The sequence below is a fragment of the Haematospirillum sp. H4485 genome (genome assembly GCF_012102745.1).
Lineage (GTDB): Bacteria > Pseudomonadota > Alphaproteobacteria > Rhodospirillales > Rhodospirillaceae > Haematospirillum.
Window position 1 is genome coordinate 1 of the sequence record NZ_JAAVSY010000007.1, and the last position, 57671, is coordinate 57671.

The 57671-nt window shown below is 56.7% G+C and carries 48 protein-coding genes and 2 pseudogenes (1 of these 50 running past the window's edge); 21 read left to right on the forward strand and 29 right to left on the reverse strand.

What is annotated here, in order from left to right; translation table 11 throughout:
* The 4 genes and pseudogenes from HEQ61_RS06560 to rfbB form a co-directional block, all read left to right on the forward strand.
* Positions 1–133: pseudogene (locus HEQ61_RS06560) on the forward strand (IS5/IS1182 family transposase); the annotation flags it as partial.
* A 231-nt stretch (positions 134–364) separates the two neighbouring features.
* Positions 365–862, forward strand: a complete 498-nt coding sequence (gene rfaH, locus HEQ61_RS06565) for a transcription/translation regulatory transformer protein RfaH (protein ID WP_168020093.1) — start codon at positions 365–367, stop codon at positions 860–862.
* 96 nt (positions 863–958) lie between these two features.
* Positions 959–2893, forward strand: a complete 1935-nt coding sequence (locus HEQ61_RS06570) for a polysaccharide biosynthesis protein (RefSeq protein ID WP_168020094.1) — start codon at positions 959–961, stop codon at positions 2891–2893.
* A gap of 28 nt (positions 2894–2921) precedes the next feature.
* On the forward strand, positions 2922–3986 hold the full coding sequence (gene rfbB / locus HEQ61_RS06575; RefSeq protein WP_168020095.1) for a dTDP-glucose 4,6-dehydratase: 1065 nt from the start codon (positions 2922–2924) through the stop codon (positions 3984–3986).
* A gap of 53 nt (positions 3987–4039) precedes the next feature.
* Here rfbB and tsaD read toward each other — a convergent pair whose 3' ends face one another.
* Complete coding sequence (gene tsaD / locus HEQ61_RS06580) at positions 4040–5113, reverse strand: tRNA (adenosine(37)-N6)-threonylcarbamoyltransferase complex transferase subunit TsaD (RefSeq protein ID WP_168020096.1); 1074 nt, start codon at positions 5111–5113, stop codon at positions 4040–4042.
* A gap of 54 nt (positions 5114–5167) precedes the next feature.
* Here tsaD and hemC point away from each other — a divergent pair, with 54 nt between their 5' ends.
* From hemC to HEQ61_RS06595, 3 genes are read left to right on the forward strand one after another with little or no spacing between them, the layout of a single operon-like run.
* Positions 5168–6112, forward strand: coding sequence for a hydroxymethylbilane synthase (gene hemC, locus HEQ61_RS06585; protein WP_168020098.1), 945 nt, complete (start codon positions 5168–5170; stop codon positions 6110–6112).
* Between the two features lie 32 nt (positions 6113–6144).
* Positions 6145–8052 carry a uroporphyrinogen-III synthase gene (locus tag HEQ61_RS06590; RefSeq protein WP_168020099.1) on the forward strand — a complete coding sequence of 636 codons (1908 nt, stop codon included), beginning with the start codon at positions 6145–6147 and terminating at the stop codon, positions 8050–8052.
* Between the two features lie 4 nt (positions 8053–8056).
* The gene (locus HEQ61_RS06595; protein ID WP_168020100.1) at positions 8057–9406 is read left to right on the forward strand and encodes a heme biosynthesis HemY N-terminal domain-containing protein; all 1350 of its coding nucleotides are present in this window, start codon (positions 8057–8059) and stop codon (positions 9404–9406) included.
* 208 nt (positions 9407–9614) lie between these two features.
* Here HEQ61_RS06595 and gcvPB read toward each other — a convergent pair whose 3' ends face one another.
* The 6 genes from gcvPB to HEQ61_RS06625 all read right to left on the reverse strand — a co-directional run bounded on the left by gcvPB (position 9615) and on the right by HEQ61_RS06625 (position 16132).
* A complete protein-coding gene (gene gcvPB, locus HEQ61_RS06600) occupies positions 9615–11120 on the reverse strand; it encodes an aminomethyl-transferring glycine dehydrogenase subunit GcvPB (RefSeq protein WP_168020101.1) in 1506 nt (501 codons plus the stop codon).
* Positions 11117–12463 (reverse strand): aminomethyl-transferring glycine dehydrogenase subunit GcvPA, encoded by a 1347-nt coding sequence (gcvPA, locus tag HEQ61_RS06605; protein ID WP_168020102.1) that lies wholly within the window; start codon positions 12461–12463, stop codon positions 11117–11119. Before gcvPA ends, gcvPB begins: the two co-directional genes overlap by 4 nt.
* A gap of 20 nt (positions 12464–12483) precedes the next feature.
* Entirely contained in the window at positions 12484–12864 is a 381-nt protein-coding gene (gene gcvH, locus HEQ61_RS06610) for a glycine cleavage system protein GcvH (RefSeq protein ID WP_168020103.1), read from the reverse strand.
* 6 nt (positions 12865–12870) lie between these two features.
* Complete coding sequence (gene gcvT / locus HEQ61_RS06615) at positions 12871–14007, reverse strand: glycine cleavage system aminomethyltransferase GcvT (RefSeq protein ID WP_322099213.1); 1137 nt, start codon at positions 14005–14007, stop codon at positions 12871–12873.
* Positions 14008–14123: 116 nt separating this feature from the next.
* The gene (locus tag HEQ61_RS06620) at positions 14124–14684 is read right to left on the reverse strand and encodes a hypothetical protein (protein WP_168020104.1); all 561 of its coding nucleotides are present in this window, start codon (positions 14682–14684) and stop codon (positions 14124–14126) included.
* An 80-nt stretch (positions 14685–14764) separates the two neighbouring features.
* A complete protein-coding gene (locus HEQ61_RS06625) occupies positions 14765–16132 on the reverse strand; it encodes a TldD/PmbA family protein (RefSeq protein WP_168020105.1) in 1368 nt (455 codons plus the stop codon).
* A gap of 459 nt (positions 16133–16591) precedes the next feature.
* Between HEQ61_RS06625 and HEQ61_RS11505 the strand changes: the two genes are divergently transcribed.
* Positions 16592–18082, forward strand: a complete 1491-nt coding sequence (locus HEQ61_RS11505; RefSeq protein ID WP_168020106.1) for a PAS domain-containing protein — start codon at positions 16592–16594, stop codon at positions 18080–18082.
* Here the strand turns inward: HEQ61_RS11505 and HEQ61_RS06635 are convergent.
* Positions 18079–18888: an alpha/beta hydrolase gene (locus HEQ61_RS06635; RefSeq protein WP_209315649.1), complete on the reverse strand. Its 810-nt coding sequence runs from the start codon at positions 18886–18888 to the stop codon at positions 18079–18081. The two genes, HEQ61_RS11505 and HEQ61_RS06635, sit on opposite strands and share 4 nt — an antisense overlap.
* 29 nt (positions 18889–18917) lie before the next feature.
* Positions 18918–19895, reverse strand: coding sequence for an ABC transporter ATP-binding protein (locus tag HEQ61_RS06640; protein ID WP_168020109.1), 978 nt, complete (start codon positions 19893–19895; stop codon positions 18918–18920).
* Positions 19896–20008: 113 nt separating this feature from the next.
* On the opposite strand from HEQ61_RS06640, the gene HEQ61_RS06645 reads away from it, so the two are divergent.
* Together HEQ61_RS06645 and polA are read left to right on the forward strand one after the other, a co-directional pair.
* The gene (locus HEQ61_RS06645) at positions 20009–20209 is read left to right on the forward strand and encodes a zinc-finger domain-containing protein (protein WP_168020110.1); all 201 of its coding nucleotides are present in this window, start codon (positions 20009–20011) and stop codon (positions 20207–20209) included.
* 133 nt (positions 20210–20342) lie between these two features.
* Positions 20343–23099: a DNA polymerase I gene (gene polA, locus HEQ61_RS06650; RefSeq protein ID WP_168020111.1), complete on the forward strand. Its 2757-nt coding sequence runs from the start codon at positions 20343–20345 to the stop codon at positions 23097–23099.
* 15 nt (positions 23100–23114) lie between these two features.
* Here the strand turns inward: polA and HEQ61_RS06655 are convergent, their stop codons facing one another.
* From HEQ61_RS06655 to HEQ61_RS06670, 4 genes are read right to left on the reverse strand one after another with little or no spacing between them, the layout of a single operon-like run.
* Positions 23115–23903, reverse strand: coding sequence for a lysophospholipid acyltransferase family protein (locus HEQ61_RS06655; protein WP_168020112.1), 789 nt, complete (start codon positions 23901–23903; stop codon positions 23115–23117).
* Positions 23900–24586 carry a YdcF family protein gene (locus tag HEQ61_RS06660; protein WP_168020113.1) on the reverse strand — a complete coding sequence of 229 codons (687 nt, stop codon included), beginning with the start codon at positions 24584–24586 and terminating at the stop codon, positions 23900–23902. The genes HEQ61_RS06655 and HEQ61_RS06660 overlap by 4 nt, the downstream gene beginning before the upstream one ends.
* Positions 24587–24629: 43 nt before the next feature.
* A complete protein-coding gene (locus HEQ61_RS06665) occupies positions 24630–25529 on the reverse strand; it encodes a cell division protein FtsX (protein ID WP_168020114.1) in 900 nt (299 codons plus the stop codon).
* Entirely contained in the window at positions 25526–26224 is a 699-nt protein-coding gene (locus HEQ61_RS06670; protein ID WP_322099216.1) for a cell division ATP-binding protein FtsE, read from the reverse strand. The genes HEQ61_RS06665 and HEQ61_RS06670 overlap by 4 nt, the downstream gene beginning before the upstream one ends.
* A gap of 252 nt (positions 26225–26476) precedes the next feature.
* On the opposite strand from HEQ61_RS06670, the pseudogene HEQ61_RS11595 reads away from it, so the two are divergent.
* Together HEQ61_RS11595 and HEQ61_RS11405 are read left to right on the forward strand one after the other, a co-directional pair.
* Positions 26477–26575, forward strand: a pseudogene (locus HEQ61_RS11595) (zinc-ribbon domain-containing protein); the annotation flags it as partial.
* 120 nt (positions 26576–26695) lie between these two features.
* Positions 26696–27550 carry a DUF3426 domain-containing protein gene (locus HEQ61_RS11405; protein WP_322099214.1) on the forward strand — a complete coding sequence of 285 codons (855 nt, stop codon included), beginning with the start codon at positions 26696–26698 and terminating at the stop codon, positions 27548–27550.
* A gap of 42 nt (positions 27551–27592) precedes the next feature.
* On the opposite strand, the gene mutY is transcribed toward HEQ61_RS11405, so the two are convergent.
* Positions 27593–28651 carry an A/G-specific adenine glycosylase gene (gene mutY / locus HEQ61_RS06680; protein WP_168020120.1) on the reverse strand — a complete coding sequence of 353 codons (1059 nt, stop codon included), beginning with the start codon at positions 28649–28651 and terminating at the stop codon, positions 27593–27595.
* Between the two features lie 72 nt (positions 28652–28723).
* On the opposite strand from mutY, the gene HEQ61_RS06685 reads away from it, so the two are divergent.
* The gene (locus HEQ61_RS06685) at positions 28724–29296 is read left to right on the forward strand and encodes a DUF721 domain-containing protein (protein ID WP_168020123.1); all 573 of its coding nucleotides are present in this window, start codon (positions 28724–28726) and stop codon (positions 29294–29296) included.
* A 178-nt stretch (positions 29297–29474) separates the two neighbouring features.
* On the opposite strand, the gene HEQ61_RS06690 is transcribed toward HEQ61_RS06685, so the two are convergent.
* The 5 genes from HEQ61_RS06690 to HEQ61_RS06710 form a co-directional block, all read right to left on the reverse strand.
* Complete coding sequence (locus HEQ61_RS06690) at positions 29475–31883, reverse strand: ATP-binding protein (RefSeq protein WP_168020126.1); 2409 nt, start codon at positions 31881–31883, stop codon at positions 29475–29477.
* 110 nt (positions 31884–31993) lie between these two features.
* Positions 31994–33811 carry a DNA helicase RecQ gene (gene recQ, locus HEQ61_RS06695; RefSeq protein WP_168020128.1) on the reverse strand — a complete coding sequence of 606 codons (1818 nt, stop codon included), beginning with the start codon at positions 33809–33811 and terminating at the stop codon, positions 31994–31996.
* On the reverse strand, positions 33801–35735 hold the full coding sequence (locus HEQ61_RS06700; protein WP_245183170.1) for a polysaccharide biosynthesis protein: 1935 nt from the start codon (positions 35733–35735) through the stop codon (positions 33801–33803). Before HEQ61_RS06700 ends, recQ begins: the two co-directional genes overlap by 11 nt.
* A gap of 25 nt (positions 35736–35760) precedes the next feature.
* On the reverse strand, positions 35761–36780 hold the full coding sequence (locus HEQ61_RS06705; RefSeq protein ID WP_322099215.1) for a glycosyltransferase family 4 protein: 1020 nt from the start codon (positions 36778–36780) through the stop codon (positions 35761–35763).
* 280 nt (positions 36781–37060) lie between these two features.
* Positions 37061–38569 carry a UbiD family decarboxylase gene (locus HEQ61_RS06710; protein ID WP_168020134.1) on the reverse strand — a complete coding sequence of 503 codons (1509 nt, stop codon included), beginning with the start codon at positions 38567–38569 and terminating at the stop codon, positions 37061–37063.
* Positions 38570–38760: 191 nt separating this feature from the next.
* On the opposite strand from HEQ61_RS06710, the gene HEQ61_RS06715 reads away from it, so the two are divergent.
* The 3 genes from HEQ61_RS06715 to fhuF are packed head-to-tail and all read left to right on the forward strand — an operon-like array spanning position 38761 to position 41845.
* A complete protein-coding gene (locus tag HEQ61_RS06715) occupies positions 38761–40500 on the forward strand; it encodes an HD family phosphohydrolase (RefSeq protein WP_245183171.1) in 1740 nt (579 codons plus the stop codon).
* A gap of 15 nt (positions 40501–40515) precedes the next feature.
* On the forward strand, positions 40516–40992 hold the full coding sequence (locus HEQ61_RS06720; protein ID WP_168020138.1) for an NUDIX hydrolase: 477 nt from the start codon (positions 40516–40518) through the stop codon (positions 40990–40992).
* A gap of 55 nt (positions 40993–41047) precedes the next feature.
* On the forward strand, positions 41048–41845 hold the full coding sequence (gene fhuF / locus HEQ61_RS06725) for a siderophore-iron reductase FhuF (RefSeq protein WP_168020139.1): 798 nt from the start codon (positions 41048–41050) through the stop codon (positions 41843–41845).
* Here the strand turns inward: fhuF and pheT are convergent, their stop codons facing one another.
* The 4 genes from pheT to rpmI all read right to left on the reverse strand — a co-directional run bounded on the left by pheT (position 41846) and on the right by rpmI (position 46120).
* Positions 41846–44248, reverse strand: coding sequence for a phenylalanine--tRNA ligase subunit beta (pheT, locus tag HEQ61_RS06730; protein WP_168020140.1), 2403 nt, complete (start codon positions 44246–44248; stop codon positions 41846–41848).
* Complete coding sequence (gene pheS, locus HEQ61_RS06735; protein WP_168020141.1) at positions 44245–45321, reverse strand: phenylalanine--tRNA ligase subunit alpha; 1077 nt, start codon at positions 45319–45321, stop codon at positions 44245–44247. The genes pheT and pheS overlap by 4 nt, the downstream gene beginning before the upstream one ends.
* Positions 45322–45531: 210 nt before the next feature.
* Entirely contained in the window at positions 45532–45888 is a 357-nt protein-coding gene (gene rplT / locus HEQ61_RS06740) for a 50S ribosomal protein L20 (RefSeq protein WP_167805394.1), read from the reverse strand.
* Positions 45889–45925: 37 nt separating this feature from the next.
* Complete coding sequence (gene rpmI, locus HEQ61_RS06745) at positions 45926–46120, reverse strand: 50S ribosomal protein L35 (RefSeq protein WP_082811810.1); 195 nt, start codon at positions 46118–46120, stop codon at positions 45926–45928.
* Positions 46121–46463: 343 nt separating this feature from the next.
* Here rpmI and HEQ61_RS06750 point away from each other — a divergent pair, with 343 nt between their 5' ends.
* The 3 genes from HEQ61_RS06750 (at position 46464) to HEQ61_RS06760 (ending at position 49481) form a co-directional block, all read left to right on the forward strand.
* A complete protein-coding gene (locus HEQ61_RS06750) occupies positions 46464–47528 on the forward strand; it encodes a TAXI family TRAP transporter solute-binding subunit (RefSeq protein ID WP_168020143.1) in 1065 nt (354 codons plus the stop codon).
* 47 nt (positions 47529–47575) lie between these two features.
* Entirely contained in the window at positions 47576–48949 is a 1374-nt protein-coding gene (locus HEQ61_RS06755; protein WP_168020145.1) for a leucyl aminopeptidase family protein, read from the forward strand.
* 172 nt (positions 48950–49121) lie between these two features.
* On the forward strand, positions 49122–49481 hold the full coding sequence (locus tag HEQ61_RS06760) for a MarR family winged helix-turn-helix transcriptional regulator (RefSeq protein WP_168020146.1): 360 nt from the start codon (positions 49122–49124) through the stop codon (positions 49479–49481).
* 41 nt (positions 49482–49522) lie between these two features.
* On the opposite strand, the gene HEQ61_RS06765 is transcribed toward HEQ61_RS06760, so the two are convergent.
* The 6 genes from HEQ61_RS06765 to HEQ61_RS06790 form a co-directional block, all read right to left on the reverse strand.
* A complete protein-coding gene (locus HEQ61_RS06765; protein ID WP_066132936.1) occupies positions 49523–49834 on the reverse strand; it encodes a FliM/FliN family flagellar motor switch protein in 312 nt (103 codons plus the stop codon).
* A 106-nt stretch (positions 49835–49940) separates the two neighbouring features.
* Positions 49941–51626, reverse strand: coding sequence for an ABC transporter ATP-binding protein (locus HEQ61_RS06770; RefSeq protein WP_168020147.1), 1686 nt, complete (start codon positions 51624–51626; stop codon positions 49941–49943).
* Entirely contained in the window at positions 51623–52666 is a 1044-nt protein-coding gene (locus HEQ61_RS06775) for an ABC transporter permease (protein ID WP_168020148.1), read from the reverse strand. Before HEQ61_RS06775 ends, HEQ61_RS06770 begins: the two co-directional genes overlap by 4 nt.
* Positions 52663–53718 (reverse strand): microcin C ABC transporter permease YejB, encoded by a 1056-nt coding sequence (yejB, locus tag HEQ61_RS06780; RefSeq protein WP_168020149.1) that lies wholly within the window; start codon positions 53716–53718, stop codon positions 52663–52665. Before yejB ends, HEQ61_RS06775 begins: the two co-directional genes overlap by 4 nt.
* A gap of 14 nt (positions 53719–53732) precedes the next feature.
* Positions 53733–55574 (reverse strand): extracellular solute-binding protein, encoded by a 1842-nt coding sequence (locus HEQ61_RS06785; protein ID WP_168020150.1) that lies wholly within the window; start codon positions 55572–55574, stop codon positions 53733–53735.
* A complete protein-coding gene (locus HEQ61_RS06790; protein WP_168020151.1) occupies positions 55574–56752 on the reverse strand; it encodes an ExeA family protein in 1179 nt (392 codons plus the stop codon). Before HEQ61_RS06790 ends, HEQ61_RS06785 begins: the two co-directional genes overlap by 1 nt.
* 203 nt (positions 56753–56955) lie before the next feature.
* Here HEQ61_RS06790 and HEQ61_RS06795 point away from each other — a divergent pair, with 203 nt between their 5' ends.
* Positions 56956–57444 carry a hypothetical protein gene (locus HEQ61_RS06795; RefSeq protein ID WP_168020152.1) on the forward strand — a complete coding sequence of 163 codons (489 nt, stop codon included), beginning with the start codon at positions 56956–56958 and terminating at the stop codon, positions 57442–57444.
* A 77-nt stretch (positions 57445–57521) separates the two neighbouring features.
* Positions 57522–57671, forward strand: the 5' end (the start) of a protein-coding gene (locus tag HEQ61_RS06800) for an SLC13 family permease (RefSeq protein ID WP_168020153.1). Its footprint extends 1638 nt past the window's final position; only the first 150 of its 1788 coding nucleotides appear in the window; the start codon lies at positions 57522–57524; the stop codon falls past the right edge of the window.

Consider the following 57671-nt stretch of genomic DNA (forward strand, 5'->3'; position numbering starts at 1 on the left):
AGACCGCCACCTGATCGAAAACGCCTTCTGTCGCATCAAGGACTTCCGCCGCGTCGCAACCCGCTATGACAAACTCGACAGAAACTTCCTCTCCGACGTCGCTCTCGCAACCCTCCTCGCATTCTGGATATGAGTAAGGCTGGAGCCTAGAGTGTTGGGGGTTCCTGGCATTATATAGCTTATAAGTCTCAGTGCGTTTGGGTTGATCATGTATAATCACGGTCTTTGCGCCATTACATCTATAGGCGGTGCGCCGTCGCAAGATCCCTCTTGATACCACTGCCTGCCAATGATAGCACGTGTGGCTGATCTTTATGCGTCAGCCGATATCCGGCCTAGTCTGCTCGGAACAGGGACAACGAGTATGCAGTGGTATTTGATTCACGCCAAGCCAAGGCAAGAACAGCGTGCCCTTCTTAATTTGGAACGTCAGGGGTATTCTTGCTACTTGCCGCTTCTCTCTCGTGAAAGAATCATCCAGAGAGAGAAAAAAGTTGTCCAGGAACCGCTCTTTCCCCGCTATTTGTTTGTCCGCTTGGATGGGGGAAGTCCGGCAAGGGGATTGGCCCCTGTGCGCTCTACTTTGGGTGTGAGTCGCTTGGTCAGTTTTGGGGCTGAGCCGGCGCGTATTGACGGGCAGTTAGTAGAGTTCTTGAAGCTCAGGGAATCTAGGTCGCTGGCGAGTCCTGAATCTGTTTTCCAGTCTGGCGAGCGCGTTCTTCTTTCGGATGGGCCTTTTGCTGGTATAGAGGCTGTGTATCAGATAGATGACGGTGAACAGAGGGCTATGGTGCTCATCGAGTTTCTGAGCAAGCCCGTTATGTTGCGCGTGTCCCAAGCCAGTCTGCGCAAGATTGTCTGATCTGGCTGGGGCCTGTTTTCCGTGAAGAGTCCAGATGTCGGTTTGTCTGTATCGTTCCTTGTGGTAGACTCTCCCACCAACAGGTGAGTTAGCTTCTTGATTCGATGCATCTTGACCAAGGCGGCCTTGCCCGTACTGTCTCTCTCCCGGACGGCCAAGAGGTTCGTTGTTCTGGCGGTTGATGTCGGCTTGTGTGTTCTTTGCGTGTGGTTGGCGCTGGGAATACGGCTGGGGTCTTTTGTCGAATTGTCCGGGCCTGCGCTGTGGGCCAGCCTTCTTGCTGCGGCGACAGCTCTCCCTGTTTTTGTTGTTTTTGGACTGTATCGGGCCGTCTTTCGGTATGCGGGGTGGCAAGCCCTGATAGCCATGACCTCGGCTACCGCTGTTTTTGGTCTTGTCTATGCGACGTGTGTCGCGGTGATTGGCATTCCGGGTATTCCGCGTACGGTCGGTATTCTTGTTCCTGTCCTTGTTTTGTTATGTGTCGGTGCGTCACGAGCCATGGCCCGTCTTTGGCTTGGTGGTTTGTATCAGGATCAGATGCGTCGTGCCGCCTTGCCCCGTTCGCTGATCTATGGTGCAGGATCGACCGGGCGCCGCCTTGCTGCCGCAATGGCCAACAGTCAGGATCGCTGCGTAATCGGTTTCTTGGATGATGATGACCGCCTGCACGGCCATAGGCTGGATGGACTCTCTCTGTACGGCCCTGATGATCTGTCCAGTCTGGTCGCGACCCTTGATATTCGTGAGGTTATCCTTGCCCTGCCATCCATACCGCGTGAACGTCGCAACCAGATACTCGCACACCTGCTGAAAGCCGGTGTCGCTGTCCGTACTGTTCCTGAGGACCCTTCTCATCCTGCTATAGTCGTGGATCTGGATGTTGATGATGTTCTGATGCGGGAGACGACAGCGCCAAACCATATTCTTCTGTCGCGCTATGTGTCAGGAAGAGTTGTTCTGGTAACAGGCGCGGGGGGAGTGATCGGCAGTGAGCTGTGCCGCCAGCTGATGCGTCTTGAACCGCAGACGATTCTTCTGGTTGATCACAGTGAGTATACACTTGCGCCTTTGTATCGGTCCTTGCTTCACGTTACAGATGAGACTTCCGTTCGTCTGATTCCACTTTTGGCATCGGTCTGTGATGAAGATCGCATGCATGAAATTATGGCAACCTGGAAGCCTGATATCATCTATCATGCTGCTGCTTACAAGAATGATGCCTTGGTTGAACATAACCCGGTCGAGGCGATCAAGATCAATACGCTGGGGGTATTGACCGTTGCCAAGGCCGCTCTGGAACGTGGTGTTCCAAATTGTGTGTTGGTCAGCACAGACCAAGCCATGTGCCCGACAAAAATTATGGGTGCCAGCAAAAGGTTGGCGGAAATGATTTTGCAGTCTTTGGCAATGGAAAAGGGTGCGACCTGTTTTTCATCTGTTCGGTTTGGTGTGGTCTTTGATCCCTCTGATGCCATTTTGCCTCGCATGTATCGCCAGATTCGTGAAGGTGGCCCGGTGCTGATTTCTCATCCGCAGGATGCCCGCTGTTTCATGAGAGTGGAGGAGGCCGCTTGTCTGATCATTCAGGCTGCTGCATTAAGCCGTGGGGGGGAGATTTTTCGTCTGGATATGGGGCAGCCAGTTCTTTTGAGTGACCTTGCCCGACGTATGATTGCCTTCGCTGGTCTAACTGTCCGGGAAGACGAGAACCCGGACGGGACTATAAGGATTGATGCAACTGCCCTTGGTCCCACGGTGAGGCCCTGCTCTGAATCTGACTCTGCTATCCGCACGTCTCATCCCCGTATCTTGATGGATTATGAACCGGATGTTCCAGTGTGGTCGTCTTTGCAGGACAAGCTGGATGCATTTTCCTTGGCGCTTGCCGTAAATGATGTAGGTGTGGGGCGCCGTATGCTTGAACAAATGGTTCCATCCTATCAGCCAAGTCAGGAGATTGTGGATTGGGTTCTCCTTGAACAGGAAGCGGAAGCCGACACCTTGGAGGGTAATGGTGACCGTGGGTGATTAAGATCGTTTGAAGGGGTAGGGGGGAATGCTTCTGGTCACTGGTGGTGCCGGGTTTATAGGTTCAAATTTCATTCTCGATTGGCTTGCCGTTTCTGATGAGCCAATCGTCAATCTCGATAAGCTGACCTATGCCGGGAATATCCAGAATCTGGATGCCTTGCGCCATGATACCCGCCATATCTTTACTCGGGGTGATATCGGTGATCATGATCTTGTATCGGATTTGTTGTCTCGCTACCAACCGCGCGCCGTGATCAACTTTGCCGCCGAGTCCCACGTTGATCGTTCGATTGATGAGCCAGATGCTTTTATCCAGACCAACATTGTGGGGACTTTCCGTCTTCTGGAGGCGGTTCGTGTTTTCTACGGGTGCATGACCGCCACAATGCAGGCGCGTTTTCGCTTTCTCCATGTATCGACAGATGAGGTTTACGGGTCTCTGGACGAAAAGGCGCCAGCGTTCACAGAGGACAACCGTTATATGCCCAACAGTCCGTATGCTGCCAGCAAGGCTGCTTCTGATTATCTTGTCAGGGCGTATCACCACACCTATGGTCTTCCGGTTTTGACAACCAACTGTTCCAACAATTATGGGCCATTCCAGTTTCCTGAGAAGCTGATTCCTCTTTGCATCCATAATGCACTGGCCGGCAAGCCGTTGCCGATTTACGGGGACGGGCGGAATATCCGTGACTGGCTGTATGTGAAGGATCACGGTGCAGCGATCCGCAGGGTTCTGGAGGTTGGTGTGCCGGGTGGGACCTATAATATTGGCGGATGCAGCGAGAGTACAAATCTGGATCTTGTCCGGATGTTGTGCGGGATCCTGGACGAGCAGAGTCCCCGTGCCGATGGTGCTTCATACCTTGAGCAGATCACATATGTTCGGGACCGTCCCGGGCATGATCACCGCTACGCCATCGATGCCACAAAGATTCGCAATGAGCTTGGATGGTATCCTGCCGAAAGTCTTGATACAGGCTTGCGCAAGACGGTGCGCTGGTACTTGGAGCATCAGGGCTGGTTGTTGCAGGTTACAAGTGGTGCCTATCGTGAATGGGTCCATCATCATTACGAGCCAAGCAGCTAGGGCTGGTTTGGACCTTGCCCCCAGGTATGGCGCAGTGCCTTTTGTTTCACCCTTCAGGCTTTGACGGCACCGGCCCCGGTTGATTGTGGGGCGTTCGGATCCAGTGGCCAGCGTGGTCTGGGCCGGAAATCCAGAGGGTCCGTGTGTCCCCGTTTCAGATGCTCTGCCCCTGCCCAGGCGATCATTGCGGCGTTGTCCGTACACCATCGCAGGGGAGGGGCGACAAATTCAAGGCCGTGCCGTGTTGCCGCATCCTGCAACATCTGGCGCAGTGCTATATTGGCGGCGACGCCACCGGCTGCAACCAAGGTTTGCCCTTCCGGCCATTGATCCCGGAACAGGCGGATGGCGCGGTGTATGCGGTCGGATACGGCATCAACCACCGCGGCCTGGAATTCGGCAGCCAGATCTTGGCGGTCTTCTTCGGACAGGGGGCCTGGTGGTCGTTTCTCCACGGTCTGTCGTACGCTGGTTTTCAGCCCCGAGAAACTGAAGTCACATCCCGGGCGCCCTTTCATGGGGCGAGGCAGCCGGAAGCGGCCAGCCTTGCCCAAGGCGGCAGCTTGCTCCAGGGCTGGCCCACCCGGGTAGCCCAGGCCAAGCATCTTGGCTACCTTGTCAAAGGCTTCCCCCGCGGCATCGTCAATTGTGGTGCCCAGCCGGTGGCAGTGACCAACATCTTCCACCACCAGAATTTGGCAATGTCCGCCTGAAACCAGCAGCAGCAGGTACGGGAATGCGACGTCATGACTCAGGCGTGGGGTCAGGGCGTGACCTTCAAGATGGTTGACCGCGATAAAGGGACGCTTATGGACCATGGCCAGGGTCTTGGCCGTCATGACCCCCACAATGACCCCCCCGATCAGACCCGGCCCGCCGGTGGCGGCAATACCGTCCAGATCCGCAAATGTGCATCCGGCCTGGGCCATGGCTTCGTGTACCATGCGATCAATGTGGTCGAGGTGGGACCGCGCGGCAATCTCGGGCACAACGCCGCCATATGCCCTGTGCTCATCCAGCTGGCTCAGGATGGATTCACCGCGTATGCGCTGGCCACAGGGTGCATGGCTGTCCACGATTGCGGCCGCTGTTTCATCGCAGCTGGTTTCAATGCCCAGAACACGCATGATGCTGATTTAGTCCTTCACTTGCCCGAAGCAAGCCCTTACAACACAGGAGCTATGAATGCCACAGAGAAAGTACGCATCGGTACCCGCGGAAGTCCCCTCGCGCTTGCACAGGCACACGAGGTACGCGCCCGTTTGGCAGCGTCCTGTCCGTCTCTGGCCGCGTCGGGGGCTGTTGATGTTGTTGTAATCCGGACGACAGGGGACGCCATTCAGGACCGACCACTTTCCGAAATCGGGGGCAAAGGCCTTTTCACACGTGAGCTGGATGAAGCCATGTTGCGTGGCGATATTGATCTGGCTGTCCATTCGATGAAAGATGTGCCGACGGTTCTGCCTGATGGTATTGACCTGCCCTGCATGTTGGAGCGTGAAGATCCGCGCGATGCGTTTTTGTCCCTGAGGGCGTCGTGTTTGGCAGACTTGCCGTCTGGCTCTGTGGTGGGGACGGCCTCCCTGCGGCGCCAGGCCCAGATTCTCGCGCGTTTTCCTCATCTCCGGGTTCAGATTCTGCGTGGTAATGTCCAGACCAGAATGCAGCGTCTGGAAGAAGGGGTTGTGGATGCAACCCTGCTGGCCTTGGCTGGCTTGCGTCGGCTGGGTCTGGATAACCGTGCAACGTCTGTTCTTGATGCGGATGAAATGCTGCCTGCTGTTGCGCAGGGGGCTATTGGTATAACATGCCGTGCCAGTCACCGGGCCATGTATGATATCCTCCAGCCCCTGAGCCATCTGCCGACCATGATTCGTGTTTCCTGCGAACGTTCTTTCCTGCAAATCCTGGATGGATCCTGCCGGACCCCGATTGCCGGATTGGCCGAGTTGATAGAGGATGGAACACGTCTCTTTCTGAGGGGATTTGTTGCCAATCCGGATGGATCGGGTGTTCGCGCCGGTGTCCGTACTGGTTTGGCGGAAGATGCGATCCGTCTGGGGCGTGAGCTGGCGATGGAGCTTGCGGCCAGTCCTCGTGGCACGACGTATGGTATGGGTGGATGATGATCTGTCCGGAAGGTCAAGGGGAGCAGACAATGCGGGTTCTGGTAACACGGCCAACAGAGGATGCGGAGCGCCTGGCAGTCCCGTTGCGTGCGCTGGGCATAGGCGTAATGACAGCACCGTTGTTGGCGGTTGTTGATCATACCCCTGATTCGTTGCCGGATCTTGGGGCTGCGGGTGGTCTTCTTCTGACCAGCGCCAATGGCGCCCGTGCCCTGAAGCGTCTTCTGCATCGCTCCCCGGCTGTTGGTGACGCTGTTTATGCTGTTCCGGTTCTCGCGGTTGGTGAGCATACGGCTTGCGTGCTGCAGGATGCAGGATTCAACAACGTGCAGTCTGCAGATGGCGATGGTGCGGCCCTGTTTGAGTTGGTCTGCCGGACTTTTGGTCCGGATGCCGGTCCTCTGTACCATCTGGCAGGAGCCGAGATTGCGGGTGATCTGGCCGGTGATCTGCGGAAGAAGGGCTACGACTGCACTCATATTCCGCTGTACGAAACACAGCCCATTCCCCTTTTGCCATCCGAGGTCGTTTCTGCGTTCCGCACCAAGGATCTGGATGGGGTTGTGCTGTGTTCGGCGCGGACCGCGAAGGTTTTTATCTCACTGGTGCGTCAGGCCGGTTTGGAAAGTCATATGGCATCGGTTACGGCTTGGTGCTTGTCCAGGGCTGTTGCCGATGCGGTATCAGATCTCAAATTTGACAAGGTGCATATCGCGGAAGCCCCGCAACAGGATTCCCTTCTGGATCTTTTCCGGAGCGTTGCCGGGGCAGGGCAGGAAGGAACGCCAACTGGGGCGACTGAGCCTGACGGAGGTGTCGGGCGTGCCAAACAGGGCGGGACGACGCGCTGGCGTATTCCTGTTCTTGCTCTTGGTGTGCTCGTTGCTTTGGTTTTGGTTGGTTCGGGATGGCTGTCGTCTGTGTTCCCGCGTTTGTCTGTTCCCCTTGATCTTCCGTTGATCTCACGGGATGCAACTGTGCCGGAAATGGCAGATGTCGCTGCCTTGCGCGGGGAGCTGGATGATGTGCGTGCGGCGCTGGGCAATATGCGCCAGACGCTTGACCAGACCCGGTACCGGTTGGCCTTGGCCGAGCAGCAGATACAGCAGGGTCTTTCCGATCTTGCCTTGGATCCAGAGGGTGAGTCTGAGCCGGGAGCCGATGACAATTCCCTGCAAGAGAGGATGAATGCCCTTCAGGCAGCCTTGCAGGGTATAGAGGCGCGCATGCTGCCCCCCCGCGATGATGCGATCAATGCCATGGGGCGCCGGATTGATGAATTGTCACGTGACCGAATTGGCGCAGGGACTGTTCTTGGTCTTGCCGATCGTGTTGCGGCAATGGAGGAACAGGTGCGTCGGACCTCCGGCCGTCAGGAACGTGTGGTGGCTTTTCTGCTGGCTGTCGGTCAGCTACGTGAGGCTATCGATACAGGCAGGCCTTATGGCTTGTCTCTGCGAACAGTGCGGGCCCTTATGCCTGAAGGTGTTGACCCGACTCTTTCTCTTTCTACACTGCACGATTATGCCGACAGCGGTATTGCTACGCCGGTTGCACTGGATCGTCAGCTTTCAGACCTGGTTCCGGCGATTATCCGTGCCGGTTATGGACCGGATGATCAGTCGGCATGGTGGGCGCGGACCGTGGATGCTCTGACCTCTGTTGTTTCTGTTCGTCGCGTTGATGGTGCTGATGTGGCCGAATTTCCGGCGGCTGTGACAGCCCGTGCGGTTGAGGCAGCCTCCGGTGGTGATCTTGCCTCTGCTGTGGCGGAGTTGTCGCGCCTGTCCGGTCAGGCTGTCGAGGTTGCCCAGCCATGGATCCAGATGGCTCAAGCCCGTCTTGCCGCCAATGCAGCCCTTGAGGTGTTGACTGACGAGGCTGTTGTGCGCCTGGGGACTGGTGATCCATTGCCTCCACGGAAGTCGGAGGGATAAGGGGATGGTTTTCGGTTTGCTGCGTTGGCTGGTCACGGTTGCGATTTTTGTTGCCTTGGCCGTCTGGTTGGCCCGGAATCCAGGAATGGTTTCCGTGCAGTGGCTGGGGTGGCGGGCAGATACCAACGTCCCTTTTCTTCTGATCCTGTTGGTCCTATCCGTGGGGCTTGTCTTCTGGCTTTACGGTATGTTTCGCCGGATTGTATCGCTGCCGTCAACGGTTGGTAGCTGGATGGAGCGTCGCCGTCTGAGAGAGGGGGTAGCCGCTCTTGGCTATGGCTATGCTGCGGCCTTGGCTGGTGATGCTGTTGGTTTGCGTCGTGCGGTTCGTACTGCCCGTCGTGATTTGGGCAGTGATTCTGCGGTGCTTTTTCTTTCAGCGCAGTCGGCCGAGATTGCGGGGGATCATGCGGCAGCTGCCAACATTCTGGCAGGTCTTCTCGATGTCCCCGAGGTACGCCCTGCTGCCTTGAAATCCTTGGCAAGAATGGCCGGGCGTTCCGGGCACCATGCGGAACAGAAGCGCCTGGCCCAAGAGGCTTTTGACCTTAATCCGCGTCTGGACTGGGCAGCTTCCATGTTGTTGGAGTGCCAGGTTCGGGACCACGACTGGGAGGGAGCCCTGTCTACGGCAGAGCTTGGACAGAAACTTGGTGTTCTGGAGTGGAGGCAGAGCGTCAGTGCTGTGTCTGCTTTCCGGACGGCATATGCTGAAATCCTGTTGGAACGCGGTGATACCAGCGCCGCACGACGGAATGCCCGAAAGGCCATGCGTCAGGACCGTCATTTCCTGCCAGCTGTCCTGACACTTGTGCGTGTCTTGGGGAGGGAAGGAGCCCCAGCCAAGGCTATGTCCCTGATCCGTGATGTCTGGCCGGATATGGCACATCCTGCTCTTGCCACCGCTTTTCTGGAGTTATGCGCGCGTGAGCCGGAGTTGCAGCGCGTGGCCCGGGTCAAGACATTGACCGACAGGGCTCCTTCACATCCGGAAAGCGCTTTCCTTCTGGCTACGGTTTCCCTGGAAGCCAAGCTGTGGGGGCAAGCGCGGTCGGCTTTGGAGGGATTGTATCGCAACGGACTTGAAGATCCGCGCCTTGCATCTTTGATGGCTTTGATCGAAGAGGATGAAAAGAAAGACTCTGCCAGGGCGGCCCTTTGGCTCCGGCGTGCTGCCCAATGGTCCCTTGGCCGTTCCCCTGATCCGACTCCTGTCTCAGCCCGGGCTTGGCTTTATTCCGTGTTTCTGACTTCAGCCCCTGCCTCACTGTCTGCCCTGCCTGCTCCGCATCCGGAAACAGGGGATGAGGCAGACAGAAAAACCCCGGCACCCGGAGATATCTCACTGCCCTGAGATGTCTCGACGGGTAACCGGGGTAAAGTGCCCTTCTCTCTGCTCTCACTCCTTTACCAGCAAAAGGCGGGCCAGATGGGGGTATGGCAGGATTCTGCCCGAGGTCCCAATTTTTCATGACCAGTCTTCGCAAAATGCAAACCAAGGTGCAAATCTGCAGCATACTTCCCGGTCGCGGGGTCTTTGGGTTTTATCGTGTCTTGATATATCAGGTTTTGTGGGGGGACCAGCGAAGAACAGGTGTACGGGCTGCACGGGTTTCATCCAGCCGCCGCCGTGGTGTGTAGACGGGTGCTTGATGAAAGCGTTCGGCCTGGCCTTGCCGGATTGCGGCAACCAGGCTGCGAACGGTTTCTATGAATGTATCCAGGGTTGCTTTGCTCTCGGTTTCTGTTGGTTCTATCAACAAGGCCCCCTGAACCACCAAAGGGAAGTATATGGTCATGGGGTGGAACCCTTCATCAATCAGGGCCTTGGCAAAATCCAGTGTGCTGACGCCCGTATCTTTCAGGAAACGGTCATCAAACAGGACTTCGTGCATAACCGGTCCTGTGAAGGGCGCTGACAATACATCGCCCAGTTGGGCCAGAAGATAGTTGGCGTTCAGCACGGCATCGCCGGATGCCTGTTGCAGCCCGTCCAGTCCCATGGACATCATGTAGGCCATGGCGCGTACAAACATGCCAAACTGCCCATGGTATCCCTTGAGCCTTCCAAAGGGGCTGTTTCCGTCTGCGCGCGCTTCGTTCTCTGTTTCAATCAGGCGGAATCCTTCAGGGTATCGCTTGACGTAAGGTACCGGGGCAAAACGTGCCAGTGCCTCGGACAGGACCGTTGGACCAGATCCTGGTCCGCCGCCCCCATGTGGTGTAGAAAACGTTTTGTGCAGGTTGATATGCATGGCATCCGCGCCAAGATCCGCAATCCGGACCCGCCCGACCAGGGCATTGAAGTTTGCCCCGTCCATGTACACAAACCCGCCGGCACGATGGACCTCTTCAGCGATCGCCGCCATCTCACTCTCAAACAGCCCGCAGGTATTCGGGTTGGTAATCATGATGGCAGCGACATGGGGGCCCAGACGCTCCCGCACGGCCTTTACCGAAACACGCCCACTGCTTTCTGCAGGAATACTTTCCACCCGAAACCCACACAGGGTGGCTGTGGCCGGATTGGTGCCATGTGCGCTCTGTGGGACCAGAACCGTTCTGCGTGCGTCCTGCCTTTCATCCAGTGCGGCCCGGATGGCCATCATCCCGCACAGCTCCCCGTGCGCCCCTGCGGCGGGCGAAAGAGCAACAGCAGCCATTCCTGTCAGTTCTTTCAGCCAGCTCCCCAACCTGTCCATCAGGGCCAAGGCCCCTTGGGATGTTGAAACGGGTTGGAATGGATGAATGGCAGCCAGTCCGGGAAGCCGGGCCAGTTTCTCGTTAAGCCGGGGATTGTGTTTCATAGTACACGACCCCAAGGGAAAGAAGCCCGTGTCGATCCCGAAGTTCTTCTGTGACAGCCGTGTATAGTGGCGCACGACCTGAGGCTCGGCCAATCCGGGCAGACCAATCTTTGTGGTGCGTCGCATTGATCCCAGTCTGGGGTGGTGTGCAGGGGCAGGGGGTAGGTCAACAGCGGTTCGTTCCGCGTGCTCGTACTCGAAGATCAGGCGCTCTTCTGTCTGAAGCCCTTTGTTACCGGTAAACGTAGACGGGGTGGTCATGCCAGTATGTCCCCCAGATGATGGACCAGAGTCCGTATCTCAGCATCGGTGTTGGTTTCTGTGACGGCCACCAGAAGAATATTCTCGACAGTCTTGTTACCGGGCCAGAAACGACTTGCCGGAATGCCGGCCAGAATATTGCGCCCGGCCAAGGCATCGACAACCGGTGCTGCCGGCTGTTTCAGCATCAGTGCAAATTCGTTGAAGAATGTTCCGGACAGAAGTGATACGCCCGGGATAGCTGCTAGGCGATCAGCCGCAGTACAGGCCAGTGCATGATTCAGCTCCGCGAGTTCTGTAAAGCCCTTGTCGCCCAAGAGGGTCATGAAGATTGAGAAGGCTGTGGCAATCAAGCCAGAGTTTGTGCAGATATTGGAGGTCGCTTTCTCACGCCGGATGTGCTGTTCCCGCGTGGAAAGAGTCAGGACAAAGCCTCGCCGCCCTTCGCTGTCGACGGTCTCTCCGCACAGGCGTCCAGGCATTTGACGGACAAATGCGTTCCGGGTTGCAAACAGCCCGACCCCAGGCCCCCCGAATCCGGGCGGTATGGCGAGGCTCTGCCCCTCTCCAACCACGATGTCAGCCCCCATTGCGCCGGGCGGTTTCACTATGCCCAGGCTCAGCGGTTCACAGACAGCAACCACCAAAAGAGCCCCTGCGGCATGCAGGGCATTGGCCAAGTCTGTGGTGTCATACAGGTGCCCGAAGAAACCCGGTGTCTGTACGATGATACAGGCAACATCTGCAGCGACATACTTCAGCAGATCCTCCTGATTCATTGGATCCGGGGGCAGGGTCTCGACGTCTATGGCGGTGTGTTTGAGGAAGGTGTGTGTTGTGGACGAGAAGTGCGGGTGCACCTGACCGGATATCACAACCCGCGAACGCCCGGTAATCCGTGCTGCCATGGCCGCAGCCTCGGCACAGGCGGTTGCACCGTCATACAGCGAGGCGTTGGCCACCTCCATGCCTGTGATCATGGCCACCTGGGTCTGGAACTCGAAAAGGACCTGCAAGGTTCCCTGGGCAATTTCGGGCTGGTATGGCGTATAGGCGGTCATGAACTCGCCCCGCTGGATCAGATAATCCAGTGCGGCAGGAACGTGGTGGAAGTAGTTCCCGGCTCCCAGGAAGGCAGATCCCTTGGTACGGTCCAGATTTCGTGCTGCCAGCGCCTGGATTTCCCGTTCTACATCCATTTCGCAGCGTGACCCGGGCAGATGACGTGGTGCATTGTCCCGTGCGGCTTGTGGGATAGACTGGAACAGATCTTCGATGGACCCGGCCCCGATACGATCCAGCATCTGTCGCCGGTCTTCTTCTGTGAGTGGCAGGTAACGCATGGCCCGCTCCTGCGTTATGGTCAGTCCTGGAGCGTGCCTGTAAGGGCAGCATATTCATCCCGCCTCATCAAGGAGGCGAGTTCACCCGGGTTGGACAGGGTGATGCGGAACAACCAGCCATCAGATTCGGCGGCCCTGTTGACCAGCCCCGGATCCTGCGTTAGCTGCACATTGGTCTCTGTAACGCGGCCCGAGACGGGTGTGTATACATCGGATGCAGCTTTGACGGATTCGATAACGGCTGTTTCCTGTCCCTGCGTGACCGTATGGCCGGAGTCTGGAAGATCGACAAATACGATATCTCCCAGGCGACCCTGTGCAAAATTGGTAATGCCGACCGTTCCCTGTTGTCCGTCGACCAGGATCCACTCATGTTCCTTGGTAAAATACACGTCAGCCATCCGTTCCTATCCCCGATGATAACGATGAGCGACAAAAGGCAGTTTTACAGCATGTGCCTGCACCGTACGGCCCCGGATCAGTAGATTCAGGTTGGTGCCGGGCTTGCTGAATGCGGTGTCCACGTATCCCATGGCAATGGGACGTTCCAACGTCGGAGAGAAACTGCCGCTGGTTATCGTTCCAACCGGCGTTCCATCGGGGGCTTGTATAACGGTTCCAGCCCGTGCGGGGGCCCGTCCTTCCGGCAGGATTCCGACCCGGAGACGCGGTGGGCGATCTTGTATCTGTGACAGGATGATGTCTGCACCAGGAAACCCAGCATTGCTGCGCCGTCGTTTTCCGATGGCAAACGTCAGGTCTGCTTCGACCGGGGTTGTCTCTGGAGTGATGTCTGCCCCGTGCAGGGGAAGCCCGGCTTCAAGCCGCAGGGTATCCCGGGCCCCCAAACCCGCTATGTTGACATCCGGATGCTCAAGAAGATGGCGCATCAGGCGTTCGGCATGGGATGTCGGGGCCGAAATCTCGAATCCATCCTCCCCCGTGTAGCCAGACCGGGTTACGAAACACGGGATACCATCCAGTGTCAGTGGCCCCGCATCCATGAACACCATTGACGCTGCAGCCGGTGCAAAGTGCGACAAGACGCGCCCCGCACGAGGGCCTTGCAGCGCAAGCAGGATACGGTCAGGAAACGTGATGCTGATGTTTGGCCCTGCCAGAGATTTCAGGACTGGGAAAATGACCTGTTTGTTGCCTGCGTTGGTTACGCAAAGCCACCGGTGCTGCCCATCGCTTCCTGCCCCCATATTGGCAACCATAATATCATCCAGAATGCCTCCACGGTCATTGAGGACAAGAGTATAGCGCTGACGGCCTGGTTTCAGCTCTTTCAGTGAACCCGGGCAGACAGTTTCCAGTGTTTCGGCAATGTTGCGGCCGGACAGGACAGCCTGTCCCATGTGTGAGACATCGAACAGCGCGGCAGACCTGCGACAGTGGAGATGTTCGGCAAGGATGCCCTGTTCGTAATGCAGGGGCATCGTGTAGCCGGAAAAAGGCCCCATGCGCGCACCCAGCGAACGGTGCAGTCCATCCAGGGCAAGGTCTTGACACTGATGAAGATCAACCACGGTCTCAGACACAGTCACAGCCTCCGGGGTCAGGTTACCCGATCTTGAGGTTGGCACGATCGGATTATGCTTTCTTCATGGCTCCATACATCACTTCTTGTCGCACACTGACGGTGTGTATTGATGGGTCAACGCGTCTTGGGGCGGCGATTATGGTGCAGTTCATGTGGTTCCAGCTGAAAGCCGACGTAAACCGGAGTATCTGCAGGATTACGTCCTTTCAGAGGCAGATTGATGCGTACCTCTGTATCACGAATCATCATGGTGGGTACATTGCCGTCCGGATAGCGGAACGTAACCGGGAAAACCTGTTTCCCTGCGGTATCGGGGAAAAAGGCGGGAATGGCAACAAAGTACTGGAACGTACCTGTTTCTTCAGAGGCTGCCGGTCCTTTGCTGACAGCAAACAGCACCTTCATCCGTATATCCATGCTGTCCGTTTTGGCATCGTAGCCGCAATCACCGGAGAAATCGACCAGCTCGGACTGGAATACGATATCCGTCAAATCCTGTCCCCTGTCGTTGCGGAAACGGGTCAGGCTGGCCGTATCCTTGTCAATACGGACATCAGGGCATGTCGGTGAGGACGTATCTTTTCCGAAGCATCCCGCCAAGGCAAGAGAAAGCATGGAGAAGGTGATAGCAGTTGCTTGACGACACAGAACCAAGGCACGCGAAGGACTCATCATATCTCTCGATCAAACCAGACAGGAGTGAAGGTGTAACGTGTTTCTGTTTTCCCTGCAACGCATGGTGCCGGAACTGGATGTCATGATCCTGCGATCGTCATACCCTCCACGCAGACAGATGGAGAGTCGGTTCCCTGAAGGAATTCCAGGTCATTGGCCGGAACCATGGTGCGGAACATGTCTTTCAGGTTTCCGGCAATAGTAATTTCATGGACCGGGAAGGCGATTTGTCCCTTTTCAATCCAGAACCCTGAACATCCACGGGAATAATCCCCGGTAACCATGTTGACACCCTGTCCGAACAGGTCCGTGACCATAAGCCCTGTCCCGATCCGGGCCAGCATGGCATCAAGGCTTTCCTTGCCGGGTTCCAGCCAGACATTGGAAACCCCGGGCGACGGTGGCGCGGAAACCCCGCGTACGGCATGTCCTGTACTTTTGAGACCCAATTGCCGGGCGGATGCAAGGTCCATGGTCCAGGTGGTCAGAACCCCGTCCTCGATCAGGCGGCGTCGCACCGTTGGCAGACCTTCGGCATCAACCGGGCGTGATCGCAGCCCCCGCGGACGGTGAGGGTCTTCAGTGATGTGTATGCCGGGCGAAAACACCATCTGGCCGAGAGAGTCTTTCAGAAACGATGTGCCACGTGCGATGGAGGCTCCATTGATGGCTCCGCACAGGCTTCCAACCAGCCCGCGGGCAACCCGTGGCTCGAACACGACGGGCACCTTGCACGTCTTGATCTTGCGTGCCCCCAGCCTGCGTACCGTGCGTTCTCCTGCCTTGCGCCCCACGCTCTGTGGATCAACCAGATCAGACAACCAGACCGCAGAGGTCCACTCATAATCACGTTCCATACCGTCACTACCTTCTCCGGCAATGACTGATACAGACAGTGAGGAACCTGAAGTGCGGTAGCTGTGTTCGAAGCCATTGGATGCGACCAGCGTGACCGTTGATGCACCCCACGAAGCATCTGCGCCTTCGGAGTTGGTAACGCCTGATACAGAGCGCGCGGCTTCTTCTGCGGCGCGTGCCATGCCGATCAATTCGTCTGCAGAAGCTTCCCTTGGGTCAAAACTGTCCAGATCCGGAATGGTGCGGGCCAGGTCAGATGGGTCAGCCAGTCCGGCAAAGTGATCTTCGGGGACGGTGCGCGCCATGGCCATGGCGCGTTCTACCAGTTCTGCAAGAGCTGCCTTGCTGCGATCTCCTGATGAGACGATAGCCTGACGTTTGCCGATCAGGACCCGAAGCCCGATATCGCCGCCTTCCGCTTGTTCCAAGGTTTCCAGTTTTCCATTCCGGCAGGTTACGGAAATGGACCGACCGTCAATCAAGAGACCGTCAGCAGCATCGGCACCTGCACGACGGGCAGACTGTACCAAGTCATCCAGGATGCCTCTGGCGTCAGGGTGGCGAACAGTCGGAATGGAAAAAGCAGTCATGGCATGGATCCGTTTTTTTTGCGGAGGCAGGCGAGTGAGCGCCGTGTGTGCAGGGCACATGTGTAGCAGTTTTTTTTCAGCATGTATTGCTGTTGTTGAGCATGGGAAACCCTGCACAGAGAGTGTGACGCGGCCTTGTTTGTTCAGCCTTGTTTGTGGTCGGCTTGTTCCAGCTGCCCTGGTGAACGTTTTCACTTTATATAGGGGTGATATGCAGGTGTGTGTGTATGGCATGAGAAGGATGCGTAATAAACAAATAGTATATACAATCCATATTGTATCAGCATGAGACATTCGCTGAATTCATGTGATTAAAATCATTAATAGTTATTGTAAACAGCATATTGTGATTATATGTCTATTATGTGGCAATTATGATTGGTGGTGTGGAGCCAGCCCTGATTTATCGGTAGATTCCGCCAGACAAAACACAGCCATACAAGCATGGGGGATTCTCCGGTGTCTCAGATTCCGGGTAGCAGTGCGCTTTTCTGTCTTTTGACGGTCGCCGCAACCGTTTTCTCGCTTGGGTTTGCCTTGCGTTTCCTGGATTGCCTTGTGGGGTGGTCACGCTTGGTCGTATTTTCAGTGTATGGTGCCATGATTGTGATTGTGGCTACGCTGCTGACACTTGCTGTTTCCTTGCGGGTTCCTGATCTGGCATATGGATCTGTGATCACGGGGATAGATGCTACAGATGTGACCGGAATGGTTGTCAGCTTTTGTCTGTCTGTTCTGGTTGGTCCTCTGGTGGGATTCGGTGCTGCGCTGGCTGCTTTGCCGGTCGATATGCTGCGCCACGTAGCCAGTGGGGGATGTGTTTCCTATCTTGTTCTGTGCGGTCTTGGCCTTGGACTTGGAGTGATCTACAGGCGTCGTTCACCGTGCCATGTGCTGTCTGTCGGTTTTGTTGCTTCTGCCATGGTATGTGCTGTCTCTGTTGTTTCCTGTCTCATTGCTGTTCCTTCCGTTCCTGTCGATGTTGTTGTCTTTGAAATTACGGCTGTGGCCCTGACGACAGGCCTTCTCCTTATGGGAACCTTGGTTTTTATGCGCCGGGAACTGGGTTCCTCTGTCTCTTCTCTACGAACTGGATCTTCTTCGGCATCCGAGTCTGCGACGCACAGGAAGGCACTGGAGAAGCGGGTTCGTGAGTATTCCAGAACCCTGGAGGAAGCGGAAAGTCGCTACAACGCACTATCAGATTTGTGCCCTGATGCGCTGCTCGTTCACGTCAGTGGTTCTATTGTTTCCGCCAATGCGGCAGCAGCCAGAATCCTGGGTTATCCAGATGCCGACAGCTTGATTGGTGTGACCTTCATGACATTAGTGCCGGATGATTTGCACGACCGTGCTTCGGCTCGCACACGACTGGCCATGGGAGGGCATCCCTTGCCTTATGTTGAAGAACGCTTGTTATGTCGTGATGGATCTATTGCGCATGTCGAGGTTGGTGGGCGTCCCGTGACATTCTGCGGAGCTCGTGCTGTCATGCTGATGATACGTGATATTTCCCGCCGCCGGGAGGCTGAGGCAGCCTTGAAAGAAGGGAGTGATCGTTGGCGCCTTCTGTTCGAAAACATGCCCGATCCGATCGTGATCCTTGATCTCGATATTGGTCGAATCGAGGCAGTGAATGCCAGTGCGAGGATTTTCTTTGGTGACGTGTTCCAGAACAAGACCGATGCCGTCGATGTATCCTGGAGTCTTGCCTCGCTTTTGTGTGCGATCGCGTGCGAAACAGAAGAGACTCGTACATGCATTACCAAGGTTCTGCCGCGGGCCACGGGAATGGCAGGCCCGTCCAGTCTTTGCATTACGCGCTTCCCGTATAACGGGCGCCGCAAGGCGCTGATGCTGGTGCGTGACTCTGGTGTCGCGACAAAATCACTGTGGAGCCGCCAGTCGCCTTTCAAGAACGTGGTGCTGCCGGAGAGAGTTTGCTCTTAGGTTATGTTCTTGACCCAGTGTGTTACGTCGCGGAGCACATCTGCCCGACAGGTATCGCGGAACAGGAGGTGCCAGCCTTCCGGGTAGACAACGATCTTGCAGGATTGCGCCGGCATAACACACATTGCAGTCTGCACGGCTTTCAGTGGGATGACAGGATCATGCTTCCCGTGTAGCCACAGCAGCGGTGTTGTCACGGTTGGACAGACTGACCAAGCCTTGTCCATCAGGGCTGTAACGCCGTGCAGGGCGTCTATCCTGACATCTCTTATGACGAAAGGGTCATTTTTCCAGTACGCGAGGGTGTCCGGATTATCGCTCGGGCGTATCCGTGAGGTCCGTGTGTTCAGCGTTTTTTTGGGAAACAGGCGATTCATGACGAAAAGAAAGGCTCGGTATGTACGCGGCATGGATGCCTTGGACCAGACAGCGGGTGCAGAGAGGATAGCCCCGTCCACATGAATTTTTTCTGTTTGCGTCAGAAGACAGAGAGCGACAGCTCCGCCCATGCTTTCCCCGAAAAGAAACAGGGGCTTTTGGGGCCACAGTGCACGTATCTGGTTCAGAATACAGGTCGCATCCTGAACCAGTGCAGCATCTCCCGGCCAATGGCCTGCATCAGGATTTCGTCCGAATCCCCGCTGGTCATAGTTGTATAGGGCTATGACCTGTTCTGACAACCATGCACCGGCGCCGGCAAAGGCAGAGCTATGGTCATTGAAGCCATGCAGGCCCAGCACGATGCTGTCTGGCTCAGCCAAATCGGGCAGCCACGCCTGCATGGGCAGAGCCTTGCCGTCCCTCATGACAAAGGTGCCGGTGCTGTGCATGGTGTTCAGGCGCTTTGTCGTGTCTGACACCCGGTGCCAGTCAGCTGCAGGAAGATATCCTCCAGATCCGCTTCATCCGTGCTCAGGTCGCGAATGCTGTAGCCGGCCCGGTGGACGGCTTCCAGAAACTCAGGTATTTTTGCCTCGGAGGGACGGTAACGAAAGACAACAGCATTGCGTGTTGTATCAATGTCTCCTCCTACAAGGGCAATGGCATCCGGCAGGGAACTGAGGGGTTCATGGACCATGATTGTCAGTGTCTTGTTGTCCAGGCGACCAAGAAGAGCGGATGTCGTGTCACACGCAACGAGTTTACCGCGATTGATGATGGCAATCCGGTCGCATAACTCCTCGGCCTCTTCCAGGTAATGGGTTGTCAGGATGACGGTTGTTCCCCTACGGTTCATGGCCCGCACCTGTTCCCACAACTGTTGACGCAGTTCGATATCAACGCCGGCTGTTGGTTCATCAAGAACAAGAATCGGCGGACTGTGGACCATGGCCTTGGCTACCAAAAGGCGGCGGCGCATGCCCCCGGAGAGGGTCCGGGCATAGGAATGTGCTTTGTCACTGAGTCCGACCGTGGCCAGGATGTCATCCGTGCGTCTTTCTTTGGCCGGTACGCCATACAGGCCTGCCTGAACTTCCAGAAGCTCGCGCGGGCTGAAAAAGGGGTCAAGGTTCAGTTCCTGTGGCACGACCCCGATGGACAGGCGGGCCTGCCGTTCCTGCTGGTCCAGGTCGTTGTTCCAGATCCGTACCGTGCCCGAGGTCTTGCGCACCAGTCCGGCCAGAATATTGATTAATGTTGACTTACCGGCTCCGTTCGGTCCGAGAAGAGCAAAAAAAGACCCGCGCGGGATGTCCAGGGTGATGTTGTCAAGAGCAACTTTTGGTCCGGCACCGCCTCTGGCCGGGTAAACCTTGCAGACGTTGTGCAGCGAGATCGCGTTATCTGGGCAGTCCTGGTGTGAAACGGGCATTGCTGTGACTTTTCCGGTTGGCTGGGTTGCTGTGACTGTGGCATTGATCGCAGGGTTATACCGGGTATCATTTGTATCCGGGCGTGGTTCATTATACACGGAGACAGGAAACAATGTCCCATACTGCCACAGTCACTGTGACCGAGACGGTCGAGGTCGAATCCATGGAAACGTCCTGCGACGGGGGTTCGCCTGCCCAAGGTCACCCCAGGGTATATCTGCATCTGGATCCAGACAGCCATGACATTGTTTGCCCGTATTGTTCCCGCAAATTTGTCCTGAAGGCTGGTGCCTCGGCAGCCGGGGGGCATTGATACCCGCTATGGGACGGTGTCTGATTCCGGGTCCTGCATGATGTCTTTTTAATGGCATTACCTTGGTTTTGTGTGTCCGCCCTGCAGGACGATCTTGCGGGGCGTTGTGGTTTTTGAGGCGCAAGGGCGTGATATGAAGCATCTCTTTCTGGTTGATGGATCTGGTTACATCTTTCGCGCCTATCATGCCTTGCCTCCCCTGTCCCGTAGCGACGGTACCCCGACAAATGCGGTGTCCGGGTACACCAGCATGATGATGAAGCTGGTCGAGGACACGGATGCGGACTATGTGGCGGTTATCTTTGATGCCGCTCGCCGGTCTTTCCGGAACGATATTTATGCGGATTACAAGGCGCATCGTCCTCCCCCGCCCGAGGATCTGGTTCCCCAGTTCTCCCTGATTCGCGAGGCAACAGCAGCGCTGGGCGTGGCTCATGTGGAAATGGATGGATTCGAGGCCGATGACCTGATCGCAACCTACACCCTTATGGCCCGTCAGCAGGGAATGAGGGTGACGATTGTCTCCTCCGACAAGGATCTGATGCAGCTGGTCGGGGAGGGGGTCGCGCTCTACGACGCCATGAAGAACAAGACGATCGGTCCGGAGGCCGTGCTCGACAAGTTTGGCGTTGCGCCGGAGAAGGTCGTTGATGTGCAGGCTTTGGCCGGCGATGCTTCCGATAATGTGCCCGGGGTGCCGGGGATCGGGATCAAGACTGCAGCCGCCTTGATTACGGAATACGGTGATCTGGATACCCTGTTGTTGCGTGCGCCCGAGATTCGTCAGCCCAAGCGGCGGGCAAGTTTGATCGAGCATGCTGATGCTGCCCGTATTTCGCGTCAGCTGGTGACATTGCGTCAGGATGTGCCGGTACCGGTGCCACTTGAGTCTTTTGCCCGGCGTGCTCCGGACCCGGATGTTCTGGTTCCATTTCTTGAGACGATGGAATTCCGCCGGCTGCTGTCGATGGTGCGTGCCCGCACAGCCTCTGTTGTTCCGTACGGAGAAGCAGAGACCGGGGCTGCTGCAGGCAAGGCAGAAGAGTCGGTGTCCTATGAACTGGTACAGGACCTTCAGGCTCTGCAGCGGTGGGTGGACCGGGCCATGCAGATAGGCATTGTGGCCGTGGATACTGAAACCGATGGCCTGGATCCCATGCAGGCGCGTCTTGTCGGCATTTCTTTGGCGGTTGGTCCGGGGCAGGCCTGCTACATTCCCCTGCGGCATGGAATGCAGCAGCAACAGGGTGATCTTCTGGCAGGACCAGTGCCGGAAAAACCGCAGCAAGTTGCAATAGCAGATGCGGTCGCCATCCTGCAGTCTCTCTTTCTGGATCGCAGTGTTCTCAAGGTTGGGCACAACATCAAGTTTGACCTTCATGTCCTGGCCCGCGAGGGACTCGTGTTGACGCCGGTGGATGATACGATGGTGTTGTCCTATGTGCTGGATGCTGCCAGCCACGGTCATGGTATGGATGAACTGGCGGAGCGCCATCTGGGGTACCAGACCATCCGCTATGAGGATGTGTGCGGGAAGGGCAAGGCTGCGGTTACCTTTGATCAGGTTCCTCTGGACAAGGCCTTGTCCTATGCTGCCGAAGACGCCGACATCACCCTGCGCTTGCATACACTGTTTCGTGACCGGCTGACAGCGGAACGTATGGTGGCTGTTTATGAGATGCTCGACCGTCCCCTGATACCTGTCTTGTTCGCCATGGAAGAGGAGGGGATTGCCGTCAATCGTACGGCGCTCGAGTCCCTGTCATCTGACTTTGCAGGACGCATGGTGACCTTGGAGGCGGACATACAGGATCTGGCGGGTGAGGCTTTCAATGTGGCCTCTCCCAAACAGCTGGGTGATATCCTGTTTGGTCGGATGGGGCTGAAAGGCGGCAGGAAAAGTGCCCGGACTGGTGCATGGTCAACAGATGCCGAGGTACTGGAGTTTCTGGCCGCCGAAGGGCATGCGTTGCCGCAGAAGGTTCTGGACTGGCGGGCCCTTGCCAAGCTGAAAAGCACCTATACCGATGCCTTGGTGCGTCAGATCAACCCCCGTTCCGGCAGGGTCCATACGCGTTTTGCGATGACAGTCACGACCACGGGGCGGCTGTCGTCCAATGATCCAAATTTGCAGAATATTCCGATACGGACCGAGGAGGGGCGCAAAATCCGGCAAGCATTTGTGGCGCGTCCGGGCTGCGTGTTGCTGTCGGCAGACTATTCACAGATCGAACTGCGCTTGGTGGCCCATGTTGCTTCTGTTAGCGCTCTCAGGGACGCCTTCCACAACGACCAGGATATTCATGCCATGACGGCAAGCCGTGTTTTCGGGGTGCCTGTTGCGGGAATGGATCCGATGCTGCGCCGGCGGGCCAAGGCGATCAATTTCGGGATTATTTACGGCATATCGGCCTTTGGCCTTGCGCGTCAGCTTGGCATTTCCAACGGAGAGGCCAAGGCGTTCATCGATGCGTATTTTGCCATGTTCCCGGAAATTCGCGATTATATGGAGCAGACAATCGAGCAGGCGCGCCGGCAGGGATTTGTAAGAACCTTGTCCGGCCGCAAGTGCTTTACACCGGATATCCAGAGCAAAAACCCGGCCCAGCGTGCCTTTGCCGAACGGGCTGCTGTGAATGCCCCGATACAGGGCAGTGCGGCCGATATCCTGAAGAAGGCGATGATTGCACTGCCATTGGCTCTGGAGGAGAAAGGGCTGCGGGCACAGTTACTGTTGCAGGTTCATGACGAGCTGGTTTTCGATGTGCCCCGGGATCAGGTCGATGAGACCCGTTCTGTCGTGCGATCGGTCATGGAGCGTGCGGCTGTATTGTCGGTTCCGCTGATCGTGGATACGGGCGTTGCGGATACATGGGCTGGCGCGCACTAGAGGACGTCACCTTGTTCATGAAGCCTGAAGGTGTGTCGGGTCTGTTGAGCTGTCTGCCCCCGCTGTACTTTCCATCGGCAGGGGCAGGCCGCACAGTGTACGGGATGTGTTGTTGATTGCGTCCTCGATCGTCCTGTTGAAGGTTTCGCGGTCCAGTCCCGGCGGAACAGGTGGCAGGTAGCGGACCACAATCTCTCCCGGATAGCGCATGAATGAACTGCGGGCCCAGAACATGCCGGTATTGAGAGCAACCGGAACAACGGGAACAGACTTGCCAAAGCGTGAATACAAGGCAGCTGCTCCCGGCTGGAATGGCATGTATTCGGTTGTCTGGGTGCGTGTTCCTTCGGGGAACAGGATGATCTGGGATTCGCGCCCAAGGGCCTCTTCTACACCCCGCAGCATGACCTTCATGGCCGTTGCCCCGGCCTTGCGGTCGACGGCGATCATCCCGGATTTCCGCATATGCCAGCCAACAATCGGAACAGATAGCAGTTCTTTCTTCAGAACATAAACAGGCTTTCCCAGAACCATCGGGAAATACAGTGTTTCCCATGTTGACTGGTGCTTGCTCATGATAATGCAGGGCCCTTGGGGCAGGTGCTCCCGTCCTTCCTCACGCCAGCGAATACCGCACAGGAAGCGTGCGCCGAAAACCAGGCCATAGGCCCACCACCGTGCTGCCAGCATTGACCGTCGCCCGGGTACAAGCAAAAGAGGCATCAGCACAACGCCGATTGCGACTGTCCACACGACATAAAAAATATTGAAGACAAGCGAACGCAGAACAACAAGCAGGATCACTGTGGATGGGCTCCGTCTTTTTGAAACATATGTAGCTTTGCAACCGGTATCCCCGTGACCGGTTTTGGTATTCCCGGTGCATCGGGAAGGGACAAGCGGAGCCGTGCCAACAGGTACTTTGTATACTCTGTGGCAAAAAGAGCTGCTGTTCCAGGGTATTGCCACCAGTTATCCTGCTTTACAAGCCCGGGAAATACAGGATGTGGAATAATGGTGGCTTCTGGCATGGCAGCCTGGAATTCCAGAAGACTGCGCCGCATGTGGTAGCTGCCGGTTACCAGACGCATGGAGCTCAAGCCGTGACTCCGTAACCATATGGCGGTTTCCCAAGCGTTCCCAACTGTATCAGCAGCAATGTGCCCCAGTTCTATGTGACTCCGCAGGGCTTCCGGTTTCAGGGTTCCGGAGTCGCGCAGAAGCTCTCCCGGTGTGGTGCCTGGCCCGGCCCCGGAAATGAACAGCACGGACCCCATGCCTTGTTCCAGAAGTCGGAAGCCGGTCTGCATCCGCTCGCTGCCACCGGTCAGTACTACGATTGCGTCGGTTCGGGTGCTGCTGTCTTCCACTTGGTCCGGCATGGTGGCTGTGAACCAGACAAGCCCCGGAAGCCATAGAGCCAAAAAAGCCAGCCCCGTTATGGTCAGGCTTGCACAAAGGCGGAGAAGAAACCGGGTCAGAACCATGGGCGTTGTTCCTGTTGGTGGCGACAGGAGGTGAGCAGGGCGTTCAGAGCATGTGTGCCAGCTGCCGACGTACGGTGATCCGTGTCGTCAGGACAGCAAGCCCGGCGGCTAGGAATGGCAGGCTGCATAATGCGACAACATGCAAGGCATCAACAGATGTTTCCGGTATCAGGCCGCCGTCGATGTCGGCCAGGATGGAGCGTACACCCCACAGGGCAGGCCATGCCAGTACAAGCCCCAGAAGGCTGCCCGCCACGGCATGTATGCAGGTCCGGCGGGCGAACTGCCCTGCAATATAGCTGTCTGTTGCTCCCACCAGATGCATCACTTCGATCTGTGGACGATGAACGGCCAGCGACGCCCGGGTTGCGTGGACAACAGTGGCCGTTGTTGCACCCACAACAAGGGAGAGCATAATCCAGGCCAGAAGGCGCAGGATAACCGAAGCCTTGATCAGCCGTGACAGCCATACCCGGTGATCATCGATTGTTGTTCCGGGGGCTATGGCCTGCAGGTGCTTTTCCAGCACGGCAAGGTCACTGCCACTTCCTCCATCCAACGATACATCAATCAAATGTGGAAGCGGGAGTTCGTGGGCCAAGTTCCCGGCACCAAGCCATGGCTCCAGAAGCGTTGCGACGTGTTCTGCTGGAATAGGCTCTGCACGTTGTACGCCCGGCAGTGTTTCAAGGCTCCGCGCAATGTGGTCGATACGTTTATGCGTTGCACTGCCCGGCCCTGTATCCCCCGCCATGGCAGGGATTTGTATGGTCAGGGTGCCGGTCATCGTGCTCTCCCACCGTGTGGACAGACTGCTGAGGGTCAGAGCACCCGTTAACGCCATGGCAGCCAGAAATGTCATGATAGCGACCAGCCAAGGCAGAAAGTGACCTGCGGGGTCTGTTGCAACAGGCAGATCGGTACGGAACCATCCAGCTATCATGATACAGATTCTCCCCCGGGTATGAACGCGGTGGCAGGGCTTTCTGAAATACTGACGTGGCCATCCTGAAGCATAAGGCAAGGTGCGGGGAAACGCCGTAAAAGCTCTTCGTTGTGGGTCGCCATGACAATGGTGGTGCCAAGCCGGTTTAGTTCCATGAACAAATGCATCAGCCGGGTTGCTGTTTCTGCGTCAACATTGCCTGTCGCTTCATCAGCCACCAGGATGTCGGGTCTGTTGATGACGGCCCGTGCAATGGCAACCCGTTGTTTTTGCCCGCCAGAAAGAATTGCCGGCTTGGTGTGCATGTATTTTTCCAGACCAACCCACTCCAGAAGTTCAGGAACATGCCGTTGTATGCTGGCTTCCGATACGCCGGCAACTCTCAGGGGGAGGGCCACGTTATCAAGAGTTGATAGGTGGTCCATAAGCCTGAACTCCTGGAATACAACGCCGATCCGTCGCCGCAGGGCAGGAAGATCTTTTCGACTGATGGCACCAACGTCGATATCAAACAGGGACAGCCGCCCGCGCGAGGGGCGCCTTGCCAAGTATAACAGGCTGAGAAGCGAGGTTTTTCCAGCCCCCGAAGGCCCGCACAGGAAATGGAAGGAGCCGGGGGGGAGATTGAAGCTGATATCCTGCAGGACTTCTGGCCCGTTGCCATAGCGCAGGCCAACGCACTCGAGGCGGATGGCCGAGCCACCGCGCTCACCTGCAACGTTTACGGTTTTTTTGTCCTGACCTCTGGGTAGGTATGTCACGCAGACCCTGTCCTTTGTTCCATGCGGGCCGGAGCGCAGATTGGCACAGGCTGTCGTCTGCGTCCACAGGGAGCGGAGAGTCAAATCGGCAGCCATGTTTTTCTGTTCGATACCGCTATGCTTGTTTCAGGGCAGACCCCGTTCTATAAGAGACAAGATACACCGGGGCTGACAGATACGTTCATGGATATTACCTGTCCCAATTGCGCGACTCTTTTCTCCGTGCCCGAAGGGGCGATCGGTCCGAACGGGCGCAGGCTGAAATGCTCGCAGTGCGGCCATTTGTGGCGGCAGATGCCGCCCTCTGCGGCGCCTGTCCAGGCGCCTGCAGAATCTGCGCCTGTTGTCGAGCCGCCGGCTCCGCTCCCTCCTGATCCTTTGCCCCCGGAACCCTTGCCACCGGTGTCCGATCTTCCAATGGAGGCCGAGCCGCCGCCATCCCCTGATGACGATGCCGAGGTTGATATTGATCCGGTTGCCTCTGATATCATCGGTGATATCGGCGAGGATCCGGATTTTGATCCCATGGGGCCTGTTGACGCCGCCAGCGCCCATGATGCGGAAGATGATGACGCCTTGGCTCGTCTCGATCCACTGGAAGCGGACGATTCTGACTCGCCGCGTCATGGTGACGATGCGCTTGAGGAATTTTCTGGTCTTGTCAGTCGCGATGACGATGCCATTCCCGATTTTCCGGACTTCCCCGACGGCGATGATATTGCGTCACCCTTTGTGCGCAAGAAGACAAGTGGTGGCGGGTGGATCCGGACTCTGTTCTCCTCGATCCTGTTCCTGGTCATTGTTGTTGGGGTTATGGCTGGTGCGGCCTGGTTCTGGCGTGTGCCGATTGTAAAGACCTATGAGGATGCTGAGGCCCTGTTCCGGATGGTTGGTATAGAGATTGATATCCCCGGTCTTGGTCTTACCTTCCGCGAGGTGACCGGGGAACGTGTCCTGCATGGCGGGGTTGATAACTTGGTTGTGCGTGGTTTTGTGGCCAATACCTCCTCTAGTTCCCGTCTTGTTCCTTTTATTCGCCTTGTGCTCTTTGACGGGACCGGTCGTGTTGTCCAGGAGCTGGCCGCGCAGGCCCCGGTTACCGAACTGGCAGCCGGTGATACAACGGGTTTCCGTGTTCAGCTCCAGAATCCATCGGCTGCGGCGCGACGTTTTGAGGTTGAGTGGGCGCGTGGCCGCATGCCCTCCTCTTCATCCGGTGCGGGGGATACCGCTCCTGCCGGCGCGTCTGTCCCCTGATTGCCCTGTCCTTGTGACCGGGGTTGGAGGTGCGTTGTCTGTTCAGCCTGTGTCCTGTTTCTGCATGTGCCGGATCACTTTCCGCATGACACTGGGTAGCGCTTCCTGATCAAAGTGTTCCGGCTTGACCCAGCGTCCGGCGATGTTTCCTGTCTGTGCGACTGTTCCGGTAATAACCTCTAGCTCCAGGTCAAAATGAGAGAACGTGTGGTGCACCGTTCCCGCAATTGTGTGCCATGTCTCTCCCTGTATCGGGGCGTGGGATGTTGCATTTTCCAGTGTCCATGGAGTTTCCTGCCATGGAGTGGACGGAATTTCGGTCATGCCGCCCAGAAGCCCTTTTGGTGGGCGTTGCCTCAGCAGGACAGCGCCTTTGGGCTCGGTGATCCAGAACACGGTTCCGTAGCGGCCGGGCCGCTTTGCCTTGGCCGTTTTGTACGGTAGTTCTGCTGCTATGCCCTGGTGGTACCCCTTGCACAGACTGACCCACGGGCATATCTGACAATTCGGGCTGCGTGGGGAGCACAGCGTGGCTCCCAGGTCCATAACAGCCTGTGCATAATCACCACAGCGCTGCTGTGGAGTAAGGGCATCTGCAAGGGTGCGCAGGTGTTTCTTTGCCCCGGGGAGAGGGTCTGTTACCGCGTGCAGTCGGGCCATGACACGTTCGACGTTGCCATCCACAACCACGGCCCGCTGTCCGAAAGCGATGGACGCAATGGCCGCAGCCGTATAGGCCCCGATTCCGGGGAGCATGAGCAAGGCTTGCTCTGTACCGGGAAAATGGCCGCCATGATCCCTGACAATGATGCGTGCGCAGGACAGCAGGTTACGCGCCCGTGCGTAGTACCCAAGGCCCGCCCATGCAGCCATGACGTCCGCATCATCAGCTGCGGCAAGGGCTTCAACCGTTGGCCACCGCGAGAGGAAGGTCAGATAATAAGGCCGGACGGCTGCCACAGTTGTTTGCTGCAACATGATTTCGGACAGCCAGACATGATAGGGATCGGCGTACATGCCCGGTGGACTGCGCCATGGGAGGTGTCGGTGATTGCGATCATACCAGGCAAGCAGAATGGTATCCGGTGATGCAGATGTCATGGTCGGTCATTGTTCGGTTCTGTGCGGCGCTTACACTGAAGGCAGGCCTTGCCAAATGCAAGGCGTTGTCCCATGTTTTCTGGTGTCTTCTTGTTGGATGGTTGTCTTTTGTCCAAGTCTTTGCCCGGTTCTGGAAAACCAGCTTTCGCTGCTGCCTCCCGCAGGTTGGCCCGGGGTCCGTTGGCTGTTGGTGCTGTCAGTGACTTGGTATCACGTCCAATTCTGGGGAAAAACGGGCTCGCCGAGGGCAGTCTGATAGCCAACTGGGCGGCCATTGTCGGTGAGTCTGTCGCAAAACAGACTATGCCCGAGCAGTTGCGTTTTTCCAAGGGAACGCGTGCAAATGGGGAACTGCTGATTCGTGCGGCATCAGGACCTGTTGCTCTCAAGCTTGATCACGATCGCCTGTTCATTCTTGATACAATCAATCGGTATTTCGGTTATCAGGCTGTGGCCCGGATCAAGATCATACAGGCTCCGCTTCCTCTTCCTCCACGGTCATCACGTGTTGCTCCTCCCAGAAAGCTCTCGCATCAAGAGGAAGAGGAATTAAATGATCTCTTGGATGATGTAACCGATCCAGAGCTGCGAGCAATATTGGATCGGTTGGGCCGTCATGTGGTGGCGCGTTCATTGGATGCATAGTGCTGTAGCGCCTATGCGGATTCTATCGTCTGGCTTCCGTCAGGAATTTGCCTATTTTATAGGCATCCCCGTGATTCTCTCAGTCCGGCTGTGGTGAACAGCACTGCCAACAGGAAAAGACCGAACTTATCCACAGATGCTGAGGATAAAAATCCTGCCAGAGATGTGGTGCTCAGCCCTATGTCTTGTCCGATGACAGGGTTCCGGACTTGTAGCTTCCATCTGCAACCTGATCCAGCAGGGTCAGCATCTGGCTTATATTGAAGGGTTTGCAGATATAGTCATCGATGCCGGCATCGCGTGCCCGCTCGATATCTTTCTTCATGGCACCGGCGCTGACAGCAATGATCGGGACGGGGCGATCCAGAACACCGCCACGCAGCCTTTGTGCAATTTCAATACCGGTCATGTCTGGCAGGTGTATGTCCAGAAGAATGAGATCGGGTTTTTCGGACAGTGCCATTGAAATACCGGTGGCGCCGTCTTCGGCCATGACCAAGGTGACATTCTCGCGCAGGTCCATGACGTCGCGCATCAGATCCCGGTTTGCTGGATTGTCTTCAACATAAAGGACCTTGAGAGGTTTCTCGCCGCTTCCGGCGGGAAGTTCCTCGACGATTTCCTCTTTCTTGGCTTTGACGGTGTTGTCGCCGGCAGGCAGATCAAACCAGAACGAAGAGCCGACACCCTGTGTGCTCTCTACTCCAATCTTACCATTCATATGTGCTAGGATCTGGCTGGTGACGGTCAGGCCAATGCCGGTTCCTTCGATGTTGGTTGCCTCAGCACCCAGTCGGTTGAATGGTTCAAAGACTTTCTTGAGCATTTCCGGCGCAATGCCGATGCCGGTATCTTGGACCGTAACCCGGACGTGCCCGGCTTCCGGTGCGGGGCCGATCTTGAAGTACACATGCCCGGCTTCACGATTGTACTTGATGGCGTTGGAGCCTAGGTTGATGATCACCTGCTTCAGACGCGAGCGGTCAGCCATGACGAAGACGGGGTCGGTACTGCCTTCTGCATGAATGGTGATTTGCCGCTTTGCGGCCAAGGGTTCCAGCAGGGCTGTTGATTCCGTTACCAGAAGCCTGACGTCAACATTTTCCACCGAAAGATCAACTTTGCCGGCTTCAATACGTGCAAGGTCAAGAATTTCGTTGATCAGACGCAGCAGGTGATCACCGGCATCCAGAATGTGCTGAACGTATTTTTTCTGGGCCGTAGTCAGTGCATTCGCCGATGCGGCCCGCAACAGCTGTGCAAAGCCAAGAATGGCATTGAGAGGTGTTCTCAGCTCATGGCTCATGCTGGCCAGGAAGTGGGACTTCGCGGCATTGGCACGTTCAGCTTCTGTCCTTGCTTCGTCCAGGCGTGTCTCGAACAGGCGACTTTGGGTAATATCGCGCCCTGTCCCGCGGTAGCCGGTAAAGTCGCCGTTGAAGTCGTAAACGGGCTTGGCATTGATGCGGAAGTAGAGCCGTTCCTCTATACCCTGCATGCTCATGTCATAACGGATGAGAGGTGCGCGCTGCTCCATCATTTCTTCAATGGAGTCCGCTCCTTGGCTGACGTCTGATATGGTTCCGTTTCCAACCAGTTCGCTCAGGCGTCGGCCAACAATGCGTTCCCGTGCCAGACCGGACACGCTGAAGAAGCGATCCGAGACGAGGGAGATGCGACCATCCAGGCCTGTTTCCCAGAACCAGTCGGAAGAAACCTCGGTCAGGTCCTTGAAACGCTCTTCGCTTTGGCGCAATGCCTCCTCGACCGAGCGCCGTTCCATGATTTCTTGATTAAGGTGGGATGTGCGTTCCTCAACGCGCAACTCAAGGGCATCGTTGGACTTGCGGAGATTCTCTTCGGCCAGGCGTCTGGCCTGCAACTCTGCTTCGGCAGAGCGGAGCAGGCGGTTGAAGGAGAGGACAAGGAAGCCGATTTCGTCGTTCTCATGCCCGCGTGGGATGGGAAGTTCGCGCAGGAACGCGGCATTCTCTTCCGGTTCATGCAGGCGGGCAACAATCTGCGTTAATGGCCGTGTTGTGGTGTGCAGGTAAACCAGCGACAGAAGGGCGGCCAAGGCAACGGTTTGGACCAGAACGCTGATCAGGTTGAGAACAGCCCGTTCCAGGAACGGGCCGGCCGTTCTTCTGGGCGATATTTCGGCTTCCAGAACCCCGATGCTTTCGATTCTACCCCCGGGCTGCACCTTGGTAAGGTCCCGTCGTACAACGTTGGGTTTATCAAAAAGAAGTTCATATAGAGCCGATTCTTCGTCCGGAGCCACTTCAATAGCAGCCAAGCGGTCACCTAGGTCACTGATGATTCGGGCCGACACGATGGGGCCATCGGCAACTAGGCCACGCACAACATCATTGGCCAAGTCTGTATCAAGTGTATAGGCAGCCTGGACGCCTGCATAATGAAAGGCATCCAAAGCCCTTAGGGCCGACAGGTTTGTGTTATGGTTGTGTTGTGCGTAGTCTCTTGCTACCTGGATAGCGCTGAGCACCAAGCCGAGCAGCAAGGCGATGGCCAGCGTGTAGCGCAGCTGCCTTAGTGTCAGTCGGTCACGGGTCTTCAGCTGCATGCACCACTACTCCGGGTAACGGCCTGCATCAGGGTCTACCGGAGAAGAGTATGATATTCTCCTGTAAAAGGGCACAGCCTTTGTTCAGCTTATTTGCCTACTGTATGTATTCATGTGATTTCAGGTCCTGTATCCGGTTCAGATACCCTGATTATGACGTCCAGGAAATCTTGGCCGTAACGACCAAGTTTACCGCATCCGACCCCGGGGACTTTTGACAGGGAATCAAGGTGAACGGGCTTTCTGCGGGCCATCTCGAGAAGGGTGGCATCGTGAAAAATAACATAAGGCGGCACACCTTGTGCACGCGCCAGTTCAAGTCGACGGGCCCTCAGGGCATCAAACAGAATTTGCTCGGCAGGCGTTTCAATCAGGACACGTTTTCCTGTCGCGCTTCTTTGTTCAACAGGATCCCGTCGGAACGAGACCCGAGCCTCTCCCCTTAGAACCGGCAGGACATCATGTCCCAGTATCAGGGCGCCATTCTGGTCGGGAGCCGCTATCGCGTGTCCCATGGCAATCAGCTGCCTCAGAATGGATTTCCACTCATTTGCAGAGCGACTCCGGCCAATTCCAAATGTAGACAGGTGTTGGTGGCCCATGTCCCGGATTCTGTCGTTTTCCTCTCCCCGCAAGACATCGACAATATAGGCCACGCCAAAGCGTTGGCCTGTACGATAAATGGCGGAGAGGGCCTGTTGTGCTGCTTCAAGGCCATCGAACGTATCCACCGGCTGGAGGCACGTATCGCAGTTGTTACAGGGAGATGCTGAATCACCGAAGTACCCCAGCAGGACCTGGCGTCGACAGCAGGTGGTTTCGCAGTATCCCAGCAGGGCCGAGACCTTCTGTCGTTCAACTGCTTTCTTGCTTTCCGACGCGTCTGATGCCTCGATCATCTGGCGAATCTTGGCCGCATCCTGCAATCCGTAGACCATCCAGGCATCCGAAGGAAGACCATCACGGCCTGCCCGGCCTGTTTCCTGGTAATACGCTTCCAGTGACCGTGGTAAATCCAGGTGTGCGACAAAGCGGACGTCGGGTTTGTCTATACCCATCCCGAAAGCAATGGTCGCGACCATGACAAGACCGTCTTCCCGCAGGAACTTGTCTTGGTTGGCATGCCGCACATGGCGATCCAGTCCGGCATGATAGGCCAGAGCCTGGATGCCCTGTTCCCGCAGCCACGAGGCTGTTTCCTCGACCTTTGCACGTGACAGGCAGTACACAATACCGGAGTTACGGCTGTGCTCCGTACGTATAAAGTGCAAGAGCTGTTTCTTCGGCGCATTCTTCAGGCTGACCCGGTAGCGTATGTTCGGACGGTCAAACCCGGCGATGAACTGGGCGCCTTTCCCAAGACAGAGTCGCTCCAGGATTTCCAGCCGCGTTGGTTGATCGGCCGTAGCGGTCAGTGCCAGGCGCGGAACCCCCGGAAATCGCTCTGCCAAGGCAGCCAGTTGCAGATATTCAGGGCGGAAGTCATGTCCCCACTGGGACACGCAATGTGCTTCATCTATGGCGAACAGGGCCAGTCGGCAATGATGCAGTTGATCAAGGAATGCCGGCTGCATCAAACGTTCCGGCGCGACATAAAGCATATCAAGCTCTCCGGCCCGCATGGATCGCCCGGTCTCGACAATCTCGGAAAAGGACATACCGGAATGCAGGCCTGCGGCTTTTACGCCCAGTTGCCGCAGCATCTCCACCTGGTTCTGCATCAGGGCAATCAACGGGCTGACAACAATCGCGATTCCATCGCGGCACAAGGCCGGAATCTGGTAGCATAAGGATTTGCCGCCCCCGGTCGGCATCAGAACCATGGCATCCCCGCCTGCGACAACATGGTCAATGACAGCACGCTGATGTCCGCGGAATTGTTCGTAGCCGAAGACCGTCTTCAGAATGTGAAGCGGATCAGGGCGCATCGTGTTCCCGGGCAATAGAAACACTCTCCACCGATCCCGTCGGGGTATACTCCGGTACCAGCGTGTGAAGAATATCAAGAGCCTGCCCTTCTGCACCATCCCGGCAGGCGTCTTCCAGTTTCTTTATGTGGTCCTCCAGCTCGTCAAGATTTACGATCCTTGGTCGTGCAAGCAAGAGTCCTTGGTAGCGGGTTGGAACCGGTGGCTCTGAGCCGTGGAAGATTTCCTCGAACAGCTTCTCGCCCGGGCGTGTTCCCGTAAAGGCAATCTGGATATCCTTCCCCGGAACCAGTCCAGCCAGCCGGATCATCTGCGTTGCCAGATCGACAATGCGCACGGGTTCTCCCATGTCCAAGACAAAGATACTACCGCCATAGGAAGAATCAGCATAACCAATTGCGGAGGCTTCCAAGACCAGTTCAACAGCCTCGCGGATTGTCATGAAATAGCGTGTCATATCCGGGTGTGTGACGGTCAGGGGCCCCCCGCGTTCCAACTGGTGGCGGAAAAGCGGAACAACTGAACCTGTCGATCCCAGAACATTTCCAAAGCGTACGGTTACAAAGCGGGTTCGGCCACTGTTACATCCCTCAAGATCCATGCTCTGGCATATCATTTCAGCCATGCGCTTGCTGGCCCCCATGATATTGGTCGGGTTTACGGCCTTGTCAGTGGAAATTTGGACCATGACAGATACGTTATAATCCCGGCATGCCATCGCAATAATGGATGTGCCCAGTGTATTGGTATCGATCCCGTCCAAGGGATTCTGCTCGACAATCGGAACGTGTTTCAGGGCGGCAGCATGCAGCACGATATCGGGTTTTGTTTGCTCAAACAGGGTGCGGACGCGTGTGCGGTGACGAACGTCCAAGATATGGGTCTGCCTGGGAATCGCCGGCCATTTCTCTTGCATCTCCAGATCAATGGCATAGAGCGCGTACTCGGAGTGATCTCCCAGAATCAAAAGGGATGGATCAAGCAGCGCAACCTGTCGAACCAGTTCACTGCCGATGGATCCCCCGGCTCCGGTAATCAGGACACGGCGCCCTTGGATCAGGCTCCGCATGGCGTCCCGGTCCAGCGTTGCCTGTGGACGGCCCAGCAGATCTTCGATGGCAACCGGTCGGACAGTAATTTTTTCTTCAATCCCCTCGCGCAGGTCACTGATCCGTGGAAGCCGCGACATGGGAATACCTATGGCATCGGCTTGGGTAAAAAGGGTTTTCAGTGTGCTGGGAGCAATGGCGTCATCTGTGATAATCAGGCGCAGAGGAGGGGTACCGTTTTCCTGTAATTGGTTGATAACATCCGTGAACCGGTCAAGTGTACCGAGAACCTCCACACCCCTTATGTAACGGCCAATACGACCTTCATGCAAGGACAGGATGCCCAGTACAGCATACTGGGCATCCGGTTTGCGCTCCATGTCACGGATGAACAGATCCGCCCCGTCACCGGCACCAATCAGGAGAACGGGGATGCGGTTTGTTCCAGCCGACGATGTCATGATGTTGTGCAAGCTGCGGTCTTTCCAAGCCCTGTAGGCAAAGCGAGGCCCACCCAGAAGGATCAGCAGGACAAACCACAGAATGAAGGGTAGTGAGCGTGGGAAGGAGTCAAGGCGCGTGAAGAGAAAAAGGACTGGCAGAAAAAGGAGAATGCTCAGGCTTACAGCACGCGACAGGGCCAGAAGATCACGGACCGATGCATAACGCCAGATCCCACGGTACAGGTTATTCCAGCGGAATACGACAGCGCACAATCCGACGAAGATCAGCCCCCCGGTTAGTATGGGGCCGGACACGAGTGCTTCTGCGGCACTGTCGCCAAATCGCAGCCAGACAGATACCGCAAAGCCAGTGGCTGCCATGACTAAATCATGGAGATAGACAACATCGGGACGAGACAAAAGACGACGCATGGCAGATCCGTGGGACATAGGGCGCCTAGACTAGCGTGCGTCGCGTGAAACGGAAAAGAAGAAAGAGTACCGGAATGCACGCAAAAAGAATTCCCGCAGCCAAGCCACTGGTCACGGACAGTATGGTTGCAGCCAGCAACGCCATGTTTCCAGCCATAATGTATAGCGTTACAGCGCTGTGAGAGAGCCCGCCGCGGTGCACGGCAACCTGATAAAAATGTTCACGATGTGCTTGGGCAATCGGTCTTGCCGTTGCAATACGTCGGAGTAACGTAAGGGTCGCATCGACCAGATAATATGCCGGAATAATGAAAGCCGCTGCCAGATAACCGGTTCCTGCCAGCATGACCAGTAGGAACCCGGTCAGGAATCCCAGCGGAATGGAGCCGACATCCCCGAGGAAAAGACGTGCCGGGTGCCAGTTGAAAAGCAGAAAGCCGATGGAGGCGCCAATCAGGGTCATACCCATGCCGGCCCATGGTATATTGGCATCAAGTCCGGCAATACCGGATAAAACAACAATCCCAAGGCCGATAGACCCTGTTTGCATGCCGGTAATGCCATCAATGCCGTCCATGAAGTTGTATAAATTCAGAAACCATACCCAGCTGATGATAGTCACTATGCGATCTGCCCACAGGGGCACTTCTCCCTGCAGGACAAGCACATGGTCTGGCAAACTCAGGGCTGCGCCCGTAACCGCGATGACATGTATAGGAAACCGTAGTCGTCGTTTCAGGTTGATCCGATCATCAATCCACGATAGCCCGTACAAGAGGAGAGCCATGGCCAAGGTGATCCAGACCGTAACAGGAGGATTACCGGGAAGCATGACCAAGGCTGCTGCCCATCCGGCAATGACAACCAGTGTTACCGCCAGTCCGCCGCCACGGGGCGTTGGCTCTGTATGGCTGGAGCGCTCGTTGGGCACATCCAGGACGGCCTTGGTTTTTAACCAGAACAGGACAAGACGTGTACCGGCAACAGAGAAGGCCAGGGAGCCTAGACCAAGCAGGATAACTGTCAGATCAGGATACGTTGGCACGGGGTCTCCGGGGCAGAAGTGTAGAGCCTGAATAGGGAATACAGCCTCTGTGCCACAGTATGCAATCCCTCGCAGAGAGTCTGTGTCGCAAGGCTGTTCTGAACCTGATACCGATGCAGGCAGGTGATGTGTCCGCGACTTTTGCGGATATATCAGCCCTGCGTCGCGATACGGGCTATTCCCCGTTGACGCCGGTATGGAGCGATTTGTTGACTGGTATCGTGCTACTATGGTGTTTGAGGTGGATGGCAGATGCCTTTCCTGGCTTCTGCCGCATCACCTACTTCCAGATCGGTGTACCATGTCCGGGCAGTCCGTAGCGCGCCCACTTGCGTGTGACTGTTTCGATGACATCATCGGACATGCGGATCTTTTCGCCCCATTCGCGACGGGTCTCCGGCGGCATCTTGTTGGTGGCATCCATGCCGAGCTTTCCGCCCAGTCCACTTTCCGGGCTGGCGAAGTCCAGGTAATCGATCGGCGTGCCATCAACCACCATAATATCCCGTGCGGGGTCCATACGCGTTGATATAGCCCACATGACGTCCTTCCAGTCACGGACATTGATGTCATCATCAACGATAATCACAAACTTGGTGTACATGAACTGACGCAAAAAGGACCACACGCCCATCATGACCCGGCGGGCATGACCCGGGTAGGCTTTCTTGATGCTGACGACCGCGATACGGTAGCTGCATCCTTCTGGTGGTAGCCAGAAGTCAACGATTTCGGGGAATTGCTGGGATAGCAGCGGGACAAAGACATCATTCAGGGCTTCCCCCAGAACGCTTGGTTCATCGGGGGGGCGTCCGGTAAAGGTAGACAGATAAACGGGATCCCGGCGCATGGTCATGCAGGAAACCCGGAAGACGGGGAAGGATTCCACGCTGTTATAATATCCGGTATGATCACCATAGGGGCCTTCGTCACCGAATTCGTCCAGCATGACATGCCCTTCTAGGACAATTTCGGCCCCGGCTGGCACTTTGAGGGGAACGGTCTTGCAGTCTACCAAGTCTACTTTCTTGCCGCGCAGCAGTCCGGCAAACTGGTACTCCGAGAGTGTTTCGGGGACCGGAGTGACAGCCGCCAGAATTGTGCCGGGATCAGCCCCCAGGACAACAGCGGCTGGCATAGGCTCTGTTTTTGCCTGTCCCCAGCGGCGGTAATGTTGTGCCCCGCCGCGATGCTGCAACCAACGCATCAGCGTTGTGTTCTTTCCTGTTACCTGCATGCGGTAAATGCCCAGATTGAACACATCTTCGCGTTCTTTGCCCGGACCTTTTGTGACAACCAGGGGCCATGTGATCAACGGAGCCGGTTCGCCCGGCCAGCATGACTGGATCGGCAGGCTTGACAGATCAACCTGATCCCCGGAGATAACAATGTCCTGACACGGTGCAGAGCGCACGTTTCCCGGTTTCATGGCCATGACGGTGCGCAGAAGAGGCAGCATGTTCCATGCCTCGCGGAAACCTCCCGGTGGTTCGGGTTGCTTCAGGAAGGCCAGCATTTCGCCAACGCCCCGCAGTTCATGGGCTGTGCGGTCCATCCCCATGGCGACTCGCTCCACGGTTCCAAACAGATTGACCAGGACGGGCATGGCATACGGGGTTCCATCAGCCCGGACCGGCTTCTCAAACAGGACGGCAGGCCCCTGTTCCGCAAGAAGGCGGGTCTGGATCTCGGTCATTTCCAGTTCTGTGCACACAGGTTCGTGAACCCGGTACAGCTGTCCCTTCTTTTCCAGGACATCCATAAACTCGCGCAGCGAAGCATAAGGCATTGGCAGGACTTCCACTTTGGCTGTCTGATTCAGGGGGTCGAGGTCCCCTTCGGTTGGTCCAGTCGGCCACATTACACCGGACCAGCCCGGGATGCAGATCCTTTTTGTCCTATCCTGTTGGCGTTCCCTGATCTTGACCTGTTCGTATGCATATGGCAGGCAAGGGCTGTGAATGCATGCGGGAGACTGGCATGGAACGTGGGGAGAACCCTGATCAGGACAACCGGGGTATTGCGGACCGTGACCGGGTTCTGTCGCGCCTGATAGAGCTGGGCATTGCCCTGTCGGCCGAGCGCGACCACAACCGGTTGACCGAAAGGATTCTGGTGGAGGCCAAGAATCTGGCTAACGCAGATGGTGGCACGTTGTATCTGCTGTCTGAAGACGGGCGCAGCCTGCATTTTGATATTGTTCGCAACGATACGCTCAAGATTGCCATGGGAGGGACAACCGGGATTTCTATCCCCTTTCCTCCGTTGCCCCTGTACGATCCGGCAACCGGGGCCGGTAACCGCGCTAATGTTGCAACCTGTGTTGCCTTGACGGGGGAAAGCATTGTCATCGGCGATGCGTATACCGAGAAAGGGTTTGATTTCTCCGGCACCCGTCGGTTTGATGCGGGGACCGGTTATCGTTCCCGTTCCTTTTTGACACTTCCCCTTCGCAACACGGCTCGCGAGGTGATCGGTGTCCTGCAGCTTATCAATGCCCGGAACAGTGAAGGGCATGTGGTGCCATTTGGTGATGCCATAAGGCCAATGGTGGAAGCCTTGGCCAGTCAGGCTGCTGTGGCAATTGACAACCAGAAGCTTCTGCAGGGTCAGAGGGATCTGCTGGACAGCTTTATTACCGTGCTTGCCCGGGCTATTGACGCCAAGTCCCCTTATACCGGGGGACATTGTGAACGCGTACCGGTTCTGGCTGAAATGTTGGCCAAGGCAGCCTGTGATGCAACATCTGGCCCCTTTGCTGATTTCAGTCTGGATGCGGACCAGTGGTATGAGCTGCATCTGGCAGGCTGGTTGCATGACTGTGGAAAGGTCACGACGCCGGAGTATGTTGTTGACAAGGCAACCAAGCTGGAAACGATCTACGACCGTATTCATGAGGTTCGTATCCGTTTCGAGGTCTTGCGACGGGATGCCGAGATTGCCATGCTGCGGTCCAGTCTGGATGGCACCCTCTCGCGTGAGGAGTCCGAAACGCGTTTCGCAGCCCGCTGTGCGGAGCTGGATGAGCAGTTCGCCTTGGTTGCCCGCCTGAATGTTGGGGCCGAGCGAGCCGACCCGGTGGATATCCAGCGTCTTGCCGCGATCGGTGCCCAGACATTTATTCGTACGTTTGATCGCACTTTGGGGCTGTCGTGGGAGGAGAAACAGCGTCTGAGTGAGGCGGAGCGTACCCCGGTTCCTGCTGTTGAAACCCTCTTGCAGGATCGAGATGATCATTACGTTGGCATCTACAATCGTGGCGAGGTTTATAATCTGTCGGTGGAGCGCGGCACCCTGACGGCCGAAGAGCGCCAGGTTATCAATGACCACATTGTTGTTACGCAGGATATGCTGTCCCAGATGCCATTTCCCCGCAAGATGCAACGAGTCCCTGATATCGCGGGGAATCATCATGAGAAAATTGACGGAACCGGCTATCCACGGGGTCTGCGGGGGGAAGACATGGGGGTAACCGAGAAAATGATGGCTGTGGCCGATGTCTTCGAGGCCTTGACGGCAGCAGATCGTCCCTACAAAACTCCCAAGAAGATCAGCGAATGTCTTCGTATCCTGCAGTCCATGGTAGAAGCGGGGCATCTGGATCGTGATGTCTTTGAACTTTTTCTGAAAGCCGGGGTTTATCGTAATTATGCGCAGCGTTTCCTGCACCCGGACCAGATGGATGATCATGCCTGTACATCATTTCTGCCAAGGTCATGATTGCTGGAACAGCCTATGAACAGTCGCTATCCCCGCTTTCCGGTGCCGGCTGTCCTGGCTGTGGTCCCAAGAGCCAACCGCGTTCTCCTTGTCCGTCGTCGTCATCCCCCTGATGCCGGGAGCTGGGGATTCCCCGGGGGACGTCTGGAGCTGGGGGAGCCGCTGTTGGCTGCGGCCGAACGGGAGCTGCACGAAGAGACAGGTGTGCGTGCCCGCGGGGTTGTGGCCTTTGCTGCCTTTGATGTCATTGATCGGGATATCGCCGGTGCTGTGCGGTATCACTATGTGCTGAATGCGGTTTACTGCCAGTGGGAAGATGGTGATGGAGTCGCTGGAGATGATGCGGCCGAGGTGGCTTGGGTCCGGGTTCGGGATTTCCACACGCCGGCCCTGATCGGGCAGGGCGGCGGAACGCTTGGTGAGCAAGTTCCTTCGCTGGCGCGTATGGGATGGCGTATGGCCAGAACGTTGCGCCGGGAGAAACCGGTATGATTGTCATTCAGGAAACAGGGATGTCGGTCCGTCTGTATAAGGCGGGACAGCTTTCATGAGAACGGCATTGAAGAAAATGTTCCCGGGCCCCCTGAAAACATGGTCTCAAGCGATTGTCTTTCCCGATGATACCCGCCGCTTTGTTCCCGGTTCTGCCCTGCAGGACAAGGCAGTGGTTCGTGATGTATTGGAACGTTTTTCCCGTTCGTATGGTGTTCAGCCGGATGATTGTTCCTTGGTATCCTTGTGGGCCCAGAGGTATTTCGACATTGTTTTGCCAGGCCTGCTGGGTTTGTCGCTGGTGATGGAGCGGCACACCGCAACGGCGCTGGATCAGGTTTCGATTGTTTTTGATGATGGTGGATCTCCGGTCGCCTTGCGTCTGGATGAGCCAGAGTTGGTTGTTGATACAGGGCTTCCCGGCTCACTTGCTTACGTGTGGTCTCTTGTTGATGATCACATGGAACCGTTCATTATGGCTGTTTCCGAAGCGGTGCATATTGCGCCCCGTCTTTTGTGGAGCAATGCGGCCTGGGCCGGGGACTGGGCTTTGTCATGCCTTGCTGCCCGTTCCTATCGTCCCCGGCGTGCCGAGGCGGTACGGGAAGCGTTGGCCAATGAATTGTACAGGCCGTCTGGTCAGGACAATCCACTCCATCATCCCGTTGTGCGTCTGGATAACGGCGGACTCCATCGCAGGCTTTGCTGTTTGCGTTATCGGCTGCCTGGCTTTAATACGTGCACCAGCATATGCCCCGGTGATACCGGCTTTGTGCACAATGCCTCTTCCCTTGATTCAGGGGCGAAGAAGGAAAGCCCCCCGTCATGCAGTGACGACAGGGGGATGGCCTGATCAGGCGCGCTGTGTGCCACCGCTTGCTTTTTCGACGGCTGCAACAATCTTGTGACACACACCGTCGATGTCTTCGTCCGTCAGGGTTCTGTCTATCGGTTGCAGGGTTGCCGACAGGGCAATTGATTTTTGACCTTCCGGTACATTCGGCCCTTCATAGACATCAAAGACGCTGACCGCTGTTATTAGTGTTTTGTCCGCGCTGCGTGCAGCGCGCAGCATGGTGTCTGCACAGATGTCCTTGCCCACAACGAAGGCAAAATCCCGCTCCAGGGGCTGGAATGGAGATGCTTTCAGCAGGGGGCGAGCCTTTCCCGGCTTGTTCCGTGGAAGGGGGAGTGCCTCCAGGAAGACTTCAAAGCCAACCATGCTTCCCTTGGCATCCATCATGCGCTGGACGCGTGGGTGTATCTCTCCGAATGTCGCGACAAGGGTTGGGCCAAGGCGCAAGGATCCCGAACGACCTGGGTGGTACCATGCCGGGGCATCGGCCGTGATTTGCAGGTTTACCGTTGCAACGCCGACAGCTTCCAGAACGGCCAATGCATCGGCCCGCGCATCGAAGACATCCACTGTTCGTGGGCGTGTGTCCCAGTGACGCGGACCCGTCTTGCCGGTCCGCAGGCCCGTTGCCATCAACTTTTGCTGCCCCGGCATGCCACCCTGGAATTGGGGTCCTGTTTCGAACAGCCCGAGATCGGTTATGCCACGTGCAGCGTTGCGGCTTGCTGCCGCAATCAGGTTCGGCAAGATTGAAGGGCGCATGACATCCAGGTCAGCAGAGATAGGATTGGCAAGGCGCACGCTATCCTGGCCGCCACCAAAAGCGTGGGCGTGATCAGACGACATGAAGGACCAGGTTACAGTTTCATGCAGGCCACGTGATGCCAGTGTCCGGGCCACAAGGCGTGTGATTTTCTGGCGTGGACTCAGGATACGAACCGGCATGCTTTTTCGTGGAAGAGGAATGGCCTCAAGATTGTCATAGCCATGCAGGCGTGCGATTTCCTCCACAAGGTCATGCTCTGCCTCCAGGTCAACCCGCCAGGACGGGGGGGCGGCACGAATAACCCCGTTCTCCAGTTTTGGTGCACATCCCAGACGGTCGAGCAGGCTGAGCATCTGTTCAATGCCAACGGTCATGCCTACCAGTTTCTCAACCCGCTCCGGACGCAGGGTTATGGATTTCTGCCATGAAGGCGCGGTGCCAACCGTGACGATATCGCCCGGTTCTCCGCCGCACAGGTCCATGATCAGGCGGGTGGCTCGTTCCATGCCTTCTATGACCGAGGCAGGGTCAATCCCGCGTTCAAAACGATAGCGGGCATCGGACACAATGTTCAGGCGTCGCCCGGTTGTGGCAATGCGTGCGGGATCAAACAGGGCTGCTTCTATGATGACGTCTGTTGTGTCTTCCGTGCAGCTGCTTTCCATGCCGCCAATGACGCCACCGACAGACTGCACGCCCTTTGCATCTGCAATGACAACCATTGAGGTGTCCAAAGTGCAAACGCGGTTGTTCAGGGCCAGAAGGCTTTCTCCTTCCTTGGCCATGCGCACGGTCAGCGGGCCGGATATACGCCCGGCATCAAACACGTGCAGGGGGCGATTCCAGCCAAATGTGAGGTAATTGGTGACATCGACCAGGGCTGAAATCGGGCGCAGCCCGATAGCGTTCAGGCGGTTCTTCAGCCACGCCGAGCTTTCACCATTGCGCACGCCGCGGATCAGGCGCCCAGCAAAATAAGGACAGGCGGTGTCGGCGTCTTCAGGCAGGTCACGTATGATGGACAGGCCACTCGTAAACGCCGCAGGTACAGCGGTAACAGCCAGCGTGTCCGCCTTCAGCGTTCCCAGTCCTGCTGCGGCCAAGTCACGTGCGATGCCCCTGATACCCAGGCAGTCAGCCCGGTTCGGGGTTACCGAAATGTCAAGGACAGGGTCCAGGTCCAAGGCTGTGGCGAGTGGGAGTCCGACAGGGGTGTCATCCGGTAGTTCAATGATGCCGTCGTGGTCCTCGCCCAGGCACAGCTCGCGGGAGGAGCACATCATCCCCTGGCTTTCCTGGCCCCGCACGGTCCCTTTTTTCAGGACATCGCCGGTTGCCGGGATAATGCAGCCGGGAACCGCGACTGCAACCTTGATCCCTGCACGGGCATTGGGGGCACCGCACACGATCTGCAGCGTCTTGTCCCCGATATCAACGGTACACAGCCGCAGTCGATCCGCATCGGGATGCTTTTCTGCTGTCTTGACATGACCTGTTGTAAAACCGTCCAAGGTTGCGGCCGGATCTGTGATGCTTTCAACTTCCAACCCGATCGAGGTCAGGGTTTTTCCGATCTCATCCAATGAGGCATCGGTTTCCAGATGATCTTTCAGCCAGGACAGGGTGAATTTCATCGGGTCAGCCCTCCGGTCAAGCTTGGTACGTCGTGTGGGGCAAAGCCGTAGTGCTTCAGCCAGCGTGCGTCGGATTCAAAAAAGGTTCGCAGGTCGGGGATGCCGTACTTCAGCATGGCAATCCGCTCCAGCCCCATGCCAAAAGCAAAGCCCTGATACTCTTCCGGATCCAGCCCGCAGGCTTTCAGCACATTGGGATGCACCATGCCGCAGCCCAGAATTTCCAGCCAGTCAGTGCCTTCACCAATTTTCAGCTCACCCCCCTTGCGGGAGCATCCGATATCCACCTCGGCAGATGGTTCCGTAAACGGGAAGAAGGAGGGCCGGAAACGGACCGGAACATCGGGTAATTCGAAGTAAGCCTCTACAAATTCCTTCAGGCATCCTTTCAGATGCCCCATGTGTACGGCCTTGTCGATGACCAAGCCCTCGATCTGATGAAACATCGGGGTGTGGGTCATATCGGAATCACACCGGTAGGTTCGTCCGGGAATGATCACCCGGATGGGTGGTTTTTGTGCCAGCATGGTGCGGATCTGTACCGGGCTGGTATGGGTGCGCAGCAGATTCCGTGTTCCGTCTTCCTGTTCGGAGAGAAAGAACGTGTCATGCATCTCGCGGGCAGGATGCCCCGGCGGGAAGTTCAGGGCCGTGAAGTTATGGAAGTCATCCTCGATGTCCGGGCCTTCAGCAACGGTAAAGCCCATCTGGCCGAAAATGGCGACTACCTCATCCCAGGTCTGACTGATCGGGTGCAGGGTGCCAGATGTTTCAGGGCGCACCGGCAGGGTTATGTCAACCCGCTCAGACGTCAGGCGTGCTTCCAGGGCGGCTTCGGCAAAAGTGGCTTTACGGCTTTCCAGAAGGGCCGCAACCTCGTCTTTGACGGCATTGATCGCTTGGCCAAAGCTGCGTCTCTCCTCGGGCGTCATGTGGCCGAGTGTTTTAATCAGATCGGTAATGCGCCCTTTCTTGCCCAGCGCGGCAACGCGCACGGCTTCAAGAGTGTCGGCATCAGGGGCGGATTGGACCGCGTCCAGAAGCTCGTTACGCAGGGTATCCAGAGTATCCATGGATCCAGAACCTTCCCGGAACAGTCAGGGGGAACAGGGGCGGATGCCCCGAACGGGCTACCGGAGGGCTATGCTTCCGGATAGTTTTCAGCAAAGACAAAGAAAAAGGGCTGCCCCGTAGCGAGCAACCCTTCTCAGGCACTACACCGAAAAGCCGTCTGCATGGTAGACGACCGTCCGGCATGTCAGGGCACCATGGGTGCCCTCTGATCAGCCAAGAGCAGCCCGGGCTTTTTCGACCAGCTTGCCAAAGGCTTCCGGCTCTCTCACGGCGAGATCAGCTAGGACCTTGCGGTCAAGCTCGATACCGGCCTTGTGCAGGCCATCGATAAAGCGGGAGTAAGTCAGGCCCAGCTCACGAACACCGGCGTTGATACGCTGGATCCACAGTCCACGAAAGTCGCGCTTTTTGTTGCGACGATCGCGGTAGGCGTACTGGAGGCCCTTTTCGACTTTTTCAATCGCAATCCGGAAATTGGTGGAATTGCGGCCCCGATAGCCCTTGGCGAGCTTCAGGACTTTTTTGTGACGGGCATGGGAGGTAACGCCGCGTTTCACACGAGACATGATATGATTTCCTTATCCTGAACGGTGAATGACGGCGTCAGCCGTGCATGTACAGCTTGACGATCCGGGCGTCACTGTCGCACAGGATCATGGTGCCACGAGCCTGACGCTTCATCTGCTGGGGCTTGTTGCGCAGCATGTGACGCTTGTAGGCAACGTTGGCACGGACTTTGCCGGTACCGGTCAGGCGGAAGCGCTTCTTGACAGCGCTTTTGGTCTTCATCTTGGGCATTTTTCAGTCCTTGACAGTTCTGGTCCTGCCCGGTTCCACATGTGGGCCGGGCTTCTGTTGCTGCGGGTGGGCATGCCCGGCACCTTGACTGCCACGCAGCCTGATGCACAGCCTCGCCGCTCGCAAACAGAGCCGATCCCTATACAGGATTGTCAGGGGAAAGACAATCCCTCAAAGAGAAACTACTTTTGCGGGAATTCTCTGGTCCCGGTGGACCAAAAATGTCTATGGCCGTTTTGATGGGCTCATGTTTGTATTACTATCTGTTTCGTCATTGTTTTTTCAGGGTGTCTCCTCGCCCTGGTGCTTGGTCCCGGTCGTTTTTTCCTTCCGGAGGTTTATCGTGTTTGTTGTGTCTGCGTTTTCCGGATGGCGGGGACTGGTGGTCGCTGGTGTGATTCTCGCCTGCGCCATGGCTTTGATCTACCCTGCTTGTGCCGGCGAGTCTGACAGCAAGGCCAAGGGAAGCGCGGATGTCCGCTTTGTACGTATTGGTACGGGTCCAACCGGTGGAACGTACTTTCCCGTTGGGGGATTGATTGCAAACGCACTATCCAACCCACCGGGCTCGCGCCCCTGCGACCGGGGCGGGAGTTGTGGGGTGCCCGGATTGATTGCAGCTGCACAATCAACAAATGGATCCGTTGAGAACGTGGAAGGACTGGCGCGTGGGGACCTTGACTTTGCCCTTGTGCAGGCAGATGTCGCTTTCTGGGCTCAAAGTGGCTCCGGGCTTTACAAGGGAAAGGGGGCTGTCACCGAACTCAGGGCGATTGCCCGTCTGTATCCGGAAGCCGTTCATCTGGCTGTGCGTGCGGATTCGGGCATAACATCGGTGGCGGGACTGAAAGGGAAGCGTATAGGTGTCGGAGAGGAGGGATCCGGTACCTTGGTGGGCTCCCACATTATTCTTGAAGCCTTCGGGATCAGTATGGGTGACATCAAGCCGATTTATAAAAAACCAGGGGAGGATGCAGATGATCTTATCGCCGGTTCCCTGGACGCCATGTTTTTTGTTTCCGGGGCTCCGACGCAGCTAATTGTGCGTTTGCTGGACAGCGGATCCGCACGCCTCGTTCCAATTGAAGGACCGGCTGTGGAACGCCTTGTCGGGCGTTATCCATTCTTTTCAAAAGGGGAAATACCGGAAGATGTCTATGCTGGTATGGGTGGCAAGCCGATACGTACCGTTACAGTCGGCGCCCTTCTGGTTACGACCACGCGCACGCCTGCGGATTTTGTTGAGGCCATTACCCGGTCCATGTGGCATCCAAGTCACTTGATCCTTTACAGCAAGGGGCATCCGCGGGCAGCTTCCATGTCTCCGGATACGGCCCGGGACGGGCTTGGTATTCCCCTTCATGATGGGGCACGCAAGGCTTACACTGACATGGGCAAAGGCGATTGAGTGCGAGTCTTGTTGCTTTTGAAGTACGCTAAACAGACAGGATAGAAATGCCTCTTTCGGTTTTTGTCAGCCCAACAGAGATAGACGCGCCTTCTGTGGTTCGTCCGGTTCGTTTGGTCCTGGCGGGGGACGATCTCCCTTCTTTTGCCGCAGCATCTGGATTTACTGCCGGGGTGGGCGAGATGTGCCTCTTGCCGTCCGGGGATGGATCTGTATCCGGTGCCTTGGTAGGTCTTGGCGATGGCCTTGATCCGTGGGCCCTGTCTGATCTCCCTTTGTCTCTTCCGGCTGGAATCTGGTCCCTTGATGGTGTGCGAGATCCAGATGATGCCGTACGGTTCTGTCTTGCATGGGCTTTGGGAGCTTATAGCTTCAATCGCTATCGCCGTCAGGAGGAGAGTGTACCTGCCCGTATGGTCTGGCCCGCAGGCGTTGATCGTGCGGCTGTGGGTCGCTGGGTTGGGGCTATTGAGTGGGTTCGTGACCTGGTTAATACACCGGCGGAGGATATGGGGCCGTCCGAACTGGAGGATGCCGCCCGTGGTTTGGCCCAACGCTATGGGGCTTCTCTCGAGGTTATTGTGGGGGAGGCTCTGTCAGATCGCAACTATCCGGCCATTTATATGGTTGGGCGTGCCTCGCCGCGCGCTCCGCGTCTGATTGACATACGGTGGGGTGATCCATCTGCGCCCAGGCTGACCTTGGTTGGCAAGGGGGTGTGCTTTGATACGGGCGGTCTTGATCTCAAGCCCTCTTCCGGTATGCGCCTGATGAAGAAGGATATGGGCGGAGCCGCGCATGCCATGGCGTTGGCCGGCTTGGTCATGGATGCCCGGCTGCCGGTTCGGCTCAGGGTTCTGGTACCGGCTGTGGACAATGCCGTGGCAGGCAATGCCATGCGTCCGGGGGATATTCTAAGAACCCGCAAGGGGCTGACCGTTGAAATATCCAATACAGATGCGGAAGGTCGGTTGATCCTTGCTGATGCCCTTGCCGAAGGGGATAGTGAGAAGCCGGAGCTGATGATTGACTTTGCTACCCTGACCGGCGCAGCACGTGTTGCCCTGGGGCCGGAACTTCCGGCACTTTTTTCCAACCAGGATACGTTGGCCGCTGACCTTGTTGCAGCGGGGCAGCGCGAGCATGATCCCTTGTGGCATATGCCGTTGTGGGATGGTTACCGCTCCATGATCGAGAGCCGTATTGCGGATCTGGACAATGCACCGGAGGGGAGGATGGCTGGTGCCATTACGGCAGCCCTGTTCCTGCAGTCTTTTGTGTCGGATTCCACGCCGTGGGCTCATATAGATCTATTTGCCTGGAATCAGAAAGCGCGTCCCGGTCGTCCGGTTGGTGGAGAAGCCATGACGCTGAAAGCAATCTTTTCCGTACTGCAGGATCGTTTTGTACAGCGTATTTAGCAGCATGCAATTATGTTTGTCTTTTTTCTCCATTCTGTTGAGCCTTGGCAAGGCAGTCGTTCCGGATGCTGAATGTTTCTGTTCTTTTTTCGGGCGTTGGCCGATGTGACCGTTGCATGCAAAATAGACGCAAGGCCATGAGGTCGAGTTTCCTGGTAACGTCGGGTGGGAAATGGATATCAAGATTTCAGCTGTAGAGGCGCTTGATCTATGGCGCGGTGCGATTGTCGAGAGTGTTCGTCGGGAGGCACCGGACTTGTCTGCCCGCCAGATGGCCATGTTGCTGACGGTTTATCTGACGCCTCCTCCTCATACCGTACGGGGGCTTGCGGCAGAACTGAATGTTTCCAAGCCCGCCATTACCAGGGCTGTGGATCGGCTTGCTGAATATGGCTTGCTCAAGCGCAAGATGGACGACCACGACCGCCGCAGCGTTCTTATTTTGCGTACGGTCAAGGGATCAGTGTTTCTGAGTGAGTTCGGCGATATTATCGGCGCTGCGGCGACGGAAGCAGAAGGGCTTACTGCCTGATCACCCTGCGTTTCTGCCGTTGATTCTCTACAGACAGCGTATCAGGTCGCGTAGACAGAGTGGACAAGCTCTGTCAGGGTCACGCCGATCTTGTCACCTTCGGTAATCACCACCTCGCCACGGGCTACCAGTATGCCGTTGGCATAAATTTCCACCGGCTCATCGGTCTTCTGATCCAGCTCGACCACGGCACCGCGGCCCAGTTTCAGCAGCTGGTGCACCCGCAGCATCGACTTGCCCAGCATAACCGAAATTTCTACCTGCACTGTAAAGGCAGCGTCATTGGTAATCGGGCGCAGACCGCCCACGGTCTGCAGCGTCGGGTCATCTTTCAGGCGAAACTGCTCGGTCATCCGGTTTTCCGCAGCCAAGGTGGGCAGACCCGCCCGTCAATACCGGTACCGGCTGACAGGGCCTACCATACAATCCAGCACAGTATGCGAGTATGGCCCGTGAAAGTTAAGACTCTCCTATAATATTGTCCGGTTCCGGAAAACGGATGTTGTTTTTTCCGTATCCAGGCGTTTGATCCAGGAAGGCAGCGGCCAGAAGGGTTTGCGTATAGGGGTGCTGTGGATCTTTCAGCACGGTGCTGGTTGGGCCATATTCCACCGCCTGTCCGTTCTTCATGACCAGAATGGTGTCTGCCAAGGCGCGAACGGCCCGCAAATCGTGGCTTATGAACAAGCAGGACAGGTGATGGCGCTGCTGGAGATTACGCAGAAGGGCGATAATCTGTGCCTGGATAGAGACGTCCAGGGCGCTGGTGGGTTCATCCAGAACCAGAAGTCTGGGTTTGAGTACCAAGGCACGTGCGATGCCAATCCTTTGACGTTGCCCGCCGGAAAATTCATGGGGGTAACGGTCTGCATGGTCCGGTGTCAGGCCAACCTCGTCCAGGATGGCCTGAATGGCTGCCTCACGATCCTGTTTGTTGCCGGGGCAGTGAATATCAAGGCCCTCGCCTATGATATCCCGTACAGTCATGCGTGGGCTGAGTGATCCCCATGGATCTTGAAACACGATTTGCATCGAACGTCGGAACGGACGCAGGGCTTTCTCTGGTAGTCCGTCCAGTGCATGACCCAGGCAGACGATGCGACCCTGCGCCTTGACCAGCCGTAGTATGGCCATGGCCAATGTTGTTTTCCCCGATCCGGACTCCCCGACAATCCCCAAGGTCTGGCCCTGACGCAGAGTCAGGGAAACATCATTGACGACCGTGTTCCAGTGTCGGGCCAAGCCAAAAAGACCATGCCGTAGCGGAAAGCGCACCTGCATGTTCTGTACGTCCAGAACAACCGGTGCATCTGGAGCAACCGGATCTTTGTGCCCGGATGGGCCAGAGGACAAAAGATGGCGGGTGAAGGGGTGCTGTGGAGTGGAGAACAGGTCTGGCGTCGGGCGTTCCTCGACCAGTTCACCATCCTTCATGACGCAAGCCCGATCGGCAATCCGCCGCACAATTCCCAGATCATGCGTGATGAACAGGATCGCCATTCCCAGCTGCTTTTGCATGTCTTTCAGAAGGGACAGGATCTGCGCCTGAATTGTGACATCCAGGGCTGTGGTGGGCTCATCAGCAATCAGGAGATCCGGCGCATTGGCCAGCGCCATGGCGATCATGACCCTTTGGCGCTGGCCCCCTGACAGTTCGTGCGGAAAAGCCCGCAGACGTGATTGCGGGTTTGGCAATCCTACCATGTCCAGCAGTTCGATAACCCGAGACCGGATAGCATTCCGCCTTATGGTCTGGTGGATATGCAGGGACTCGGCAATCTGGCGTCCGATGGTATGAAGCGGATTCAGGCTGTTCATCGGTTCCTGAAAAATCATGCCGACCCGGTTGCCGCGGATTTCGCGCAGCCTTGCGTCGTTTGCTCCGGCAAGATCCTGTCCCTTGAGGTGGATTGACCCGGAGCGTATCCGGACGCCCGGTGGCAAAAGGCGAAGGACCGACAAGGCGGTCATGGATTTTCCGCAGCCTGACTCCCCGACCAGGGCCAGTGTCTCGCCGTGTGCGATGTCCAGTGATAGTCCCCTGACGAGGTCAACAGGGATGTCCCGTCCGTGCGTACAAATATGGAGATCCCGTATGGACAGGATCGGCTGTGTGGCCGATGGGGCATTCTGCTGCAGGCTCATGGCTCACCCTGCCCGGCCTTGTGCCTTGGATCAAGGGCATCGCGGATACCTTCTCCGACAAAGATCAGCATGGTCAGGCAGGAAGCCAGGGTGATGAAGCCACTGATGCCAATCCAAGGGGCATCCAGGCTTTCTTTTCCCTGCTTCAGCAGCGCACCGAGAGAGGCGGATGTCGAGGGCAGCCCGTAGCCAATCAGATCCAGCGCGGCAAGTGTCACAATGCTGCCGGCCAGCAGGAAAGGAGCCATGGTCAGGGATGCTGTCAGGGCGTTGGGCAGGATGTGACACCATAGAATACGGGTATTGCCGGCACCAAGGGCGCGCGCTGCACGCACGTAGTCCTGTGCCCGCACTTTCAGAACCTCGGCCCGGACCAGACCAACCAGACTTGTCCAGGAAAACAGGGCCAATACCAGAAGAATGCTCCAGAATGAGGGAGCAATCAGGCTGGCCAGGATAATCAGGATGAACAGTTGGGGAAGCCCGCTCCATATTTCCAGGGCACGCTGGCCGAAAAGATCAATGTGACCGCCATAGAAACCCTGCAGGGCCCCGATCACAATGGCGATGCCAACCGACAGGGTGGTCAGGGTCAGGCTGAAAAGCATGGAGCTGCGGAATCCGTACAGTATCTGGGCCAGAATATCCTGTCCCTGCCCATCGGTTCCCAGGGGGTGAAGCCAGCCGGGAGGGACCGGTGGGGGTTCGTGTGTGCGTGTGTCTATGGTGTTGTAGGAAAAACGCAGGGGAGGCCACAGGGCAAACCCTTTGGCATTGATCAGGGCTCTGACTTCCGGGTCGTGATAGTCCGTATAGGTGGGCAGGAAGCCGCCGAACGTTGTTTCAGGGTAATCGGTTATCACCGGCGTATAGATCCTGCCATCGTAGAAAACAAGCAGGGGGCGGTCGTTGGACAGGAACTCGGCACACAGACTGAGCAGAAACAGGATGCCCAAAATACGCAGGCTCCACAGGCTGCGCTTTTGTGCACGGAAGGCGTCCAGCCGTCTTTGCCAAGGTGTTTGATGGATTGTGCTCATGGGGCAGACTCAAATGTGATCCGCGGGTCAACCAGGTGCAGGGCGATGTCGCTGGCCAGATTCATGACAAGGCCGATCAGGCCAAAAATATACAGGCTGCCGAATACGACCGGATAGTCGCGCCGGACAACAGCTTCAAAGCCGAGAAGACCAAGACCATTGAGCGAGAAGATGCTCTCGATCAGGATGCTTCCGGTCAGGAACATGGCAATCAGCGTGGCGGGGAAGCCGGCGATCACAATCAGCATGGCATTGCGGAAGACATGCCCGTACAGAACCCGCCGCTCGATCAGACCCTTGGCCCGTGCGGTGATGACGTACTGTTTGCTGATTTCTTCCAGAAAAGAGTTGCGGGTCAGAAGGGTCAGGCTGGCAAAGCCGCTCATCACCATGGCTGTAACGGGCAGGGTCATGTGCCATAACCAGTCCAGGACCTGTCTTGCCCATGACAGCGTATGAAAGTCATCCGAAGCCAGTCCTCGCATCGGAAACCAGTCCAGAAAGCGACCACCAGCCAGAAAGATAATAAACAGGATCGCAAACATAAATGACGGAACTGCATAACCCACAACAACAATCCAGCTGCTGATACCGTCAAGACGGCTGCCGCTGTGAATGGCTTTCAGGATGCCCAGGGGAATGGAAATGATATAGATGATCAGGGTCGACAACACCCCAAGGGAGATCGAAACTGGAAGAGCATCGATCACCATCTCGGTGACGGGTTTGGACTGATAAAAGCTCTCACCCAGCTCGAAACGGGCATAGTCAGCCAGCATCATCAGGTAGCGTTCGTGAAGCGGGCGGTCAAAGCCGAATTGTTTGCGGATGTGTTCAATGTGTTCATTGTCCAGCCCCTGTTTCCCACGGTACAGGGTTGTGTCCCCCGCCCCGGATTCAGAAGCCAGGCCACCGGTTGCTTCGGCCATCATCAGCAGTGTCTGTTCGACCGGTCCCCCGGGTGCGGTCTGGATGACAAAGAAGTTGACCGTCATGATTCCCAGCAGGGTCAACGGTATCAGCAGCAGACGGCGCAGAATATAGGATACCATGGTGCTTGGTTCCGTCAGGAGGATTGCGGGGCGTACCAGAAAATATCCGGGTCGATGACGGGCTGCAGGACATTCATCTCGGGCGTTTGGATCTGTCGGGTTGCTACGTACAGGGTCTCATTATTGTACCATTGCGGGATGCACAGAAAGCTCCAGCGCAGGATCCGGTCCAGGGCCCGGCTTGCGGCTACAAGCTCGGTGCGGGTATTGGCCTGCACCATTTTTCCGATCATGGCATCGACGGCCGGATTCCTTATTCCGGCCAAGTTGCGTCCTCCGGGATTGTCCGCCCCGTGACTGGCAAAAAAGTCATACTGCTCATTGCCGGGTGAAAGGCTCTGGAACCAGGCATCAACAATCATGTCGTAATCGTACTGGTTTCGTCTGGTCAGGTGTTGTGCCGGATCGATAGTGCGCATGGTGGCGTGGATGCCCAGCCGTGACAGATTCTGGAGCAGGGGGCGCGTTACCTTCTCCCAAGCGGGATGGTGAAGGAGAATCTCGAAGGTCAGTGGTTGTCCGGTTTTGCGGGACACCATAACGTTGTTGCGCACCTCGTAACCGGCCTCGTCCAGCAGGGTCAGGGCCCGTTTCAGATTGGCGCGCAGGCCACCCGGGGTATCTGTGCGGGGAGGTTCCCAGACTGGTCTGAAAACACGTGCAGGGATCTGGTCACGCCAAGGTTCCAGCAGGATTCGTTCTTCCGGACCCGGCTCCCCTGTTGCTTCCAGGTCAGAGTTTCCAAAGTAGCTTCGGGTCCGTTTGTAAAGCCCGAAAGACAGGTTGGCGTTGGTCCATTCGAAATCAAATGCCTGGATCAGGGCTTCACGTACCTTGGGATCAGCGAAGTGTGGGCGGCGTGTATTGAAGACAAACCCCTGCATACCAGATGGGCTATGGTTCTTGATAGCAATTCGGGTCAGTGGGCTGTCTGCTTTCCCGGTTTCCGGATAGTCCCGTGCCCATTCCCGTGCGCTGCGAACGATACGGATGTCAACTTTTCCAGCCTTCAGGGCTTCCTTGGCTACCGTGTCATCCTGATAAATATCCACCCGGATTGTATCAAAGTTGTAGTGGCCGCGCAGGGCCGGGACCGTATGTCCCCACCAGTTTTCAACACGTTCCCACACGATGCGCCGCCCGCTTTCGACCGTGGCAATGCGATAGGGCCCATTCCCAAGGGGAATCCGTAGGCCGCTGCGTTCAAAGTCGTGTCCATTCCAGTCTGCCCTGGAGAAGACGGGAAGTTGCCCCAAAATCAAGGGAAGCTCGCGGTTGCGTGTGCCGTCAAAGGTGAACAGCACCCGTCTTGGTCCGGTTGCTTCCACACGTGTTATGTTGCCCCAGTAGGAACGATACAGCGGCCGTCCCTTCTCGCGCAGGGTGTTGAAGCTGAAAACAACGTCATCGGCCATAACAGGTGTTCCATCGTGGAACGTGGCCTGTGGCCGCAGGTTGAAGGCAACCCAGCTGCGATCGTCGGCAAGCTCGACGCTTTCTGCCAGGTATCCGTATTCAGTAAAGGGTTCATCCTTGCTCTGGACCATAAGGGATGCGTAGAGATAGCTGCTGCCAAGCGGTGCAAGTCCCGGTGCGGCTATCCCTTTCATGATGAAGGGGTTCAGGCTGTTAAAGGCATAAGCATGTGTCATACGCAGGATGCCGCCTTTTGGCGCATCCGGGTTGACGTAGTCAAAATGCTGGAAGTGTTCCGGATATTTGGGTGCCCCGTGCATGGCAAGGGCATGTGTCGGGGATGCCTTTCGGGAGCTTGTGTGCTCTGTGGCACCGGATGGTGCGGCAATCCCGGTGACAAGGGCAAGCAGGAGCAGGCATGAACGGATGGCGGCGTACATCAGGGTTTTACTGCTGAATCGGGGTTGTTGGGGCAAGCTGTTGATGACCATAACCAGCGGCCTTGCTGATCGCGGCAGGCTGTGCTGGATCCGGTCTCGTCCTGATGACCGTCAAGCTGCGGCGGTGGTGCCATGGGATCTGGTTTCTCGGTCAGTACAATCGAAAGAGGCGGGTGTGCCCGGGTCCCTGTCAACAGGGAGGAACCGTCCTTGTCCAAGGCTATCGGTTCCAGTTCACTGTTGCTGTCAAGCCACGGGATTATTCCCGTGAAGAGTGCCGCGATCAGAGCCCCCGCAATCATACCGCCCAATCCTGCAAGAATTGAGGCGTGGGTTATGCCCACCTGTTTCTTCTGACCATGGGTGGATGTGAAGGCGGATTGGTATCCCAGATCTTCAGGCCGGACGAGTGTATCCCCGCGTTGTGCTGCGGCGTGCAACGCCTTGTCACACAGCCGGTTGATGCGTCCTGGCAGCCCCTGACTGTCCACAACCAGGATGCCCAGTGCTTCGGGAGAAAAAGGGCGTGCTGGTGGATGATCCGGCAAGACAGCCAGGTTCAGGTGATGGTCTATATACGCAATTGTTTCTCCTGCATTCATCGGCTGCAAGCTGAGAAAGTGCGTCGGGAGTGAGGACAGTGCGCGGAAGAGGGGGTGTGTCAGTCGTGGAAGGAGGTCATCCGCACCACACAGAACAACTCTCAGGATGGGGCCTCCTTCCCGGTGCATGGCCAGAAGGCTGTGCAGAAACAGCAAGGCGCGGGATGGCAGATAATGGGCATCGTCGATAATGACCAGGCACGGTGTCCGGCCAAGGCGTCGGCCGAGCAGAAGCCTGATGATCATGTCATGTTCTTCGCCTTCACCCTCCGGGTGTACGCCGTGTGACAGAGCGCCCAGAAGGAGACGTTCCAGGCTGTTGCTGTTGTTGTCGCCGGGAATGGTTATGCAGAGGGCCGAGAGGGGTGAGGGTACTTCACGCAGCAGCTTGGCGCACAGTGTGCTTTTACCGATGCCTTCCGGCCCTGTCAGGGTCAGGAGCCTATCCCCATCATGCAAGCGAGCCTGCAAATGTTCCAGTGTAGCCACAGACGATCGCAAAGGAAACCACCGCTGTGGATCCGGGAACAGCGGAAAAGGAGATCCGGACAAGCCAAACCGGTTCATGAGGCTCATGCTATCCCGCTTTGTCTTTTGACATGGCAGCGCAAAACCGCGATAACCCTTCTCGCGTGTATCATTGGACGTTTATAACCTCTTTCACGTGTTTTTTGTTCAAAGTGTCGAGTTTATTTCAGAGCTTTGGCCAGGATCTATGAGGTTATCAACGCTCTGTCCATGTTCGGCGTGTATTGCATTGACACAGTGGCAGGTTTTGCATGTTGTGGAAAGATCTTGCGCAGGCATTGTTACATCCGGCCCGGATGCCTGTTGTCCCGGCTTTCTTTTTTCTCCTGATCTTGCTGCTTTCGGCGCGTTATTTCTGGCTGCAGGATGAAGCAATGTCCCACGCCTGTGCTCTTGGGTCCGTGTCATTTCAATGTTCCCTGCGGTCCAGTCTGGGCATCCTGATGTACACCAAGGCGCTGGGCATCCTGTCGATCCCGGTGGCCGGGTTGGCGCTCTGGATCCGGCGCCCGGCTGTCATGGTTCCTGCTTTGGCTCTGACTCTGATGGCGCTGGTATTTTACAATGCGGACTACGGTGCGGTGGCGGCAACCATCATGGTTGTTGCTGTTGCGCGTTCCCCTCGTTGTGTGTTCGTTCCCGTCAAGCCGCAGAGTGAGGGAGCAAGCCATTCCGGTAAGGATCTCGAGGGATCTGCGCTGGTGGCAGAGCCTGTTGTTTCCGACAGGTCCTCGCGCTAACAGTTTTATTGCCCCAATAACGCACTCTTTGGTAGCATTGCTGCCCTGGGTATCATGACTGTCGGGGGCTGAAGGGCATGTTATATGGGTTCGGTGCCCTTGCTCCCTATGTGGCTCTTGGCTTCTTGGTGCTTCTGCTTGCCGCCTTCGTATGGGAGAAGTGGCCGCCGGATGTTGTTGCTGTCGCGGCCGTGGCTTTGCTTTTGATCCTTGATTTGCTGACCATC

What these genes read in the sequence shown, in the direction of transcription:
- gcvPA (WP_168020102.1), bottom strand. Translation starts at nt 12,463, where the DNA reads ATGCGTTACCTGCCACTCACAGAAGAAGACCGGCGACAGATGCTGGAT.
- HEQ61_RS06620 (WP_168020104.1), bottom strand. Translation starts at nt 14,684, where the DNA reads ATGATGAGTCCTTCGCGTGCCTTGGTTCTGTGTCGTCAAGCAACTGCT.
- HEQ61_RS06710 (WP_168020134.1), bottom strand. Translation starts at nt 38,569, where the DNA reads ATGCCTTATGCTTCGCTGCGCGAGTTTATGGATGTCCTGGAAAAGAAG.
- HEQ61_RS06755 (WP_168020145.1), top strand. Translation starts at nt 47,576, where the DNA reads ATGCCTCTTTCGGTTTTTGTCAGCCCAACAGAGATAGACGCGCCTTCT.
- HEQ61_RS06665 (WP_168020114.1), bottom strand. Translation starts at nt 25,529, where the DNA reads ATGATAGCTGGATGGTTCCGTACCGATCTGCCTGTTGCAACAGACCCC.
- recQ (WP_168020128.1), bottom strand. Translation starts at nt 33,811, where the DNA reads ATGCGCCCTGATCCGCTTCACATTCTGAAGACGGTCTTCGGCTACGAA.
- gcvH (WP_168020103.1), bottom strand. Translation starts at nt 12,864, where the DNA reads ATGGCTGACGTGTATTTTACCAAGGAACATGAGTGGATCCTGGTCGAC.
- rplT (WP_167805394.1), bottom strand. Translation starts at nt 45,888, where the DNA reads ATGTCTCGTGTGAAACGCGGCGTTACCTCCCATGCCCGTCACAAAAAA.
- HEQ61_RS06715 (WP_245183171.1), top strand. Translation starts at nt 38,761, where the DNA reads ATGGAACGTGGGGAGAACCCTGATCAGGACAACCGGGGTATTGCGGAC.
- fhuF (WP_168020139.1), top strand. Translation starts at nt 41,048, where the DNA reads ATGAGAACGGCATTGAAGAAAATGTTCCCGGGCCCCCTGAAAACATGG.
- HEQ61_RS06595 (WP_168020100.1), top strand. Translation starts at nt 8,057, where the DNA reads ATGGTTTTCGGTTTGCTGCGTTGGCTGGTCACGGTTGCGATTTTTGTT.
- hemC (WP_168020098.1), top strand. Translation starts at nt 5,168, where the DNA reads ATGAATGCCACAGAGAAAGTACGCATCGGTACCCGCGGAAGTCCCCTC.
- HEQ61_RS06790 (WP_168020151.1), bottom strand. Translation starts at nt 56,752, where the DNA reads ATGAGCCTCATGAACCGGTTTGGCTTGTCCGGATCTCCTTTTCCGCTG.
- HEQ61_RS06645 (WP_168020110.1), top strand. Translation starts at nt 20,009, where the DNA reads ATGTCCCATACTGCCACAGTCACTGTGACCGAGACGGTCGAGGTCGAA.
- HEQ61_RS06785 (WP_168020150.1), bottom strand. Translation starts at nt 55,574, where the DNA reads ATGTACGCCGCCATCCGTTCATGCCTGCTCCTGCTTGCCCTTGTCACC.
- pheS (WP_168020141.1), bottom strand. Translation starts at nt 45,321, where the DNA reads ATGGATACTCTGGATACCCTGCGTAACGAGCTTCTGGACGCGGTCCAA.
- HEQ61_RS06590 (WP_168020099.1), top strand. Translation starts at nt 6,145, where the DNA reads ATGCGGGTTCTGGTAACACGGCCAACAGAGGATGCGGAGCGCCTGGCA.
- HEQ61_RS06720 (WP_168020138.1), top strand. Translation starts at nt 40,516, where the DNA reads ATGAACAGTCGCTATCCCCGCTTTCCGGTGCCGGCTGTCCTGGCTGTG.
- HEQ61_RS06795 (WP_168020152.1), top strand. Translation starts at nt 56,956, where the DNA reads ATGTTGTGGAAAGATCTTGCGCAGGCATTGTTACATCCGGCCCGGATG.
- HEQ61_RS06660 (WP_168020113.1), bottom strand. Translation starts at nt 24,586, where the DNA reads ATGGTTCTGACCCGGTTTCTTCTCCGCCTTTGTGCAAGCCTGACCATA.
- pheT (WP_168020140.1), bottom strand. Translation starts at nt 44,248, where the DNA reads ATGAAATTCACCCTGTCCTGGCTGAAAGATCATCTGGAAACCGATGCC.
- HEQ61_RS06700 (WP_245183170.1), bottom strand. Translation starts at nt 35,735, where the DNA reads ATGCGTCGTCTTTTGTCTCGTCCCGATGTTGTCTATCTCCATGATTTA.
- gcvPB (WP_168020101.1), bottom strand. Translation starts at nt 11,120, where the DNA reads ATGACCACCCCGTCTACGTTTACCGGTAACAAAGGGCTTCAGACAGAA.
- HEQ61_RS06635 (WP_209315649.1), bottom strand. Translation starts at nt 18,888, where the DNA reads ATGAGGGACGGCAAGGCTCTGCCCATGCAGGCGTGGCTGCCCGATTTG.
- mutY (WP_168020120.1), bottom strand. Translation starts at nt 28,651, where the DNA reads ATGACATCTGCATCACCGGATACCATTCTGCTTGCCTGGTATGATCGC.
- HEQ61_RS06640 (WP_168020109.1), bottom strand. Translation starts at nt 19,895, where the DNA reads ATGCCCGTTTCACACCAGGACTGCCCAGATAACGCGATCTCGCTGCAC.
- rfbB (WP_168020095.1), top strand. Translation starts at nt 2,922, where the DNA reads ATGCTTCTGGTCACTGGTGGTGCCGGGTTTATAGGTTCAAATTTCATT.
- HEQ61_RS06770 (WP_168020147.1), bottom strand. Translation starts at nt 51,626, where the DNA reads ATGAGCCTGCAGCAGAATGCCCCATCGGCCACACAGCCGATCCTGTCC.
- yejB (WP_168020149.1), bottom strand. Translation starts at nt 53,718, where the DNA reads ATGGTATCCTATATTCTGCGCCGTCTGCTGCTGATACCGTTGACCCTG.
- HEQ61_RS06685 (WP_168020123.1), top strand. Translation starts at nt 28,724, where the DNA reads ATGTTTTCTGGTGTCTTCTTGTTGGATGGTTGTCTTTTGTCCAAGTCT.
- HEQ61_RS06775 (WP_168020148.1), bottom strand. Translation starts at nt 52,666, where the DNA reads ATGAGCACAATCCATCAAACACCTTGGCAAAGACGGCTGGACGCCTTC.
- polA (WP_168020111.1), top strand. Translation starts at nt 20,343, where the DNA reads ATGAAGCATCTCTTTCTGGTTGATGGATCTGGTTACATCTTTCGCGCC.
- rpmI (WP_082811810.1), bottom strand. Translation starts at nt 46,120, where the DNA reads ATGCCCAAGATGAAGACCAAAAGCGCTGTCAAGAAGCGCTTCCGCCTG.
- HEQ61_RS06760 (WP_168020146.1), top strand. Translation starts at nt 49,122, where the DNA reads ATGGATATCAAGATTTCAGCTGTAGAGGCGCTTGATCTATGGCGCGGT.
- HEQ61_RS06625 (WP_168020105.1), bottom strand. Translation starts at nt 16,132, where the DNA reads ATGACTGCTTTTTCCATTCCGACTGTTCGCCACCCTGACGCCAGAGGC.
- rfaH (WP_168020093.1), top strand. Translation starts at nt 365, where the DNA reads ATGCAGTGGTATTTGATTCACGCCAAGCCAAGGCAAGAACAGCGTGCC.
- tsaD (WP_168020096.1), bottom strand. Translation starts at nt 5,113, where the DNA reads ATGCGTGTTCTGGGCATTGAAACCAGCTGCGATGAAACAGCGGCCGCA.
- HEQ61_RS06765 (WP_066132936.1), bottom strand. Translation starts at nt 49,834, where the DNA reads ATGACCGAGCAGTTTCGCCTGAAAGATGACCCGACGCTGCAGACCGTG.
- HEQ61_RS06690 (WP_168020126.1), bottom strand. Translation starts at nt 31,883, where the DNA reads ATGCAGCTGAAGACCCGTGACCGACTGACACTAAGGCAGCTGCGCTAC.